55 protein-coding genes and 1 pseudogene (2 of these 56 cut by a window edge) are annotated in these 54,969 nt (G+C 65.3%); 30 read left to right on the forward strand and 26 right to left on the reverse strand.

Annotation, left to right across the window (positions count from 1 at the left end):
- Together AB5Y72_RS18450 and AB5Y72_RS18455 are read right to left on the reverse strand one after the other, a co-directional pair.
- Positions 1-514: the 5' portion of an LrgB family protein gene (locus AB5Y72_RS18450; RefSeq protein ID WP_223924184.1), read on the reverse strand. 176 nt of this gene lie to the left of the window's left edge; the window shows 514 of its 690 coding nt (coding positions 1-514); its start codon is at positions 512-514; the stop codon falls past the left edge of the window.
- A complete protein-coding gene (locus tag AB5Y72_RS18455) occupies positions 507-908 on the reverse strand; it encodes a CidA/LrgA family protein (RefSeq protein ID WP_223924182.1) in 402 nt (133 codons plus the stop codon). The genes AB5Y72_RS18450 and AB5Y72_RS18455 overlap by 8 nt, the downstream gene beginning before the upstream one ends.
- Positions 909-1,036: 128 nt before the next feature.
- Here AB5Y72_RS18455 and AB5Y72_RS18460 point away from each other — a divergent pair, with 128 nt between their 5' ends.
- On the forward strand, positions 1,037-1,918 hold the full coding sequence (locus AB5Y72_RS18460; RefSeq protein WP_325782863.1) for a LysR substrate-binding domain-containing protein: 882 nt from the start codon (positions 1,037-1,039) through the stop codon (positions 1,916-1,918).
- Here the strand turns inward: AB5Y72_RS18460 and AB5Y72_RS18465 are convergent.
- The 3 genes from AB5Y72_RS18465 to AB5Y72_RS18475 form a co-directional block, all read right to left on the reverse strand.
- A complete protein-coding gene (locus AB5Y72_RS18465; protein WP_325782864.1) occupies positions 1,915-2,781 on the reverse strand; it encodes a hypothetical protein in 867 nt (288 codons plus the stop codon). The genes AB5Y72_RS18460 and AB5Y72_RS18465 overlap by 4 nt on opposite strands.
- 151 nt (positions 2,782-2,932) lie before the next feature.
- On the reverse strand, positions 2,933-4,360 hold the full coding sequence (locus AB5Y72_RS18470; protein ID WP_325782865.1) for a PLP-dependent aminotransferase family protein: 1,428 nt from the start codon (positions 4,358-4,360) through the stop codon (positions 2,933-2,935).
- A gap of 130 nt (positions 4,361-4,490) precedes the next feature.
- The gene (locus AB5Y72_RS18475) at positions 4,491-4,628 is read right to left on the reverse strand and encodes a hypothetical protein (RefSeq protein ID WP_368199401.1); all 138 of its coding nucleotides are present in this window, start codon (positions 4,626-4,628) and stop codon (positions 4,491-4,493) included.
- Between the two features lie 136 nt (positions 4,629-4,764).
- Between AB5Y72_RS18475 and AB5Y72_RS18480 the strand changes: the two genes are divergently transcribed.
- The 3 genes from AB5Y72_RS18480 to AB5Y72_RS18490 are packed head-to-tail and all read left to right on the forward strand — an operon-like array spanning position 4,765 to position 6,456.
- Positions 4,765-5,232 carry an OsmC family protein gene (locus AB5Y72_RS18480; RefSeq protein ID WP_325782866.1) on the forward strand — a complete coding sequence of 156 codons (468 nt, stop codon included), beginning with the start codon at positions 4,765-4,767 and terminating at the stop codon, positions 5,230-5,232.
- A 17-nt stretch (positions 5,233-5,249) separates the two neighbouring features.
- Entirely contained in the window at positions 5,250-5,699 is a 450-nt protein-coding gene (locus tag AB5Y72_RS18485; protein ID WP_325782867.1) for a rhodanese-like domain-containing protein, read from the forward strand.
- The gene (locus tag AB5Y72_RS18490; protein ID WP_219143496.1) at positions 5,689-6,456 is read left to right on the forward strand and encodes a GNAT family N-acetyltransferase; all 768 of its coding nucleotides are present in this window, start codon (positions 5,689-5,691) and stop codon (positions 6,454-6,456) included. The genes AB5Y72_RS18485 and AB5Y72_RS18490 overlap by 11 nt, the downstream gene beginning before the upstream one ends.
- A gap of 68 nt (positions 6,457-6,524) precedes the next feature.
- On the opposite strand, the gene ybaK is transcribed toward AB5Y72_RS18490, so the two are convergent.
- Positions 6,525-6,995: a Cys-tRNA(Pro) deacylase gene (ybaK, locus tag AB5Y72_RS18495; protein ID WP_325782868.1), complete on the reverse strand. Its 471-nt coding sequence runs from the start codon at positions 6,993-6,995 to the stop codon at positions 6,525-6,527.
- Positions 6,996-7,295: 300 nt separating this feature from the next.
- On the opposite strand from ybaK, the pseudogene AB5Y72_RS18500 reads away from it, so the two are divergent.
- Together AB5Y72_RS18500 and AB5Y72_RS18505 are read left to right on the forward strand one after the other, a co-directional pair.
- Positions 7,296-7,469 (forward strand): annotated as a pseudogene (locus tag AB5Y72_RS18500) (PAS domain S-box protein); the annotation flags it as partial.
- A gap of 103 nt (positions 7,470-7,572) precedes the next feature.
- A complete protein-coding gene (locus AB5Y72_RS18505) occupies positions 7,573-8,658 on the forward strand; it encodes a diguanylate cyclase (protein ID WP_368199429.1) in 1,086 nt (361 codons plus the stop codon).
- Between the two features lie 63 nt (positions 8,659-8,721).
- Here AB5Y72_RS18505 and ppc read toward each other — a convergent pair whose 3' ends face one another.
- Positions 8,722-11,355, reverse strand: coding sequence for a phosphoenolpyruvate carboxylase (ppc, locus tag AB5Y72_RS18510; protein WP_209794032.1), 2,634 nt, complete (start codon positions 11,353-11,355; stop codon positions 8,722-8,724).
- 195 nt (positions 11,356-11,550) lie between these two features.
- Entirely contained in the window at positions 11,551-12,714 is a 1,164-nt protein-coding gene (argE, locus tag AB5Y72_RS18515; protein ID WP_368199403.1) for an acetylornithine deacetylase, read from the reverse strand.
- Between the two features lie 261 nt (positions 12,715-12,975).
- Here argE and argC point away from each other — a divergent pair, with 261 nt between their 5' ends.
- The 5 genes from argC to argH all read left to right on the forward strand — a co-directional run bounded on the left by argC (position 12,976) and on the right by argH (position 18,608).
- Entirely contained in the window at positions 12,976-13,983 is a 1,008-nt protein-coding gene (gene argC / locus AB5Y72_RS18520; RefSeq protein WP_368199405.1) for an N-acetyl-gamma-glutamyl-phosphate reductase, read from the forward strand.
- 23 nt (positions 13,984-14,006) lie between these two features.
- On the forward strand, positions 14,007-14,786 hold the full coding sequence (gene argB / locus AB5Y72_RS18525; protein ID WP_042078482.1) for an acetylglutamate kinase: 780 nt from the start codon (positions 14,007-14,009) through the stop codon (positions 14,784-14,786).
- 25 nt (positions 14,787-14,811) lie between these two features.
- Entirely contained in the window at positions 14,812-15,729 is a 918-nt protein-coding gene (locus AB5Y72_RS18530) for an ornithine carbamoyltransferase (RefSeq protein WP_368199407.1), read from the forward strand.
- A gap of 55 nt (positions 15,730-15,784) precedes the next feature.
- Positions 15,785-17,020, forward strand: coding sequence for an argininosuccinate synthase (locus tag AB5Y72_RS18535; RefSeq protein ID WP_042864922.1), 1,236 nt, complete (start codon positions 15,785-15,787; stop codon positions 17,018-17,020).
- 202 nt (positions 17,021-17,222) lie between these two features.
- On the forward strand, positions 17,223-18,608 hold the full coding sequence (gene argH, locus AB5Y72_RS18540; RefSeq protein WP_325782873.1) for an argininosuccinate lyase: 1,386 nt from the start codon (positions 17,223-17,225) through the stop codon (positions 18,606-18,608).
- Positions 18,609-18,713: 105 nt separating this feature from the next.
- Here argH and AB5Y72_RS18545 read toward each other — a convergent pair whose 3' ends face one another.
- Complete coding sequence (locus AB5Y72_RS18545) at positions 18,714-19,607, reverse strand: LysR substrate-binding domain-containing protein (RefSeq protein ID WP_325782874.1); 894 nt, start codon at positions 19,605-19,607, stop codon at positions 18,714-18,716.
- Between the two features lie 96 nt (positions 19,608-19,703).
- Here AB5Y72_RS18545 and AB5Y72_RS18550 point away from each other — a divergent pair, with 96 nt between their 5' ends.
- The 3 genes from AB5Y72_RS18550 to AB5Y72_RS18560 all read left to right on the forward strand — a co-directional run bounded on the left by AB5Y72_RS18550 (position 19,704) and on the right by AB5Y72_RS18560 (position 21,119).
- Positions 19,704-19,829 carry a hypothetical protein gene (locus tag AB5Y72_RS18550; RefSeq protein WP_325782875.1) on the forward strand — a complete coding sequence of 42 codons (126 nt, stop codon included), beginning with the start codon at positions 19,704-19,706 and terminating at the stop codon, positions 19,827-19,829.
- A 5-nt stretch (positions 19,830-19,834) separates the two neighbouring features.
- Complete coding sequence (locus AB5Y72_RS18555; RefSeq protein ID WP_368199410.1) at positions 19,835-20,353, forward strand: DUF4865 family protein; 519 nt, start codon at positions 19,835-19,837, stop codon at positions 20,351-20,353.
- 127 nt (positions 20,354-20,480) lie between these two features.
- The gene (locus AB5Y72_RS18560) at positions 20,481-21,119 is read left to right on the forward strand and encodes an FMN-binding negative transcriptional regulator (protein WP_325782877.1); all 639 of its coding nucleotides are present in this window, start codon (positions 20,481-20,483) and stop codon (positions 21,117-21,119) included.
- A gap of 58 nt (positions 21,120-21,177) precedes the next feature.
- Here the strand turns inward: AB5Y72_RS18560 and AB5Y72_RS18565 are convergent, their stop codons facing one another.
- From AB5Y72_RS18565 to AB5Y72_RS18605, 9 genes are all read right to left on the reverse strand, one after another.
- Complete coding sequence (locus tag AB5Y72_RS18565; RefSeq protein WP_042078473.1) at positions 21,178-21,390, reverse strand: hypothetical protein; 213 nt, start codon at positions 21,388-21,390, stop codon at positions 21,178-21,180.
- 96 nt (positions 21,391-21,486) lie between these two features.
- Positions 21,487-21,828, reverse strand: coding sequence for a DUF1294 domain-containing protein (locus tag AB5Y72_RS18570; protein WP_325782878.1), 342 nt, complete (start codon positions 21,826-21,828; stop codon positions 21,487-21,489).
- The gene (locus tag AB5Y72_RS18575; RefSeq protein WP_209794039.1) at positions 21,825-22,412 is read right to left on the reverse strand and encodes a sugar O-acetyltransferase; all 588 of its coding nucleotides are present in this window, start codon (positions 22,410-22,412) and stop codon (positions 21,825-21,827) included. Before AB5Y72_RS18575 ends, AB5Y72_RS18570 begins: the two co-directional genes overlap by 4 nt.
- 86 nt (positions 22,413-22,498) lie before the next feature.
- The gene (locus tag AB5Y72_RS18580) at positions 22,499-23,761 is read right to left on the reverse strand and encodes an MgtC/SapB family protein (RefSeq protein ID WP_325782879.1); all 1,263 of its coding nucleotides are present in this window, start codon (positions 23,759-23,761) and stop codon (positions 22,499-22,501) included.
- Positions 23,762-23,966: 205 nt separating this feature from the next.
- A complete protein-coding gene (locus AB5Y72_RS18585; protein WP_325782880.1) occupies positions 23,967-24,803 on the reverse strand; it encodes a transporter substrate-binding domain-containing protein in 837 nt (278 codons plus the stop codon).
- Positions 24,800-25,561 carry an amino acid ABC transporter ATP-binding protein gene (locus AB5Y72_RS18590; protein WP_219143507.1) on the reverse strand — a complete coding sequence of 254 codons (762 nt, stop codon included), beginning with the start codon at positions 25,559-25,561 and terminating at the stop codon, positions 24,800-24,802. The genes AB5Y72_RS18585 and AB5Y72_RS18590 overlap by 4 nt, the downstream gene beginning before the upstream one ends.
- Complete coding sequence (locus tag AB5Y72_RS18595; protein WP_042078466.1) at positions 25,558-26,220, reverse strand: amino acid ABC transporter permease; 663 nt, start codon at positions 26,218-26,220, stop codon at positions 25,558-25,560. Before AB5Y72_RS18595 ends, AB5Y72_RS18590 begins: the two co-directional genes overlap by 4 nt.
- A gap of 71 nt (positions 26,221-26,291) precedes the next feature.
- On the reverse strand, positions 26,292-26,957 hold the full coding sequence (locus AB5Y72_RS18600; RefSeq protein ID WP_219143509.1) for an amino acid ABC transporter permease: 666 nt from the start codon (positions 26,955-26,957) through the stop codon (positions 26,292-26,294).
- Positions 26,954-28,165, reverse strand: a complete 1,212-nt coding sequence (locus tag AB5Y72_RS18605) for a threonine synthase (protein WP_325782881.1) — start codon at positions 28,163-28,165, stop codon at positions 26,954-26,956. Before AB5Y72_RS18605 ends, AB5Y72_RS18600 begins: the two co-directional genes overlap by 4 nt.
- Positions 28,166-28,381: 216 nt before the next feature.
- On the opposite strand from AB5Y72_RS18605, the gene AB5Y72_RS18610 reads away from it, so the two are divergent.
- From AB5Y72_RS18610 to AB5Y72_RS18620, 3 genes are all read left to right on the forward strand, one after another.
- Positions 28,382-30,529, forward strand: a complete 2,148-nt coding sequence (locus tag AB5Y72_RS18610) for a prolyl oligopeptidase family serine peptidase (RefSeq protein ID WP_325782882.1) — start codon at positions 28,382-28,384, stop codon at positions 30,527-30,529.
- A 203-nt stretch (positions 30,530-30,732) separates the two neighbouring features.
- Complete coding sequence (locus AB5Y72_RS18615) at positions 30,733-32,901, forward strand: AsmA family protein (RefSeq protein ID WP_219143510.1); 2,169 nt, start codon at positions 30,733-30,735, stop codon at positions 32,899-32,901.
- Positions 32,902-33,040: 139 nt separating this feature from the next.
- Positions 33,041-33,775, forward strand: coding sequence for an SDR family oxidoreductase (locus AB5Y72_RS18620; protein WP_219143511.1), 735 nt, complete (start codon positions 33,041-33,043; stop codon positions 33,773-33,775).
- A 59-nt stretch (positions 33,776-33,834) separates the two neighbouring features.
- Here AB5Y72_RS18620 and glnE read toward each other — a convergent pair whose 3' ends face one another.
- The 3 genes from glnE to AB5Y72_RS18635 all read right to left on the reverse strand — a co-directional run bounded on the left by glnE (position 33,835) and on the right by AB5Y72_RS18635 (position 38,742).
- Positions 33,835-36,705, reverse strand: a complete 2,871-nt coding sequence (gene glnE, locus AB5Y72_RS18625; RefSeq protein ID WP_257519974.1) for a bifunctional [glutamate--ammonia ligase]-adenylyl-L-tyrosine phosphorylase/[glutamate--ammonia-ligase] adenylyltransferase — start codon at positions 36,703-36,705, stop codon at positions 33,835-33,837.
- Between the two features lie 136 nt (positions 36,706-36,841).
- Entirely contained in the window at positions 36,842-37,282 is a 441-nt protein-coding gene (locus AB5Y72_RS18630; protein WP_209794047.1) for a GNAT family N-acetyltransferase, read from the reverse strand.
- A gap of 209 nt (positions 37,283-37,491) precedes the next feature.
- Positions 37,492-38,742, reverse strand: coding sequence for a methyl-accepting chemotaxis protein (locus AB5Y72_RS18635; protein WP_325782884.1), 1,251 nt, complete (start codon positions 38,740-38,742; stop codon positions 37,492-37,494).
- Between the two features lie 100 nt (positions 38,743-38,842).
- On the opposite strand from AB5Y72_RS18635, the gene AB5Y72_RS18640 reads away from it, so the two are divergent.
- The 9 genes from AB5Y72_RS18640 to AB5Y72_RS18680 all read left to right on the forward strand — a co-directional run bounded on the left by AB5Y72_RS18640 (position 38,843) and on the right by AB5Y72_RS18680 (position 48,639).
- Positions 38,843-39,595 carry a potassium channel family protein gene (locus tag AB5Y72_RS18640; RefSeq protein ID WP_042077245.1) on the forward strand — a complete coding sequence of 251 codons (753 nt, stop codon included), beginning with the start codon at positions 38,843-38,845 and terminating at the stop codon, positions 39,593-39,595.
- Positions 39,596-39,748: 153 nt separating this feature from the next.
- Entirely contained in the window at positions 39,749-40,354 is a 606-nt protein-coding gene (locus AB5Y72_RS18645; protein WP_042077244.1) for a TIGR04211 family SH3 domain-containing protein, read from the forward strand.
- 174 nt (positions 40,355-40,528) lie between these two features.
- Complete coding sequence (gene nudC / locus AB5Y72_RS18650) at positions 40,529-41,308, forward strand: NAD(+) diphosphatase (RefSeq protein ID WP_219143513.1); 780 nt, start codon at positions 40,529-40,531, stop codon at positions 41,306-41,308.
- Positions 41,309-41,451: 143 nt separating this feature from the next.
- Positions 41,452-42,519, forward strand: coding sequence for a uroporphyrinogen decarboxylase (gene hemE, locus AB5Y72_RS18655; protein WP_042077242.1), 1,068 nt, complete (start codon positions 41,452-41,454; stop codon positions 42,517-42,519).
- Between the two features lie 186 nt (positions 42,520-42,705).
- Positions 42,706-43,635 (forward strand): ROK family protein, encoded by a 930-nt coding sequence (locus tag AB5Y72_RS18660; RefSeq protein ID WP_325782885.1) that lies wholly within the window; start codon positions 42,706-42,708, stop codon positions 43,633-43,635.
- A gap of 49 nt (positions 43,636-43,684) precedes the next feature.
- Positions 43,685-44,695, forward strand: coding sequence for an erythrose-4-phosphate dehydrogenase (epd, locus tag AB5Y72_RS18665; protein ID WP_209794052.1), 1,011 nt, complete (start codon positions 43,685-43,687; stop codon positions 44,693-44,695).
- A 65-nt stretch (positions 44,696-44,760) separates the two neighbouring features.
- Complete coding sequence (locus tag AB5Y72_RS18670) at positions 44,761-45,924, forward strand: phosphoglycerate kinase (RefSeq protein ID WP_042016220.1); 1,164 nt, start codon at positions 44,761-44,763, stop codon at positions 45,922-45,924.
- A gap of 115 nt (positions 45,925-46,039) precedes the next feature.
- A complete protein-coding gene (gene fbaA / locus AB5Y72_RS18675; protein WP_042077238.1) occupies positions 46,040-47,119 on the forward strand; it encodes a class II fructose-bisphosphate aldolase in 1,080 nt (359 codons plus the stop codon).
- Between the two features lie 218 nt (positions 47,120-47,337).
- Complete coding sequence (locus AB5Y72_RS18680; RefSeq protein WP_219143516.1) at positions 47,338-48,639, forward strand: FAD-binding oxidoreductase; 1,302 nt, start codon at positions 47,338-47,340, stop codon at positions 48,637-48,639.
- A gap of 3 nt (positions 48,640-48,642) precedes the next feature.
- On the opposite strand, the gene AB5Y72_RS18685 is transcribed toward AB5Y72_RS18680, so the two are convergent.
- The 3 genes from AB5Y72_RS18685 to cutA form a co-directional block, all read right to left on the reverse strand.
- Complete coding sequence (locus AB5Y72_RS18685) at positions 48,643-49,068, reverse strand: hypothetical protein (RefSeq protein ID WP_219143517.1); 426 nt, start codon at positions 49,066-49,068, stop codon at positions 48,643-48,645.
- Between the two features lie 127 nt (positions 49,069-49,195).
- Positions 49,196-50,977, reverse strand: coding sequence for a protein-disulfide reductase DsbD (locus AB5Y72_RS18690; protein ID WP_219143518.1), 1,782 nt, complete (start codon positions 50,975-50,977; stop codon positions 49,196-49,198).
- Positions 50,974-51,291, reverse strand: a complete 318-nt coding sequence (gene cutA, locus AB5Y72_RS18695; protein ID WP_216990991.1) for a divalent-cation tolerance protein CutA — start codon at positions 51,289-51,291, stop codon at positions 50,974-50,976. Before cutA ends, AB5Y72_RS18690 begins: the two co-directional genes overlap by 4 nt.
- 194 nt (positions 51,292-51,485) lie before the next feature.
- Here cutA and AB5Y72_RS18700 point away from each other — a divergent pair, with 194 nt between their 5' ends.
- Positions 51,486-51,827, forward strand: coding sequence for a hypothetical protein (locus tag AB5Y72_RS18700; protein ID WP_042077229.1), 342 nt, complete (start codon positions 51,486-51,488; stop codon positions 51,825-51,827).
- A gap of 83 nt (positions 51,828-51,910) precedes the next feature.
- On the opposite strand, the gene AB5Y72_RS18705 is transcribed toward AB5Y72_RS18700, so the two are convergent.
- Positions 51,911-52,348, reverse strand: coding sequence for a PACE efflux transporter (locus tag AB5Y72_RS18705; protein WP_042077228.1), 438 nt, complete (start codon positions 52,346-52,348; stop codon positions 51,911-51,913).
- Between the two features lie 123 nt (positions 52,349-52,471).
- Between AB5Y72_RS18705 and AB5Y72_RS18710 the strand changes: the two genes are divergently transcribed.
- On the forward strand, positions 52,472-53,353 hold the full coding sequence (locus AB5Y72_RS18710; protein ID WP_368199415.1) for a LysR family transcriptional regulator: 882 nt from the start codon (positions 52,472-52,474) through the stop codon (positions 53,351-53,353).
- A 3-nt stretch (positions 53,354-53,356) separates the two neighbouring features.
- Here AB5Y72_RS18710 and ygfZ read toward each other — a convergent pair whose 3' ends face one another.
- Complete coding sequence (gene ygfZ, locus AB5Y72_RS18715) at positions 53,357-54,268, reverse strand: tRNA-modifying protein YgfZ (protein WP_318162622.1); 912 nt, start codon at positions 54,266-54,268, stop codon at positions 53,357-53,359.
- Positions 54,269-54,381: 113 nt separating this feature from the next.
- On the opposite strand from ygfZ, the gene AB5Y72_RS18720 reads away from it, so the two are divergent.
- Positions 54,382-54,651 (forward strand): succinate dehydrogenase assembly factor 2, encoded by a 270-nt coding sequence (locus tag AB5Y72_RS18720; protein ID WP_042077223.1) that lies wholly within the window; start codon positions 54,382-54,384, stop codon positions 54,649-54,651.
- Positions 54,652-54,712: 61 nt separating this feature from the next.
- Positions 54,713-54,969 carry the 5' portion of a protein YgfX gene (locus tag AB5Y72_RS18725; RefSeq protein ID WP_219144296.1) on the forward strand. It continues 115 nt past the right edge of the window, so 257 of the gene's 372 nt are visible here — the first part of the coding sequence; it begins with the start codon at positions 54,713-54,715; the stop codon falls past the right edge of the window.

Raw genomic sequence — 54,969 nt, forward strand, 5'->3', positions numbered from 1 at the left:
CGAGCACGGTGAGCACGCTCTCCCCCACCGCCATGCCGATCACCCCGGTCAGCACCACAAACAGGGCGGTGAGATCGGCGTTGCCCCCCACGGCTCGGGTCGCCTCCACCGCGAAGGGGGTGGTGATGGATCTCATGGCCATGCTGCGCTGCAACAGCTCGGAGAGGTTGAGCCAGCGGGCCAGCAGCACTGTGCTGCCCACCGCCATGACCACGGACGCCACCACCCCCACCGACAGGGAGAGCCAGTGGCGGCGCATCAGTCGGCGGTTCTCGTAGACGGGCACCGCGAAGGCGACGGTGGCCGGGCCCAGCAGCCAGAGCAGCCAGCGGGACTCGGCCATGTAGTCCCGGTAGGGGATGTGGAACAGCATCACCACGGCCACCAGCAGGGTCGGGGCCAGCAGCAGGGGCATCAGGGGCAGGATGCGCTTCCTGCCATAGAGCCACTTGCTGGCGTAGTAGAACAGCAGGGTCAGGGCGAAGCAGAGCAGGCCGAGCAGGGTATCAGACATGGCGGCGACTCCGGCGGGCCAGCCTCAGTTCGAGGCGATAGACCCTGTCCACCACCAGGGCCGTGGTGCCGAGCACCAGCACCGTGCTGACGACCAGCACCACCATGATGCGCCACCCCTCCTGCAACAGCAGCTCCTGATAGTTGACCACGGCCACCACGGCGGGCACGAAGAAGAGCAGCATCTCCGCCAGCAGCCAGCGGGCCCCGGCACTGAACCACTGGGCCTTGACCACCCCGAGCAGGATGCAGACCAGCAGCAGCAACATGCCGGTGAGGTTGGCGGGCAGCGGCAGGTGCAAGGTGCGCACCGCGATGTCGGCCAGCAGCCAGATGGCCGCCAGCAGGGCGATTTGGAAGGGGGTTTGCAACCAGCGAAGGCAGAGGGTTTTCATGGCGAGCGTCTTTCTGTGAACCTGGTCACAGTATAGAGAGGGCCAAAACCTGCAAAAAATGAATTTAAATTATCAAATTCATGCCAAATAGGCATGATTGCTCCAGCCATCCCCGTCAAGAGAGCACCATGGATATCCGAGCCCTGCGTTACTTCGTCGAACTGGTGCGGGAGCAGAGCTTCACCCGCGCCTCCGAGAAACTGTTCGTCACCCAGCCCACCATCAGCAAGATGATCCGCAACATGGAGGAGGAGCTGGGCCAGCCCCTGCTGAGCCGGATGGGTCGCCGCTTCACCCTGACCGACAGCGGCCAGGTGTTGTTCAACCGGGCCCAGACCATACTGGCCGAGATGCAGCAGCTGGAGGCGGAGCTGGCGGATCTGCAGAGCCTGCAGCACGGGCGCCTCGCCCTCGGCATTCCCCCCATGGTGGGCCATGTCTATGCGGATCTCATCCGCGCCTATCGCAGCCGCTATCCAAACGTGGAGCTCTCCATCGTGGAGTATGGCGGCCGGCGCATCGAGCAGGCGGTGCTGGAGGGGGAGCTGGATCTCGCCATCACCATGCTGCCGACCAGGGAGGGGGGCGCCCTCTGTGCCCTGGATCTGGACAGCTACCCCATCCGGGTGGTGCTGCCGGACCTGCCCCGCTGGCGCGTGTGCCGGGAGATCCGGCTGGAGGCGCTGCGGGACGAGCCCTTCCTGCTCTACACCCGGGCCTTCACCCTGAGCGAGCGGCTGGAGCAGGCCTGCGAGCAGGCGGGATTCGTGCCCCAGGTGGCGGCCCGCAGCAGCCAGTGGGACTTTCTCACCGCCATGGTGCGCAGCGGCATGGGGGTCGCCTTCCTGCCCGAGCCCATCTGCCGGCGGTTGACGCCGGACGGCCTGGTGCAAAGACCCCTGGTGCCGGAGCTGAGCTGGCGGCTCGGGGTGATCTGGCCGAGCGATCGCTACCTCTCCCGCACCGCCGAGGCCTGGCTGGCCCTGTGCCGCGAAGAGGGCGGGGGCTAGTCCTGCCGGACGCCCCGAGCGGGGGTGTCATGATGGCCGATGCCAAAGTCGTCCCGGGCCGGATCATAGAGGTAGGCCTTGTAGTCGACCCCGGTGCCGGGCAGCAGGGGGTTGGTCAGCCTGAACATCTGCCGTGACGCCAGCCGGGTGAAGGCCAGGGAGGGCTGGAAGTGCTGGCGCCAGAGTCGCTTGAGGGAACCGTCCTCCCAGGCCAGTTGCAGGCCGAGCCACAGGCGCTCTCGCTCCTTGCCGTAGGTCGCATGGCTGTAGAAGGCGTGGATCAGCGGGTAGAAGAGGGTCAGATGGCGGTCGACGGCCAGCTCGGGCAGGGCGGGGTGGTGACGCTCCCACTCCGTCAGTATCTCGTTGGCGCCGCGGCAGAAGAGGTCGACCCGGCCGCGGGCCACCAGGCGAAACAGCGACTCGTAGTTGTCCACCTCATGCACCCTGAAGCCGTTGTGACGCAGGATGTCCGCATCACGCCACCCCTTGCCCACCCCCTGGCTGAACCCCTGCAACTGGCTCAGGGAGCGGACGCCGGCCAGCGCCCGCGCGCTCTCCGGGCCGACGAAGCAGACCCGGTAGCTGAGAATGCCGAGATCGATGGGGAAGGGGAGCAGGCTGACCTCGGGATGCGGCCGCTCCTGGGGCCAGCTGTCGACGATGAAGAGTGCGCTCCTGCCCGGTTTCTGCACCTCGAGCCGCATTCTCGCCTTGTTCATCCTGACTGAGTCGAGCAGCTCGTAGTCACCGTATTCGGGGCGGGTCTTCTCCAGCGCCAGCTGCATCGCCGCACGGTAGTAGTCCATGCGGGCATCCTCACTGCTTTCCGGGCCGATCAGCGTGTATCGGGTGGCCGCCATCGGGGAGGACGGGAGGGTGAGCGCGAGGAGGAGGAAGAGGAGTCGGTGCATCTGGGCCGGGTTCTGCAGCGTCGTTGCGCCCAGTATAGTGCGGCCTCCCCCGTGGACCCAGCGCTATCGGGCCCTGGCACCTCTGACCTGTTGGGGGTGGTCAGACGGAGCGCATGAGCTGACCCAGGTGGCGACATAGTTGGCGCAGGGTCTGGTTGTCGAGGCTGGCGAAGCCGAGCAGCCAGCCCTCCCTCTCGGGGGCGGCGAGGTGGAACTGGTGCAGGGGGCGCAGCCCCAGCCCCCTGGTGTTGGCGATCTCTGTCCAGCGCGCCTCGCCGCCGGGGGGCAACTGCACGGCACACTGCAGGCCGGCACCGCTGTGGATGGGGGTGAGGGCGGGACAGTGCTCGGCCAGTTCCGCCAGCAGCAGGTCCCGCCGGCTCTGGTAGACGAGGCGGCTCTGGCGCAGGTGGGTGGCGAAGTGCCCGCCCCGGATGAAATCCGCCGTGACCGCCTGCTGGAACTGGTTGCTGTGGCCATCGACCGCGGCCCGGGCCCGGCTGAAGGCCTCCATCAAGGGGCGCGGCAGCACCAGATAGGCGAGGCGTAGCGAGCCGAACAGCACCTTGCTGAAGGTGCCCACATAGAGCACCCGCCCCTGGCCGTCCAGCCCCTGCAGGGCGGGAAGCGGTCGCTGATCGTACTGGTACTCCCCGTCGTAGTCATCTTCCAGGATCCAGGCGCCGTGGCGCTCGGCCTCCCGCAGCAGCGCCATGCGGCGGCTCAGGCTCATGGGCACGCCGAGGGGGTACTGGTGGGCCGGGGTGCAGTAGATGAGCTTGGGCCTGGGGTGAGCCCCCGCCGGTTGCAGACCCTCCTCGTCCACCGGTACCGGATGGATGCGGGCCCCGGCGCTCTCCATGGCGGTGCGGGCCCCCGGATAGCCGGGGTCCTCCACCCAGACGGTGTCGCCGGCGTCGATGAGCAGCTGGGTCGCCAGCAGTATGCCCTGCTGGGAGCTGGTGAGGATCAGGATCTGATCCGGCTCGCACACCACGCCGCGGGACTGCACCAGGTAGCTGCTGATGGCGGTGCGAAGGGCGGGCAACCCTTGCGGATCCCCGTAATTCATCCAGTCACAGGCGCGCTCGCGCCACTGCTGCTGCATCAGTCGGCCCCAGAGCGCCTGGGGGAAGAGGCGGGGATCCGGCTGGCTGGAGGCAAAGGAGCGGCCCACCTCGGGCACGTCGTGGCAGGCCCCCCCGTCGGCCATCTCCTGGCCACGGCGGGAGAGGCCCGCCGCAGACTGGGCCGGGCGCGGCGCGGGGCGCACCGCCGCCAGGGCGACGAAGCTGCCGGCCCCCACCTTGCGCACCAGATAGCCTTCCGCCTCCAGCCGGCCATAGGCCAGCTCCACCGTGCTGCGGGAGACGCCGAGATCCCGGGCCAGGGTGCGGCTCGCGGGCAGCCGGCCGTGCAGGGGCAGGTGGCCCGCCAGAATCGCTTCCCTAAGAGTGCGCACCAGCTGTTCGTGGAGCGGCAATTCGCCGTGCGGTTGATTGGCAAAGAGAGTCGGCAGAACAGTCATGGCTGGCCCCCTCCGTGCTGGGGCAGGTGCCCCCTCCATCCGGACATCGCTTCCCGCAGGGAGCGCACCCGCTGTTCGTGGAGTGGCAGCTCGCCGTGCGGTTGATTGGCAAAGAGAGTCGGCAGAACTGTCATGGCTGGCCCCCTCCGTGCTGGGGCAGGTGACCCCTCCCTCCGGACATCGCTTCCCGCAGGGAGCGCACCCGCTGTTCGTGGAGTGGCAGCTCGCCCTGTGCCTGGCTGGCGAAGAGCGTGGGCAGCACTGTCATGAGGGGCTCCATCGGAATGAAATTGGTCTGCCTATATTGGCGAAATTGGTCGGCGTGGCAAGGCCATTTTGTCGCTACATTGGTGGACAGGCAGTGACGCCCATTGGCGGCACTATTGGCAACAGAAGGAGTCTGCATGTCGGAATACAGCGCCACCATCAGCTGGCAGCGGGGGGCTGGCGAGCCCTTCGTCGATCAGCGTTACAGCCGGGCCCACGAGTGGGCATTTGATGGCGGGGTCAGGGTGCCGGCCTCCTCTTCCCCCCAGGTGGTGCCTCTGCCCTGGTCGGTGGCCGAGCACGTGGACCCGGAAGAAGCCTTCGTCGCGGCCCTCTCCAGTTGCCACATGCTCACCTTCCTCTGGCTGGCGGCGAGGGCGGGGTATCTGGTGGAGAGCTACCGGGACGAGGCGGTCGGGCTCATGGCAGAGAACGGGCAGGGCCGCCTCGCCATGACCCGGGTCACCCTGCGTCCCAGGGTGGTCTTTGGGGGCGAGCACAAGCCCACCTATGACGAGTTGGCGCAACTGCACCATCAGGCCCACGAGGAGTGCTTCATCGCCAACTCGGTCAACACAGTCGTCACCACAGAAATAGCGCTCTAATCACAAGGAGATTCAGGATGAGTCATGTATTGCGTACCGGGGTGGCGAGCCCCGTGGAGGCCAGCGCCTTCTTCGAGGCCCAGTTGAAGTTTCGTACCGACCCGGCGGATCTGGCCGCCGACCTGCTGGCCGGGGAGGCGGGTGAAGGGGGCCGCATAGTGGTCATCGACACCCGCTCCCCCGAGCACTATGCCGAGGGGCACATTCCCGGTGCCCTCTCCTTCCCCCACCGTACCATGAGCCCGGCCACCACAGCGGGGCTGGCGCGGGACAGGGTCTATGTCTGCTACTGCGACGGCATCGGCTGCAACGGCTCGACCCAGGGGGCCTACAAGCTGGCGGCGCTCGGATTCGAGGTCAAGGAGCTGATCGGCGGCCTGCACTGGTGGCGCCAGGACGGTTTCGCCGTCGCCACCGGCAGCGAACCCGGCGTCTTGCTGGAGGGGGGGATCGCCTGTGCCTGCTGATACCTGCCCGAAGGGGGATGCCCCCGTCATCAACCGCTTTGGCCAGCCCCTGGGACAGGCGCTCCCCGAGTGGCGCGGCGCCGAGTTCCCCCCTCATCGGGTGCTGAGCGGCTGGGGCTGCCGCCTGGAACCGCTCGATCCAGAGCGCCACCTGGCCGATCTGTGGCTGTCATTCAGTGCAGACAGCGGGGCCATGTGGACCTATCTCACCAGCGGCCCCTTCACGGACGAGGCGGCCATGGGGGCCTGGCTGCGAGGGGTCGCCGCCAAGGCCGATCCCCAGTTCTATGCGATCAAGGATGCGGGGAACGATCGGGCGCTGGGGCTTGCCAGCTACCTGCGCATCGACCCCGCCGCGGGCAGCATGGAGGTGGGCTGGCTGCACTTCTCGCCGGCCCTGCAGCAGTCGCGGCTGGCGACGGCGGCCATGGCGCTGATGATGGCCAATGCCTTTGCCCTGGGATACCGGCGCTACGAGTGGAAGTGCAACGCGCTCAACTGGCCTTCGCGCCAGGCGGCGCTGCGCCTCGGTTTCAGCTATGAGGGAACCTTCCGCCAGGCGCGGGTGGACAAGGGACACAGCCGGGATACGGCCTGGTTCTCCGTCATCGACGGCGAGTGGCCCGCCCTGCAGCGCTGCTTCGCGCGCTGGCTGGACGATGCCAACTTCGACGAGACCGGACGCCAACGGCTGCGGCTCTCCGAGCTGACCGCCGCCTGCCGCGCCAGGGGTGATGTGGCCGGTCCGGCAGACTGATAAGCGTGGCAGACCCATGACGCGAGAGAGGCCCCGGATGACGGGGCCTCTCTCGTGCACGCCGCTGCTCAATCGTGATGGTCCCCGATGGGAGCCGCTATCCACTGCAGCAGGCGCACCATGTCCTCGGGCGCCACCCCGACGGAGAGGCCGCGCTTGCCGCCGCTCACCAGGATCTCGTCAAACGCCATGGCGGAGTTGTCCAGTACTGTGGGCAGCAGTTTCTTCTGGGCCAGCGGACTGATGCCGCCCACCTTGTAGCCGGTCAGCTTCTCGGCCTCCGCCGGCTTCATCATCTCCACCTTCTTGAGACCTGTGGCCTTGGCGAGCTGCTTGAGGCTGCACATGCCCGATGACGGGACTATGGCGACCACCGCCTGCTTGTCGTGATGGGCGAGCAGGGTCTTGAACACGCGCGCCTCGGGCAGGCCGAGCTGGGTCGCGGCATGCTTGCCGAAATCGTCGTGGGCCTCGCACTCATAGGGGTAGAGCTTGTGGGGGATCTTCAGCTTCTTCAGCAGGTTGATGGCGGGTGTCATGGGGTCTCCTCGAACCGTGGCAAGGCCAGACAGTCTGCGCCCGGGAGCCAGATGTGGCAAGTGTCAGCCTTTCCCCCCATGGGGGCCGCTGTTAGCGTAACCGGATGCCGGATCCTATGATCTGAGCTCTTGTTCCCGCATTCCACCGCGATGCGACGGCGATCGAAAGGAATCGTAGCCATGAATACCCCAGCAATCCGCTCTCGCGATATCGACGCGTTCGATCGTTATGAGGCCCTGGCCCGGCTGACCGCCCTCGACCGGGCCTACGGCATGGTCGAGTTCGATCTGGATGGCCGCATGGTGTCGGTCAATCCGCTGTTCTGCCGCATGTTCGGCTATGCCCCGGAGGCGTTGGTGGGCCAGTCCCATCTGCTGCTGTTGCCACCCGAACTGCACGCCGAGCACGGACGCTTCTGGCAGGGGGGTGCTGAAGGGCGAGATCCACTCGGGGGCGTTTCGCCGCGTCATGCAAAATGGCGACACCCTCTGGATCCACGCCACCTACATGCCCGTCACCGACGAGGCAGGGACCCTGCTCGGGGTGGTCAAGCTGGCCCACGACATCACGGCCGAGATGCTGGCCAAGCAACGGGTCGAACAGCAGAGCCAGCTGTTCGACATCGTCGTAGCCGCCCACCAGAGTTTTCTGCTGGACCGCAATCTGGGGTCGGCCTGCGACACCATCTTCGAGCGGCTGCTGAGCGTCAGCCAGAGTTCCTATGGCTTCATCGGCATCATGCAGTACGAGGAGGGGCGGCCCAGCCTCTACATCCCCTCCATCTCCAACGTCTCCTGGGACGAGGAGACCCACGCCTGGTACGAGCAGCAACGCCAGAACCGGGGCGGCCTCACCTTCAGCAAGCTGGACAACCTGTTCGGCCATGTGGTGACCCACAATACCCTGGTGTGCTGCAACGATCTGCCGAGCCATCCGGCGAGCCGCGGCGTCTCCCCCCGGGGCCACCCCCATCTGGACAGCTTCCTCGGCATTCCCATCCGCCACAAGGGAGAGGCCATCGGGATGATCGCCCTGGCCAACCGTCCCGGCGGCTTCGACGAGACCCAGGTCACCCTGCTCGAACCGCTCACCACTGCGCTGGGCACCCTGATCCACGCCCGCAATCTGGAGGACGAACGCAGCCGGATGGAGCGGGTGCTGCGCTTCAACGCCGAGCACGACTTTCTCACCAAGCTGCCCAACCGCAGCAGCTTCTTCCATCAGGCCAAGGTGCTGCTGGACCATATCCAGCAGCACCCTGCCGAGGGAGAAGCCTGCTGCCTGGCCCTGATCGACATCGATTTTTTCAAGCAGATCAACGACGAGCATGGCCACCTTGCCGGTGATGCCGTGCTCGAGGCGCTCGCCAGCCTGCTGATGCAGGCGGTGCGCAGCAAGGATCTGGTGGCCCGCTTCGGCGGGGAGGAGTTCATCATGCTGCTGCGGGGGACGACCCTGGAGGAGGCCCATGCCATCATGGAACGCATCCGGCAACTGGTCGAGCAGCACAGCTTCGCCTATCAGCGCCAGGCGATCGCCGTCACCATCAGCGTGGGCCTGACCCCCTACCAGATGAGCTATCGCCGCATGGATGACTGGCTGCAGTGCGTGGATCAGCGCCTCTACGAGGCCAAGCGCTGGGGACGCAACCGGGTTGCCTAGGAGGCCTGGGCACTGGAAACAAGAAGGGCGCCAATATGGCGCCCTTTCGCTTGAGGGGGTGGATCAACCCGTGTTGCGCATGCCGGCGGCGATGCCGGCGATGGTGACCATCAACGCCTGATCCAGCTCGGGGTGCAGGGTCTCCGGGTGGTTGCGCGAGCGGCCAAGCAGCTCGACCTGCAGCACGTTGAGCGGGTCCGTGTAGGGGTTGCGCAGCTTGATGGACTCCTTGATCCAGGGCTGATCGTCCAGCAGGTCGCCCTGCGGGCGCAGTTTCAGCACCACCTGGATGGAGTCGGCAAGCTCCTGGCGCAGCTGTCTGCCCAGTGCCCACAGATTCTCCGGCACCAGGCGGGTGTCATAGTACTCCGCCAGCCAGAGATCGGCCTTGAGGAACACCATCTCCAGCATCTCGAGGCGGGTGCGGAAGAAGGGCCACTGGCGGCTCATCTCGTCCAGCACGGCCTTCTGGCCGTCGTCGATGGCCTGCTGCAGCCCCTTGTGGGCGCCGAGCCAGGCCGGCAGCATCAGCCGGTTCTGGGTCCAGGCGAAGATCCAGGGGATGGCGCGCAGGCTCTCGACGCCGCCGTTGGGCTTGCGCTTGGCAGGGCGCGAACCGAGCGGCAGCTTGCCGAGCTCCATCTCCGGGGTGGCGGCGCGGAAGTAGGGCACGAAGTCCGGGTGACCGCGCACTATGCTGCGGTAATGATCGCAGGAGACGGTGGCCAGCTGCTCCATCACGGCGCGCCAGCTCTCCTTGGGCCTCGGCGGTGGCAGCAGGTTACCCTCCAGCACGGCGCTGGTGTAGAGGTTGAGGCTCTGGAAGGCTACCTTGGGCAGGCCGAACTTGAAGCGGATCATCTCCCCTTGCTCGGTGACCCGCAGGCCGCCGCGCAGGGATCCCGGCGGTTGGGAGAGGATCGCCTGATGGGCGGGGGCGCCGCCGCGACCCACGGTGCCGCCACGGCCATGGAACAGGGTGAGGCGGATGTTGTTGGCCTCGGCCAGGGCCACCAGGGATTCCATGGCGGCATACTGGGCCCAGCCGGCGGCCATCATGCCCGCGTCCTTGGCGGAGTCGGAGTAGCCGATCATCACATACTGACGGCCCTGGATGTAACCGCGATACCAGTCTACCGACAGCAGGCGCTCCATCACGGCGGTGCCCGCCATCAGGTCTTCCTGGGTCTCGAACAGCGGGGCCACCGGCATGCGGAACTTGCAGCCAGCCTCTTTGAGCAGCAGTTGCACCGCCAGCACGTCGGACGGCGCGCCGGCCATGGAGATGATGTAGATGCCGAACGCATCGGGGTCGTGACCGGCGATCACCCGGCAGGTGTCTATGGTCTCGCGGGTCTCGTCGCTCGGCTCCCAGTCGGTCGGGATGAGGGGGCGGCGGGAGTTCAGCTCGCGCAGCAGGAAGGCCTGCTTGTCCTCCTCGCTCCACTCGGCGTAGTCGCCCATGCCGAGGTAGCGGGTCAGCTCGGAGAAGACCTGGCCGTGGCGCTCGCCATCCTGGCGGATGTCCAGCTTGACCAGGTGGATGCCGAAGCAGGCCAGCTTGCGCAGCACGTCCAGCAGCATGCCGTCGGCGATGTTGCCCATGCCGCAGGCGTGCAGGGAGTGGTAGCAGAGCTCCAGGGGTTCGCGCAGCTGGGCGGTGCTCTTGACCAGATCCCGGCTCTCGCTCGCCTGGCCCTGCACCTTGGCGGTCAGGAACTCCTGGGTCTCGCGCAGCTGCTCGCGCAGCTCGCGCACCAGGGCGCGGTAGGGTTCGGGGTTGTCGCCGACCCGGGCACGCACGGCCTCGGTGCAGTCGGCCATGGAGAGCTCGGAGGTGAGCTCCTTGATGTCCTTGTAGAACAGGCTCACCGCCATCCAGCGGCCCAGCTCCAGCACCTCGGCGGTCACCTTGGCGGTGACGAAGGGGTTACCGTCGCGATCGCCGCCCATCCAGGAGGTGAACTTGACCGGCGCGGCATCCAGCGGCAGCCGCACACCCAGGTGGTGTTGCAGGCGCTCGTCCAGATTGCGCATGAATTCGGGAATGGCCGGCCACAGGCTGTTCTCCACCACGGCGAAGCCCCACTTGGCCTCGTCCACCGGGGTCGGGCGCTGTTCGCGGATCTCGTTGGTGTGCCAGGCCTGGTTGACCAGCTGCTCGATGCGATTGAGGATCTTGTCCCGCTCGCGGGGCAGCAGATCGGAGAGTTCCAGCGCCTCCAGGCAGTCGTTGAGCTGCACGTGCTTGTGGATCAGGGTGCGACGGGTCACCTCGGTGGGGTGGGCGGTCAGCACCAGATCGATGTCCAGCTCGCGCACGGCCTGGATGATGGCCTCCTGGGACAGGTTGGAGGCTTTCAGCTTGTCGAACATCTGCTCCAGCGGATCCGGGGTGCAGACCTGCTCTTCGCAGCGGCGGGAGATGGTGTGGAACTGCTCCGCCACGTTGGCAAGGTTGAGGAACTGGCTGAAGGCACGGGCCACGGGCAACAGCTCGTCATCGGAGAGGGTGCGCAGGGTCTCGAGCAGGCGCTCTCTGTCCGCCTCGTTCCCCTTGCGGGAGGACTTGGCCAGTTGACGAATGGTCTCGATCTTGTCGAGGAAGGCCTGCCCCTGATGATCCTTGATGGACTTGCCCAGCAGTTGGCCCAGCATGCCTACGTTGGCCCGTAGTGCGGCGTACTTTTCGTTCATTCCACATCCTTATTTTGTTGGTGCCTCCTGACCTTCCGGGATGGGAGGCGACCTCACTTATTGTTGTGCGATTACAACATATGCTCCGTCATCTTAGGGGGACAATCTACCCAGATTGTCTGCGCAAGGTCAAATAACAAGCCGATTCAGAAGATGTATTTCCCTCACCTGTCCCGTCCCGGCATGTCATGTAACTTACTTACATTCTCCCGGCTGGATGCAGAAGCGCCGGATCAGATGCTGCAGCACCGCCGTGGTCGGTTTGACGAACGACAGATCCAGGTATTCGTCGGGCTGGTGGGCCTGGGCGATGTGGCCGGGGCCCATGACGATGGTCTCGCAACCAAGCTGCTGGATAAAGGGGGCCTCGGTGCAATAGTTCACGGACTCGGCGGCCCGGCCGCTCACCCGCTCGGCCTCGCGCACCAGATCCGAGTCGTCCGCGCAGGCGTAGGCCGGGATGGGCTCGTGCAGGTGCTGCAGGTGCAGGCAGCCCGGCTGGTGGATCTCGATGGGGGAGAGCGCCTCTTTGAGCATGCCCATCAGCTCGTCCGGCCCCACCTGCGGGGTGGGCCTCATGTCGATGTGCAGCTCGCAGCAGCCGCAGATGCGGTTCGGGCTATCGCCCCCCTGGATGTAGCCCAGGTTCAGGGTCGGCTGGGGCACGGCGAAGCGGTGATCCGCGTACTTCTCCTTCAGATCCTGCTGCAGTTTGAGCACCTGCCCCATGGCCTTGTGCATGATCTCCATGGCGTTGACGCCGTTGGCGGGATCCGAACTGTGGCCGCTTCGCCCCGTGATGCGAATAGCCTCGGACATGTGCCCCTTGTGGGCCACCACGGGCACCAGCCCGGTGGGCTCCCCGATCACCGCGTAGTCGGGCTTGAGCTCGGCGGCCGCGGCTATGGCGCGGGCCCCCGCCATGGTGGTCTCCTCGTCGGCGGTCGCCAGGATGCGCAGCGGCTTGTTGAGGGTAGTGAGATCGATCTCCTTCAGCGCCTCCACGATAAAGGCGAAGAAGCCCTTCATGTCGATGGTGCCGAGCCCATACAGGCGGTTGCCCTCCTCGGTCACCTTGAAGGGATCCTTGTTCCAGGCCCCCTCGTCGAACGGCACCGTATCCGTGTGGCCCGCCAGCAGCAGTCCCCCCTCGCCCTGGCCATGGGTCGCCACCAGGTTGAACTTGCCCGGCAGATCCGGCAGCGCCGTCACCTCGCAGTGAAAGCCCAGCTGGCCGAACCAGTCGGCCAGCAGCCGGATCACCGCCTCGTTGCTCTGATCCCAGCGGGGATCCGTGCTGCTGATAGAGGGAATCGCAATAATATTCTTATAAAGTGAAAAAAAATCCAGATTGGCCATCAGCTCCTCCTTGCGTCCCCGGGTTCTTTCTGTTAGAAAATACAAATGCAAAGTGAGTGCATGAATATTCTATTCGAGTGCTCAGCGACATGGCCTCTAGTTGTAAGGGAAAGTTAATGTTCTGTCACCTGATCTGTAACCGACGACGCATATCCGCCTGAATTGCCCCTCCGCACTCGTTGCATCAAAGGGGCGATAGCCGACCCCTTGCACCGCAGCAGCAGGCTGCGAATTTCGAACCCAGACTTGGAATACTCAAACATGCTCAATACCGTTATCGTCGGTGCCAGTGGCTACGCGGGGGCCGAACTGGCCGCACTGGTCCAGAACCATCCACAGCTCAAGCTGTTCGGCCTCTATGTGTCGGCGGGCAGCCAGGACGCCCACAAGCGCTTCTCTTCCCTGCATCCCCAGTGGGTTGGCGAGCTGGATCAGCCGCTGCTGCCCCTGGACGACGACGGCATGACCCGGATCCTGACCCAGGCCGACCTGGTGCTGCTGGCCACCGCCCACGAGGTGAGTGCCGAGCTCGCGCCCAAGTTCCTGGCCAAGGGGCTGCCGGTGTTCGATCTCTCCGGTGCCTTCCGGGTCAAGGATCAGGGGTTCTACGCCTCCTTCTACGGCTTTACCCACGACAGCGAGCAGTGGCTGGATCAGGCCGTCTACGGTCTGGCTGAGTGGAATGCCGAGGCCATCAAGGCGGCCCAGCTTATCGCCGTGCCCGGCTGCTACCCGACCGCCTCCCTGTGCGCCCTCAAGCCGCTGCAGCAGGCCGGTCTGATTGCCAAAGAGTGGCAGCCCATCATCAACGCCGTCTCCGGTGTCTCCGGGGCCGGTCGCAAGGCGGCCATCAACACCAGCTTCTGCGAGGTGAGCCTGAGCCCCTACGGCACCTTCAATCACAGACACCAGCCGGAGATCAGCCATCACCTCGGCAAGGGGGTGCTGTTCCAGCCCCACCTCGGCAACTATGTGCGCGGCATCCTGGCCACCATCTATGTGCAACTGGCGGACGGCGTGACTCAGACCCAGGTAGACCAGGCCTATCTCAAGGCCTATGAAGGCAAACCCCTGGTACGCCTCACCGGCCAGATGCCCTCCATCCGCGGCGTGGCAAACACCCCTTACTGCGACCTCGCCTGGCAGCAGCAGGGCAACATGCTGGTGGTGGTCTCCGCCATCGACAACCTGCTCAAGGGCGCAGCCTCCCAGGCGATGCAGTGCATAAATATCAAGTTTGGTTTTGAACCGGCCACCGGCCTGATTTAACGCTTTAAGGAAGGATCGAGAAGATGGACAAGCAGACGCTGGTAATCAAGTTGGGTGGTGCCCTGATCGAGAACGACGAGGCCCTGACCGCCCTGTTCGCCACCCTCAAAAGCTTCCTAGACGATCAGCACAGACCCCTGGTGCTGGTGCACGGTGGTGGCTGCCTGGTGGATGACCTGCTCAAGGGCCTGGGGATGACCTCCACCAAGAAGAACGGCCTGCGGGTGACCCCGTTCGAGCAGATCCCCGTGATCGCCGGGGCCCTGGCCGGGACCGCGAACAAGATGATGATGGCCAAGGCCATCTCCACCGGCATTCCGGCGGTGGGGCTCTGCCTCGCCGACGGCGGTCTGTGCCAGGTGACCCAGCTCGATCCGGATCTCGGTGCGGTCGGTGACTGCAAACCGGGCAACCCGGCGCTGGTGGCCGCCATCCTGGGCCAGGGCCTGCTGCCTGTGGTGAGCTCCATCGGCATCACCGCCGAAGGTCAGCTGATGAACGTCAACGCGGATCAGGCGGCCACGGCGATTGCCGAGGCCCTCGGCGCCGATCTGGTGATGCTCTCCGATGTGAGCGGCATCCTGGACGGCAAGGGCAAGCTGGTGCCCCAGCTCGACAAGCAGACCGCGCTGGATCTGATGGAGAAGGGCGTGATCAGCGATGGCATGGCGGTCAAGGTGAAGGCCGCCCTGCACGCCGCCGAGACCCTGGGCAAGCCGGTCTGTGTCGCCAGCTGGCGCTACCCGGATCAGCTGCTCAAGCTGCTGGCGGGCGGTGCGGTCGGCACCCAGGTCACGATCTGATTTTCACCGGGAAAAGGACAATCCGATGCAACATCTTCTGAAAGACAGCGATTTAAGCAAGGCCCAGATCGAGGCGCTGATCGCGCTCGGCAAGGCGGTCAAGGCGGATCCGAAGAAATACAGCCAGGCCCTGGCCGGCAAGAGCGTGGTCACCCTGTTCGAGAAACCCTCCCTGCGCACCCGGGTCACCTTCGACATCGGGATCAATCGGCTCGGCGGCCACAGCGTCTACCTGGACCAGCAGAACGGCGCCCTGGGCAAGCGGGAGTCGGTGAAGGATTTCGCCGCCAACCTGTCCCGCTGGTGCGACGCCATCGTCGCCCGGGTGTTCGATCACCAGACCCTGGTCGAGCTGGCCGAGTTCGGCTCGGTGCCTGTGGTGAACAGCCTGTGCAATCTCTACCACCCCTGCCAGGGGCTGGCGGACTTTATGACCATCGCCGAGCATTACAGCGATTTATCGAAGGTGAAACTCGCCTACCTCGGTGATGGCAACAACGTCAGCCACTCCCTGCTGCTGCTGGGGGCGACCCTCGGCACAGACGTGACCCTGATCTGCCCCAAGGGCCACGGCCCGGACACCCAGATCTTCCTGCAAGCCCAGGCGCTGGCGGCCCAGTCCGGCGCGCACATCAACATCAGCGATGACGTGGGTGCCATCGAAGGCTTTGACGTGGTTTATACCGACACCTGGGTTTCCATGGGTGACAACACACCAATGGAGCAGGTAAAAGATATCTTCATGCCTTATCAGATCAACCAGGCCCTGCTCGATCGCACCGGCATCCAGCACGTGCTGCACTGCCAGCCGGCGCACCGGGAGCTGGAGATCACCTCGGAGGTCATGGACGGCCCAGCCTCCCTCATCATGGATGAGGCAGAAAACCGGATGCATATCCAGAACGCCGTGCTGCTGACCCTGTTCGGACAGGGCCAGAAGTAATCCGGCAACCGACCCGGAATCACACTTTTTATCGAATCATCATGGAGAGAAGTAAATGAGCGGAATCAACAAGATCGTACTGGCTTACTCGGGCGGACTGGATACCTCGGCCATCATTCCCTGGCTGAAGGAGCACTATGACGCCGAGATCATCGCCTTCGTCGCCGACGTGGGCCAGGAGCGTGACGATCTGGAAGGGATCGAGCAGAAGGCCATCGCCTCCGGCGCGGTCAAGTGCATCGTCAAGGATCTGCGGGAAGAGTTCGTCAAGGAGTACGTCTACCCGACCCTGAAGACCGGCGCCGTCTATGAAGGCACCTACCTGCTGGGTACCTCCATGGCCCGTCCGGTGATCGCCAAGGCCATGGTCGAGGCCGCCCTGGCTGAAGGGGCCGATGCCATCTCCCACGGTTGCACCGGCAAGGGCAACGACCAGGTGCGGTTCGAAGGTGCGGTGGCCGCCCTGGCTCCCCAACTGAAAGTGATCGCCCCCTGGCGGTTGTGGGACATGCGTTCCCGGGAAGATCTGCTGGCCTATCTGGAAGCCCGCAACATCCCCTGCAAGGCGACCCTGAAGAAGATCTACAGCCGTGACGCCAACGCCTGGCACATCTCCACCGAGGGTGGCGAGCTGGAGAGCACCTGGAACGAGCCGTCCGAAGCCGTCTGGCAGTGGACCGTCTCCGCCGAGCAGGCACCGAACGAGCCGGAATACGTCAAGCTGACCGTGGCCAAGGGCGAAGTGGTCGCCGTGGATGACCAGCCCCTGACCCCGCACCAGATCCTGACCACCCTGAACGAGCGTGCCGGCAAGCACGGCGTGGGCCGGGTCGACATCACCGAGAACCGCATGGTGGGCATGAAGTCCCGCGGCTGCTACGAGACCCCGGGTGGTACCGTCATGGTCGCCGCACTGCGCGCCGTGGAAGAGCTGGTACTGGACAGACCGACCCGCGCCTGGCGGGAGAAGCTGGGTGCCGAGTTCTCCCACCTGGTGTATGACGGTCGCTGGTTCACCCCGCTGTGCAAGGCCATCGTCGCCTCCGCCAACGCCATCGCCGAGGACCTGGACGGCGAGGTGATCCTGAAGATGTACAAGGGTCAGGTCACCGCGGTGCAGAAGAAGTCGCCGAACAGCCTCTACTCCGAAGACTTCGCCACCTTCGGCGCCGACGAGGTGTACGACCAGAGCCACGCCGAAGGCTTTATCCGTCTCTACACCCTGGCGAGCCGGATCCGCGCCATGAAGGAGCAGCACCAGGCCATCGGTGGCGACCATACCCACGGTTGAGTCGTCGCAGTGACCCGTTGATTCGAGGGGGCATGGCCCCCTCTTTTACAGGCAGAGAGGCCCTTTGCCATCATCATCGGGTGTGACAAGAGCGGCTGCGCCCTGGCCGCTTCTGTGAGATAACAGGCTCGCAGGAAAACAAGGCAAGATTTCAAGCTCGACGGCGCAAGACGCCGCCGGCAACGCATTCAAGGAGAGCAGTATGGCACTTTGGGGTGGACGCTTCAGTCAGGGAGCCGATAGCCGGTTCAAGCAGTTCAACGATTCCCTGCGGTTCGATTACCGCTTGGCGGAGCAGGATATCCAGGGCTCCATGGCCTGGGCTCGCGCCCTGGTCAAGGTCGGCGTGCTGACCGCCGATGAGCAAGGAAAACTGCAACAGGCGATGGAGGTGCTGCTCGCCTCGGTGCAGCAGGATCCCGAGCAGATCCTGAGCTCGGATGCCGAAGACATCCACTCCTGGGTCGAGGGCAAGCTGATCGACGCCGTCGGCACCCTGGGCAAGAAGCTGCACACGGGCCGCTCGCGCAACGATCAGGTCGCCACCGACCTCAAACTCTGGTGCAAGGCCCAGGGCGAGCTGCTGCTCGGCGCCATCACCGCTCTGCAACAGGGGCTGGTCGCCTCCGCCCGTACCAACCAGGCCGCGGTGCTGCCGGGCTACACCCACCTGCAGCGGGCCCAGCCGGTCACCTACGCCCACTGGGCCCTGGCCTATGTGGAGATGCTGGAGCGGGATCACTCCCGTCTGCAGGATGCCCTCAAGCGCCTCGACACCAGCCCGCTCGGCTGCGGCGCCCTGGCGGGCACCGCCTACGCCATCGACCGCGAAGCGCTGGCGCTCGACATGGGCTTCAGTGGCGCCACCCGCAACAGCCTGGATTCGGTCTCAGATCGGGATCACGTGGTGGAGCTGATGCACGTGGCGTCGCTGTCCATGGCGCACCTGTCCCGCTTTGCCGAGGACCTCATCTTCTACAACACCGGCGAGGCGGGCTTTGTCGAGCTGTCCGACGCCGTCACCTCCGGCTCGTCGCTGATGCCCCAGAAGAAGAACCCGGACGCGCTCGAGCTCATTCGCGGCAAGACAGGCCGGGTGGTGGGCGCCCAGATGGGCATGCTGATGAGCCTCAAGGCGCTGCCCCTGGCCTACAACAAGGACATGCAGGAAGACAAGGAAGGGCTGTTCGATGCTTTGGATACCTGGCACGATTGCCTCGACATGGCGGCCCTGGTGCTGATCGATCTGAAGGTCAATGGCGAGCGCACCAAGTCGGCGGCCCAGGGCGGCTACGCCAACGCCACCGAGCTGGCGGACTACCTGGTGGCCAAGGGCATCCCGTTCCGCGAGGCGCACCATATCGTCGGCGAGACCGTGGTCTACGCGATCGGGGTGAAGAAGCCCCTGGAGGAGCTCTCCCTCCCCGAGTTCCAGCGCTTCAGCCCCGTGGTGGGGGAGGATGTCTACCCGAACCTGGAGCTGGAGGCGACCCTGGCCAAGCGGGTCGCCAAGGGCGGCGTCGCCAGGGAACAGATCGAGTCGGCTCTCACCACCGCCGAACAGTGGCTGGCCAAGCGGGCGGGTTGATCCGCACGACGCGCCAGCGCCATCACAAGAAAAACGGCAACCCCAGGGTTGCCGTTTTTTTATGCGCACTCCTCACTGGAGTGGTCCACTCTGGCCAGTAGATGTTCAGCCCCTGTGCCCGGCGCTGGCCTGATGCACGACGTCCGTGAGCAGGCGTTGCAACTGGCGCCGGGCCTCGTCGGTTTCATGGCTGGCAGCGAGCAGCACGACCCCCAAGGTGCCCGGTGAGGGCAGCACGCCGCCCAGGGGGGCAAGTCTGGCCGGCATGCCGATGGCGGAACGCACCGTGATCCCGAGCCCGGCCTGCACGGCGGCCCAGATACCGCCGAGGCTCTGGCTGGTGAAGGCGATCCGCCAGGGGATCCCGGCTTCGTCGAGAGCCCGGATGGCCCGTGCCCGCATCAGGCAGGGGGCATCGAAGAGCACCAGGGGCAGGGGCTCCCCGCGTGCCAGCAGCGGGTTGATCTCCCCGTCCGGGTGAGCCATCCATTGCAACTGTACTATGTCGATGAGGTGGGCATCCACCCCGTCCTCTTGCGGTTGCCAGGCCAGAGCCATGTCGAGGGTGCCTTCCCTGATCCCCTGCACCAGGGCCCCGTTGCGATCGATGCGGGTCGTCATACGCAGGGTCGGGTGCTGGCGACAGAGGGGCCCCAGCACGGCGGGGAGCAAAGATTCGCCGAAGTCCTCCTGCACCCCCAGCCTGATCTCCCCTTGCAGCAGCTCCCCTTTCAGGGCGCGCACTGCTTCGTCATTGAGCTCCAGCAGCCGCTTGGCGTAGCCCAGCAGGCGCTCACCGCTGGCCGTCGGCACCAGATGGCGTCCCTGCTTCATGACCAGCCCGGTACCGCACTGCTGTTCGAGTTTCTTCAACTGGGCGCTGACCGCCGAGGTGGAGCGGCACAGCCGCTGCGCCGCCAGAGCAAAGCTGCCGCACTCCAGTCCCAGCACGTAGCTGCGCAGGGCATCGAGATCCAGGCAGGGGGGAAGGGGTGACATTATGGTCCTTATAATCGGGATCATGGGTCTTGAATATTTCGATTTTTTAAATTGTAGCAGTGGGCGAGAGTGGCTGCATCCACCAAGGAGGTTGCCATGACACCCGATATTCCTGATCGCGCCGCCCTGGAGCAGCTTGCCCCCCGACTCTCCGAGCGCCTTGATGCCGAGGCGTGGAGCTTCGGACGGGGTCTGATGTTCCGGCAGGGGGTGATCTTATGATCGCCATGCACTACAGATTCACCCTGCCGGCGGACTACGACATGGCGCAGATCGAGCAGCGGATCGCCAGCAATGGCGCCAGGCTCGACGGCTTTCCCGGTCTGCTGTTCAAGGCCTATCTCTACAGCCGCCAGGACGATGCGGCCCTGCCGGGGCAGGAGAACCGCTATGCCCCCTTCTATGTGTGGCAGAGTGTCGAGGCGATGCACCGTTTCCTGGTGAGCGAGGGATTCGCGGCGCTCACCCGGCATTTCGGCTGGCCCCATATCGAGACCTGGCATCTGCTGTCAGCCCCGCAGATGGAGGTGCTCGAGCGGGCCAGGGTGGTCATCTTGCGGCGCACCCCCATAGCGGCCCATCACCCCCTGGCGGCGTTGTCCACCAAGAGCATGCTGAGCGGATGGGACGTCTCCCGCTGGCAATGGCTGGAGGTGGATTTCTTGGCGTCGCTCCCACAAGTGATGCCGGCAGGGGCCGATGCCTATCACATCGGCTATCTGGCCAGGGGCATCCCTTCATCCTGAGCAAGCGACGACGACCAGGGCTTTCTTCGGTGGTGCTCGGCAGGCAAACTCGAGACTATGCTTCCCCGTCACGGGAGCATACCGACGGGATTAGTACGGACACTCCACCAAGAACCAAGGACCTCTTATGTATCTGCCACCCCATTTCGCCGTCACCGAGCCCGCTGCGCTGCATCAGCTGATCCGGGCCCACCCTCTGGGGGCCCTGGTCACCCATGGTGAGCTGGGGCTCGACGCCAACCATCTGCCGTTCGAGCTGGATGCCGGGGAGGGGGGACAAGGGGTTCTGCGGGCCCATGTTGCCCGCAACAATCCGCTCTGGCAGGAGGTGAAAGACGGCGACGAGGTGCTGGTGATCTTCCGGGCCGCCGAGGGCTATATCTCCCCCAACTGGTATCCGGGCAAGCAGGCGCATCACCAGCAGGTGCCGACCTGGAACTATGCCGTGGTGCACGCCCATGGCCGCATTCGGGTACTGGACGATGTCCGCTTCGTGCGACGCCTGCTCGCCACCCTGACCCGCACCCAGGAGGCCGCCGAGCCCAGGCCCTGGAAGATGGCGGACGCGCCGCGCGACTATCTGGAGGCCATGGTGGCGGCCGTGGTGGGCATCGAAATCGAGATCGACCGCCTGGTGGGCAAGTTCAAGCTGAGCCAGAACAAGGAGGCGGCGGATCGGCAGGGGGCCATCGCTGCCCTGTTGCAGCGCGGGCAGGAGGCGCTGGGGGAGGCGATGCAGAGTCCGCCCCCGCCGGCGTCGTGCTGATCCCGGCACCGGAAACGAAAGACGGCAACATCGGTTGCCGTCTTTGTCGGGACTGGCCTCACAGTTCCCGGAAGGGCCGACGCTTCTCCTCCTCCAGCATGATGGCCTCGAGGTTGGCGACCCGCTCCTGCAGCTCCTTGATGATCATGTCCTGCTTGCCGAGACGGTCGGTAATGCGGGCGTCCCCCATCTGGTAGCGGGCACGCTTGCCGAGATAGCCGAAGAATACGCTGATAAAGACGATCAGGACTATGCCTGTCCACATGGTCATGAGTGACTCCTTGCCTATGCCTGAACGGGAGAGATCACCTCCCGGCCTTCCGTTGTCTCATACCCGCCCATGGGCGGCAATGCCCGCCTTGGTGGTTCAGAACCCCTGCCAGAGCGGCCAGCCGAGCCAGATCCCGAGCAGCAATAATTGCCCCCAGACGATGGCCCAGAACCGCAGGCGATAGCTCCCCTTCTGGGTCTTGTGGCGCAGCCACTGGCGGGCCACCAGGGCGCCGGGCCAGCCGCCGAGCAGCTCCAGCAGATGGAGGCGGGCCTCGGGTACGCGCCAGCCGCCGCGGATGGCCTGGCGCTTGTCCCAGGCGTAGGCGACCAGGGTCAGCAGGCTCATCAGCAGGATCAGGGCGAGCGGCCACCAGTTCGCGTCCCGCACCCCGAGCCAGCCGGCCCAGCCCAGGGGCAGCAGGGCCAGCACCATCATGACAGCAGCGCCGGATCCCGGGGCTCGCCCGGGCTTAAGGTGCGGATCACGCGAGCCGGATTGCCGACGGCGACCGAATCGGCAGGGATGTCCCGGGTCACCACGGCGCCGGCCCCTATGATGGTGCGCGGCCCTATGGTGACGCCGGGGCAGATGATGGCGCCGCCACCGATCCAGCAGTCATCGCCGATGCGTACCGGCTTGTTGTAGGCGGTCCAGTTGCGCCGCTCCTGGAAATCCATGCTGTGGGTGGCGGTGTAGATCTGCACGTTGGGGGCCAGCAGCACGTGGCTGCCGATGTGCACCTCGCCCACGTCGAGTATGGTGACGTTGAAGTTGAAGAAGGTCTTCTCGCCGATGTGGATGTTGCGACCGAATTCGCAGGTGAAGGGGGTGCTGATCCAGCAGGAGTCGGGGCAGTGGCCAAACAGCTCGCCGCAGATCTGCTGGCGCAGGGGTTGATCCCCTGCCGGGGAGGCGTTGAGTCGTGCCAGCAGCGCCTGACCGCGGATCCTGTCGTTCGCTATCTCCTCGGTCTGGGTGAGGGGGCCGCCCGCCAGAATCCCGTCCCAATCGCTCGCCATGGTCATCTCCTCGTGCTGCAAGAGGGGGCAGTATACGTGACAAGGGGGAGGGGAGTCAGTCTGTCACCCCGGGGAGGTGATCCCCGTCATCCTGCCGGCCAGACCAGGGGCAGGATCAGCAGGACGGAGAGCAGGTAGGGCAGCATGACCCTGAGCCCCAGGCGGCGGCCGCCGATCACCAGCGCCAGCAGTCCCTTCACCAGGGAGTTGACCAGGCCGGCGAGCAGTATGCCCCGGGCGGCCACCTCCAGGGCCAGTTCCTTGTGGGAGAGCTGGGAGAGGGAGAGGGTGATGGCGTCCACATCCGTGATGCCTGAGACCAGCGCCAGCAGATAGACCCCGGAGTCACCCACCTTGCTCTGCAGCAGGGTGGCCATGAAGCCGATGAGGGCCAGCAGCAGGCCGAACTTGATGGCGGTGGCAAGATCCAGCGGGTTGCTGGTCCTGGGCTGCACCGGGTTGTCGGTCATCTCCTCCCGCTGGCGCCAGAACCAGAAGGCGAAGCCGTAGACGATGGCCGCCAGCAGCAGCAGGGGGGCGGCCAGGCGCATCGCCAGCTCGCCGTGAATGAGCAGCACCAGCACCAGCAGCCGCAGCCACATGGTGGCCCCCGCCAGCAGGATGCCGGTGGCCAGCAGTCGCTCCAGACCTCCCTGCTCCCTGTTGAGGCGGGCAAATTGCAGGGTGAGGGCGGTGGAGGAGGCGAGCCCCGCCAGCATGCTGGTGAGCACCAGCCCGGCACGGGTGCCGAGCAGGCGCACCGCGAAGTGACCACAGAACGAGATCCCCGCGATGATCACCACCATCAGCCAGATCTTGAAGGGGTTGAAGGCATCGAGGGGGCCCATCTCCGCATCGGGCAGCACGGGCAGCAGCACCAGGGAGATGAGCAGGAAACGCAGGGTGGCGTGGAATTCCGTCTCGCTCAAAAACAGCATGCCCTGCTGGATCTTGCCCTTGAGCCCCATCAGCAGCGCCGCCAGCACGGCGCAGGCCACCGCCTCGCTCGGGCTCTGCAGCACCGACATCAGCCCCAGCAAATAGGTGAGCACCATGGCCACCGAGCTGGTGAGACCGAACTCCCCTTGCCAGCGCTGGGCCAGCCAGACCGAGAGGCCGCAGCCGATCACCACCGCCAGCAGGCCGAGCAGGGCCAGCCAGGGCCCCAGGGTCGGCAGCAGCAGGGCGCAGACCCCGCCGAGCAGGCCGATGAGGCCATAGGTCCGCATCCCGGCGATGCGCTGGTTGTCACCCAGCTGGCGTACCTGCCAGCCCCGCTCCAGTCCGATGATGAGCCCGATGGCCAGGGACACCAGGGCGCCGTAGACGGGCTCGGCCTCTATCCACATGGGGTTCTCCTCTCGTTGCCGTGTCTGTGAGGATGGCACAGACAGCCCCCGGGCAGGGGGAGCTGGCTCACAGAGCCGGCGACCCGTCTGGCAAACAAAAAAAGGCGCCACCCGGAGGGGACGCCTGAAAGGTCAAACCTTGCGGTTTGCGGACCAACGGAACCAAAGATCACACACTTCACACTCAGCACTTCCCTCGGCAGGCTCAGCCCTGCCACTTGCCTCCTTCCACTATCACGTCGTTGGGATCGGTATCGGCGCTCAGTTTGTCGCGCACATACTGGTCGTAGAGTTTCAGCAGGTACTTCTCTTCCCCCAGCTTGGTGAGACGGTCGTTGACCCAGTAACGCAGCTCGATATTGCCCTTCTTCACCGCCGGCGCTATGGGGTCTTCCGAGCCCAGCTTCTCGGGCAGCACCCGATAGCCCGGGTTCTCCTTGGCCCAGCTGAAGAGCACCAGGTTGTCCTGGGCGTAGGCGTCGCCACGGCCCTGGGCCAGCGCCTGCAGGGATTCGGAATTCTTCTCGAACTTGAGCACCTTCCAGTCCGGGTGGTTGCGGGTCAGCCAGATGTCCGCCGTGGTGCCGGTGGTCACGATCAGGGTCTTGCTGGCCAGATCGTCGAGCTTCTTGGCCGGACTCCCTTGTGGCACCAGCACCTGCACCGCGACCTTGAGGTTGGGGTTGGTGAAGTCCACCACCTCACGCCGCTCCGGGGTCACCGTCATGTTGGCGAGGATGAGGTCCACCTTGTCGCTCTGCAGGAAGGGGATGCGGCTGGCGGGCTCCACCGCCACGAACTCGACCTTGTTTTCGTCCCCCAGCAGATCCTTGGCGAAGCGGCGACCGAGATCGGTGTCGAAACCCACGTAGTTGCCCTTCTCGTCCACATAGCCGAAGGGGGGCTTGTCGGTGAAGACGCCGACGATGAGCTTGTCGCGTTCCTTGATCTTGGCAAGGGAACCGTCCGCCGCCTGGGCGCCGCCGCTGGCGAGGCCGAGGCCGATCAGGGCGCTAAACAGAACCGAGGTGATTTTTTTCATGCTGACTCCTTTCGTTTGATGACATTTGTATAAGAAAACTTGGCGAGGAACTGGCGTGCGCGCTGGCTGCGCGGGTTCTCGAAAAATTGATGAGGGGCGGCCTGTTCCAGGATGTGGCCGCCGTCCATGAAGACGATGCGATCCGCCACCGCCCGGGCGAACGCCAGCTCGTGGGTGACGATGAGCAGGGTCATGCCGCTGCCGGCGAGATCCCGGATCACCTCCAGCACCTCCTGCACCATCTCGGGGTCCAGCGCAGCGGTCACCTCGTCGAACAGCATCACCTGGGGGTTCATGCACAGGGCCCGCACTATGGCGATGCGCTGCTGCTGGCCGCCGGAGAGCTGACGCGGATAGTCGTGGCGCCGCTCCCACAGGCCAACCCGGGTCAGCAGCTCTTCCGCCTGCAGCAGGGCCTCGGCCCGCTCCCGCTTCTGTACTTGCAGAGGGCCGAGCAGCACGTTCTCCAGCACCGTCAGGTTGGGGAAGAGGTGATAGCTCTGGAACACCATGCCGATCCGCTGGCGCAGCCGCCGCCAGTCGGTGGCACCATCCAGCAGCACGCCATCGAAGCGGATCTCGCCCCCCTGAATGGGTTCGAGCCCGTTGAGGGTGCGCAGCAAGGTGCTCTTGCCGCAGCCGCTCGGCCCCAGGATGACGATCACTTCCCCGGCGTTCACCGTGAGGCTGACCCCGTCCAGTACCCGGTTTTGGCCGAATTGTTTGCTGACAGCATTGAGCTCAAGCAGAGGTGTCATACCGCATTACCCCATTGTTGCTCCAGCCGGCGCGAGACGAGCGAGAGCGGATAGCAGACCAGAAAAAAGAACAGGAACAGCAGACCGTAGATAAGCAGCGAGCCATAGGTGCGCTCGATGATCTGCTGGCCCACCTTGATCACCTCCACCACCCCGATCAGCACCGCCAGCGAGCTGGTCTTGATGATGCGGGTATGGATGTTGATGGTGGGCGGCGTCAGCCGTTGTAGCGCCTGGGGCAGCAACACGTGGCGATAGAGCTGCCAGCGGGAGAGCCCGAGCGCCAGACCGGCCTCCTGCTGACCGCGGGCGAGCGACTTGAGGCCGCCGCGCACCACTTCGCCCACCTCGCTGGCGCCCCACAGGGCCAGCACCAGCACGGCGCACCAGAAGGCCGGGATATCCAGGCCGAAGAAGATCGGCAGCCCGAAGAAGAAGAGGTAGAGCCAGACCAGCACGGGCACTACCCGAAACAGCTCCAGATAGACTCGCAACACTCCCCGAGTCAGCCTTCCCCCCTGCTGGGCCAGCACGCCGTAACCGACCCCGCCCAGGGTGGCGAACAGGATGGCGAGCAGCGAGATGGCGAGGGTCTGGCCCGCGCCCACCGCCAGCAGCGGCAGCGCCTGCGTCAGCTGCTCAGTGACCGGACTGACCATATCGATCCCTCCTTTTCTCTGCATCGGTGTCGGATGGTGGCAGCAGGACGATCGATGCCTGCATCAGCGATTCAGTGACCGAACTGACCATATTGCAGCCTCCTTTCAACGACGCGCAGGGCAAGGGACAGCGGCAGGAAGATCAGCACGCACATCAAGGTCAGCACCGCCAGCATCTCGTAGGTCTTGTAGTAGAGGGCGATGTAGTTCTTGGTGGTGTAGAGCAGCTCGGGCACCGCCACCGCCGAGGCCACGGTGGTCTCCTTGAGCAGAAAGATGAAGTTGGCAAAGAGCGCCGGCAGGCTGGCGAGCCAGGCCTGGGGCAGTTGAACGTGGCGCAGCAATTGCCAGCGGGAGAGGCCGATGGCCTGACCTGCCTCCAGCTGGCTGGGGGGCACCGCCTGCACCCCGGCCCGCAGCGCCTCGGTCAGGTAGCCACCGCCGAGGAAGGTCATGGCGATCACCGCCGTGGCAAATCCGGAGAGCGAGATGCCGAGCGCCGGCAGCCCGAAGTAGAGGAAGAACAGCTGGATCAAGAGCGGCGTGTTGCGGGCCAGCTCCACATAGGCGCGGATCACCCGGTTCAGCCAGGGCCGGCGCAGGCCGAGCAGCGCCACATTGAGCAGGGCCACGGCGAGGGCGGTGAGGATCACGATGGCGCCGAGCTGCAGGGTGACCCAGACCGATTGGCCGAAGGCCGGCAGGGTAGTGAGGACAAAGGACCAGTCGAAGCTCATGCCGGGATCCTCCCGTCGCGGCGCAGCCGTTGGGGCAGCACTGTGATGGCGTCCGGGTACTTGATGCCGGCGCCTGTGTTGAGCACCACCACCCGCTCGCCCCCCTGGATCCAGCCGCTCTCCCGCAACTGGCGGGCGGCGGCGAAGGCGGCCGCCCCTTCCGGGCAGACGAAGCAGCCTTCGCGCGCGGCGAGCTGGCGAATTTCTGCCTGGATGGCCCTATCATCCACTGCTATGGCGCAGCCCTCGGTGCGATAGAGGGCGTCCAGCACCAGAAAGTCCCCCAGCGCCTTGGGCACGTTGATGCCAAATGCCAGGGTCTGGGAGTCGGGCCAGAAGCGCGATTCGCGCTCCCCCTGCTGCCAGGCCTGGACGATGGGGGCGCAGCCGCTCGCCTGCACCGCCACCAGTCGCGGCAGCGGCCCCTTGACCCAGCCCAGCTCCTGCAACTCCCGCAGCGCCTTGTAGATGCCGATGAGCCCGACCCCGCCGCCGGTGGGGTAGAGGATGACGTCTGGCAGGGTCCAGCCGAGCTGCTCGGCGATCTCCAGCCCCATGGTCTTCTTGCCCTCGATGCGATAGGGCTCCTTGAGGGTGGAGGCATCGAACAGTCCCTGCTCGGCCACCGCCTCGGCCACCTGGCGGCCGGCGTCGCTGATGAGGCCGTCCACCAGATAGAGGCGGGAGCCGGCCAGCGAGGTCTCCAGCCTGGTGATGGCGGGGGCTGCCTGGGGCATGACTATGGTGCTGCGCAGCCCGGCGCGGGCGCCGTACAGCGCCCATGCCGCCCCGGCGTTGCCGTTGGTGGGCATGGCGAAGTGGGTGACGCCGAGTTCCCGGGCGCGGGAGACGCCGACCGCGGCGCCCCGGGCCTTGAAGGAGCCGGTGGGGATGACGCTCTCATCCTTCATCCAGAGATCCGGAATGCCGATCTGCTTGCCGAGGCGCGGCAGCGGCAACAGGGGGGTGAAGCCTTCCCCCAGGGTGACCACCTGGGCGGGGTCGCGCACCGGCAGCAGCTCGTGGTAGCGCCACAGGCTGGCGGGACGACCCAGCAGGGCGGCCGGGTGCCAGGCCTGCTTCAGGGCCTCGAGGTCGTAGCTGGCCAGCAAGGGGGCACCGACCGGGCTCAGCTGTTGGGGCTGATCGGCATCCACCATCTCGCCGGTCTTGCTGCAACGCAGATGTGATAGGTAGCTGTACGGCATGCTTTATCCTGAATGGCTCACGTTGGCTGGTGTCTTATTCCATCCTGTGACCCAGGGGCCGGATAACAAACAAAATAAAGCGGCAAACTTAAGCGAAAAAGTTCATATGGCTCCCCTTTGTCGGCGGGCCACCCTCTGCCACCGGTCGGGGGGTTGGGCCATCCGGCGCTCTTTGTTACCCTGCCCGTTTCACTCAAACCGCAGGGAGCCGCCTCGATGCGAGCCTTTGTCAGCCTGCTGGCCCTGTCACTGCTGTGTGCGTGCAGCGGCCAGCCAACCAGAGAGGATGCCATGTCAGGGAAAGCGCGCCTTCACTACCCCGTCACCCGCCAGGGGGATCAGGTGGATCACTACTTCGGCCAGGCCGTGGCCGACCCCTATCGCTGGCTGGAGGATGACCGCAGCCCCGAGACCGAGGCCTGGGTCAAGGCCCAGAACCGGGTGACTCAGGGTTATCTGGCGCAGATCCCGTATCGGGCCGCCATCAAGGAGCAATTGGCCTCGTCCTGGAACTACGCCAAGGAGGGGGCGCCGTTTCGCGAGGGGCGCTACCACTACTTCTTCAAGAACGACGGCCTGCAGAACCAGAACGTGCTGTGGCGCCAGCAGGAGGGCAAGCCGGCCGAGGTGTTCCTCGATCCCAATACCCTCAGCCCCGACGGCACCACGGCGCTGGACCAGCTGAGCTTCTCCCGGGACGGCCGCATCCTGGCCTACTCCTTATCGCTGGCGGGCAGCGACTGGCGCGAGATCCACCTGATGGACGTAGAGAGCAAACAGCCGCTGGAGGCGCCCCTCAAGGACGTGAAGTTCAGCGGCATCAGCTGGCTCGGCAACGAGGGCTTCTTCTACTCGAGCTACGACAAGCCAGATGGCAGCGAGCTGTCGGCCAGGACGGATCAGCACAAGGTCTATTTCCACCGGCTCGGCACGGCGCAGCAGGAGGACCGGCTGGTGTTTGGCGCCATCCCGGCCCAGCACCACCGCTACGTGGGGGCGACCGTCACCGAGGATGACCGCTTCCTGCTCATCTCGGCGGCGAACTCCACCTCGGGCAACCGCCTCTATGTGAAGGATCTGAGCCAGGAGAACGCGCCGCTGCTGACGGTGCAGGGAGATCTGGGCGCGGACGTGAGCCTGGTGGACAACAAGGGCGGCACCCTTTACCTGCTGACCAACCGGGACGCCCCCAACCGCCGGCTGGTGACGGTGGATGCCGCCAACCCGGGGCCGGCCCGCTGGCGGGATCTCATCCCCGAGCGTCAGCAGGTGCTGACGGTGCACAGCGGCAGCGGCTATCTGTTCGCCGAGTACATGGTGGATGCCACCGCCCGGGTCGAGCAGTTCGACTATGAAGGCAAGCGGGTGCGCGAGGTGGCGCTGCCCGGCCTTGGCAGCGTCAGCGGCTTCAACGGCAAGCACGATGATCCCGCCCTCTACTTCGGCTTCGAGCACTATGCCCAGCCGCCCACGCTCTACCGGTTCGAGCCAAAGAGCGGCGCCATCAGTCTCTATCGCGCCTCGGCGGCGCCGTTCAAGCCGGAGGATTACGTCTGTGAGCAGCGCTTCTACCAGAGCAAGGACGGCACCCGGGTGCCGCTCATCATCAGCTACCGCAAGGGGCTGAAACTCGATGGCAGCAACCCGACCATCCTCTACGGCTATGGCGGCTTCGACGTGAGCCTGACTCCGAGCTTCAGCGTGTCGGTGGCCAACTGGCTGGATCTGGGGGGCGTCTATGCGGTGGCCAACCTGCGCGGGGGCGGCGAGTACGGCCAGGCCTGGCACCTGGCGGGCACCCAGCAGAACAAGCAGAACGTGTTCGACGATTTCATCGCGGCGGCCGAGTACCTCAAGGCCGAGGGCTACACCCGCACCGATCGGCTGGCGATCCGCGGTGGCTCCAACGGCGGTCTGCTGGTGGGGGCCGTGATGACCCAGCGGCCGGATCTGATGCGGGTCGCCCTGCCGGCGGTGGGGGTGCTCGACATGCTGCGCTACCACAGCTTCACCGCCGGGGCGGGCTGGGCCTATGACTACGGTACCAGTGCCGACAGCGAGGCGATGTTCGACTACCTGAAGGGCTACTCGCCCCTGCACAACGTCCGGCCCGGGGTCAGCTACCCCTCGACCCTGGTGACCACGGCGGATCACGACGATCGGGTGGTGCCGGCCCACTCCTTCAAGTTCGCCGCCACCCTGCAGGCCGACGATGCCGGCCCCCATCCCCAGCTCATCCGCATCGAGACCAATGCCGGGCACGGGGCGGGGACGCCGGTGGCAAAACTGATCGAGCAGAGCGCGGACATCTATGCCTTCACCCTGTACGAGATGGGCTATCAGCAGTTGCCGCGTCAGCCTTGATCCGGGCGAGAGGGGCGCCAGCCATCCACTATCATCAGGGCCCTGCGGGGCCCTTTTTATTGCCGCGCGTTGGAAGAGCTGCGCTGGCTGCACTAGCTGCGACCATCCCTGTCTCGCCAGCAACCTGTTTTGACAGACGGGCCCCATCTGTTATCCCCCCGGTGGTATAGTCAGCCACAAGATCCGCATTCAAGGAGTCCGTCGTGAAGAAGATCATCTACATCCTGCTGGGACTGGCGCTGGCGGCCGTGGTGGCCATCGCCGCCCTGGTGTCCCTCATCGATCCCAATCAGTTCAAGCCCCAGCTGGCGGAACAGGTGCGCAAGAGCACGGGCCGCGAGCTGGTGATGGAGGGGACGATCGGCTGGCGTTTCTGGCCAAGCCTCGGCCTCTCCCTGGAGAAGGTGGCGCTGCGCAACCCCGCCGGTTTCGCCGAACCCGACCTGGTGCGCTTCGAGCAGGGTGAGGCCTCGGTGGGCCTGCTGCCGCTGCTCTCCCATCGGCTGGAGATAGGCAAGGTGACCCTGAGCGGTGCCCATCTCTTTATCCAGACCAAGGCCGACGGCAGCTCCAACCTGAGGGATCTGCTCCAGGCCTCCGCCGAGCCCAAGGGGGAGGCGGCGACCTCCGAGCCTGCCGCAACGACGACCCCGCCCGCCAGCGACGAGCAGCCCTGGCAGATCAGCCTGCAAGGCATCGCGCTGGTGGATGCCAGCGCCCTGGTGCGGGACGATCGCAGCGGCGCCGTCTCCCGGCTCGACCGGCTGGATCTCGATCTGGGGCAGTTGACCCCGGGGGAGTGGGTGCCCGTGACCCTGGCCGCCAAGGGGGCCCAGGAGGATCTGGCCTTTGATCTCAAGGGTCAGGCCCAGCTTAAACCAGCCCGGGAGGCCATGAAGAGCGAGCTCAAGGATCTCAACCTCAGCGGCAGCCTGAGCCAGCCGGCGCAGCGGCTCGATGCCTTCTCCCTCAAGGCGGATCGCCTGGCGCTGGGGGAGTGGAGCAGCCTGACCCTGAGTCTGAACGGTGCCCAGGGAGAAGTGGCCAAGCCGGCTCTGGCCGGTACGCTGGAGGGGACCCTCAAGGCGCGCCTCGACGAGAATCGGCAACTGCTGGAGCTGTCGGATGCCGTGCTGGCCGCCAGGCTAAGCGGGGAGGGCCTGCCGCGCCCACAGATGCAGCTCAAGCTCGCCGGCTTTGCTCGCGCCGAGCTGGATAAGCAGACCGTCACCCTCAGCAACCTGGTGATGGGAGCGGATGAGGCCCTGCTGAGCGGCAACGGCACAGTGCAGCTGGGGGCCGTGCCCAGAGTCGAGTTCGATCTCAAGGGGGAGAAGCTGGATCTCGACGCCTGGCTCGGCAAGCAGGACGGGGCCAAGACAGCCGCATCTTCTGCCGCACCGGCCACAGTGTCGGCGGGTGAGCAGGGCGCAGCGGCCAAGTCAGCCCCCTCGGCTCAGCCCCTGTCCACGGCAGAGCCTGATTTGAGTGCTCTCAAACTGGTCGATCTGGCGGGTCGATTGCAACTGGGCGGCCTGAAGGTGAAGGGCCTGGACCTGAGCTCCGTCGACCTGCAACTGGCCCTGAGCGGCGGTGAGCTCAACCTCAAGCAGTTCAATGCCGGCGTGGCCGGTGGTCAGGTGACGGCGATCGGCGTGCTCGATGCCCGCCAGCAGCCGGCTCGCTATCAGGTCCACAAGCGGGTGCAGGGGGTCGAGGTGCGGCCGCTGCTGCAGACCCTGGCCCAGACCGATCTGCTGGAAGGCAAGGGGGATCTGGAGGTCGAGGTGCAGGGCTCAGGACTGTCCGAGCAGGCGCTGCGCAGCCGGATGCAGGGCAAGGCCAGCCTCAGGCTGAGCGACGGCGCCCTGCACGGCATCAACCTGGCGGAGATGATCCGCGAGGCGCGGGCCACCCTGACCGGCAAGGGGGCGGATCAGGTGAAGGAGGTGCGTAAGACCGACTTCAGTGCCCTCACCGCCAGCTTCCAGATTGCCAACGGGGTTGCCAGGAGCGACGACATCCAGCTCTTCGCCCCCGCCCTGCGGGTGAAGGGGCAGGGTCAGACCGCCCTGGTGCCGGAGACCCTGGACTTCCTGTTCCTCACCTCCGTGGTGGAGAGCAGCAAGGGGCAGGGGGGCAAGAGCGTGGACGAGCTCAAGGACATCACCATACCGGTGCGCATCGGTGGCCACTGGCAGGCGCCGAGCTACCGGCTCGACGTGAAGGCGCTGCTCAGCAACAACAAGGTGCTGGAGGAGAAGGCCCGCAAGGAGGCCGAGCGAGGCCTGAAAAAACTGCTGGGAGACAAGGCCGACGACGAGGGGATCAAGGGGGCGGCGGATCAGCTGCTCAAGGGGCTGTTCAAATAGCCCGTCTTCCGTGCCTTGCCACAAGAGCCCGCCCCGTGCGGGCTCTTTGTTGTGAAACATGGCGTCATGGGGAGAGGCTGGGTCAGCAAGATGAGGTACTATCCGGGGCAGTCATCGACACCGGGAACCAGGAGGGTTCATGAACAAACGGGTGCTGATCACCGGCGGCAGCCGGGGCATAGGGGCGGCGACGGCCCGCCATCTGGCGGCGCAGGGGTATCATCTGTGCCTCAACTATCGCCAGGAGAGGGCGGCGGCCGAGGCGCTGGTGGCCGAGATCCGGGCGGGGTATCCGGTCGAGTGCATCGCGGTGCAGGCGGATGTCGGCGTGGAGGCCGAGGTGGTGCGCCTGTTCGAGGAGATGGACGCGCGGCTCGGCCCCGTCACCCACCTGGTGAACAACGCCGGCAGGCTGCAGCCGCAGATGCGGGTGCTGGAGATGAGCGCCGAGCGCATCAACCAGACCCTGACCACCAATGTCACCGGCTGCTTTCTCTGCTGTCGCGAGGCGGTGCGCCGCATGACGGCGGGGGGCGCCATCGTCAACGTCTCTTCCGCCGCCGCGCGCCTGGGCTCCCCCGGGGAGTACGTGGACTACGCCGCCGCCAAGGGGGCCGTCGACGTGCTGACCAGGGGGCTGTCGCTGGAGGTGGCGCCCCAGGGGATCCGGGTCAACGGGGTGCGTCCGGGCTTTATCTACACCGAGATGCACGCGGACGGCGGCGAGCCCGGTCGGGTGGACAGGATCAAGGGGGCCATTCCGCTGCAACGGGGTGGCGAACCCCGTGAGGTGGCGGCCGCCATCGCCTGGCTGCTGTCGGACGAGGCCTCCTACGTCACCGGCAGCTTTATGGATGTGGCTGGCGGGCGCTGAACCAGCGTCAACCATGATCCCGTCAACGAGAAGGGGCGCCATGGCGCCCCTTCTTCTGCTTATTCCCCCAGCAGCTGCTGCCAGACCGCCAGTACATGGCCCCGCTCTTGCGGCAGCTGGTCGTCCCCCACCTTGCGGGAGATCTCCGAGAGGTTGAGGCGATGGCCGAGGTTGCGTATCTCCAGGTAGGCGTGTTTCAGCCCCTCTGCCTGCTCCAGGGTCAATACCCCCGCCATCACGCACTCGTCGAAGATGCGCACGTTATCGGACCAGCGGGTCAGCGCCTCCGGCTCGCCGCAGGCGTGGGCCAGCACCAGGTACTGGGCGATGAACTCGATGTCCACCATGCCGCCCGGGGACTGCTTGAGGTCGAACTCTCCCTCGCCCGCTTTCAGCAGGTGATCCCGCATCTTCTGGCGCATCTCCCGCACCTCGCGGGCCAGGGTCGGCAGGTCGCGCTCCTTGGCCAGTACGTCGCGGCGGATGCGGGCAAAGTCGGCGACCACGGCATCATCGCCATAGATGGGGCGGGCCCGCACCAGGGCCTGATGCTCCCAGGTCCAGGCCTCGTTTTGCTGGTACTGCTCGTAGGCCGACAGGGACGAGACCAGGAGCCCCGAGTCGCCGGAGGGGCGCAGCCGCATGTCGATCTCGTAGAGGATCCCTGACGGGGTGCGGGTGCTGAACAGGTGCAGGATCCGCTGGGCCAGGCGCAGGTAGAACTGGCGGCTGTCGATGGGCTTGCGCCCGTCGGTCTGGCCGTTGGGATCGCCGCCGTGCAGGAACACCAGATCGAGATCCGAGCCGTAACCGAGCTCGATGCCGCCGAGCTTGCCGTAGGCCACCACCGCGAAACCGCGCTGGCCGCTCAGTGCCACCTCGGGGGGCACCCCGTAGCGCTCGCTCATCTGGGCCCAGGCCTGGTTGACCACCTCCTCGGTGATCGCCTCCGCCAGCCAGGTGAGGTGGTCGCTCACCTTCATCAACGGCAGGGCGCCGGCGATGTCGGCGGCGACGATGCGCAAGAGCTGCACCTGCTTGAACTGGCGCAGCGCCTCCATCTGCTGCTCCACATCCTCCTCGGGGATGCGCAGCAGGAACTGGCGCAACTGGGGCTTGTACTGATCCAGCGGCGTGGGGTGGTAGAGGTGCTGGGGATCCAGCAGCTCGTCCAGCAAGATGGGGTAGCGGGCGAGCTGCTCGCTGACCAGGTTGCTCTCGTCACACAATCGCACCAGCTGGCGCAGGGCGGCGGGGTTTTCCGCCAGCAGTTGCAGGTAGGCGCTGCGGGTGAAGATGCGGGTCAGCAGGGTGCAGACCCGCTCGAACAGACGGGCGGGCTCGCGGCTCGCCACCACCAGGCGCAGCAGTTCCGGCATCAGCCAGTCCAGGGCGATCCGCCCCTGGGGGCCGACCTGACGGCGCTTGTACTCCTCCTTGAAGCGCAGCAGGGCGGCGCACAGCGGGGCGGGGTCGACCACCTGGGCGGCCAGCAGGTGCGCCAGTTCGGCGGCGTCGAGCTCGGTGCGCCAGAGATCGAGCCAGAGCTGCTCCAGATGGGCGGGGGCCTCTTTTTCCTCCCCCACCACGGCGACAAACTCCCGGTGGACGGCGGCCATCTCCTCGTCCAGGTGGGCCATGAAGGCGGCCCAGTCATCGAAGCCGAGGGACGCGATCAGCCGCTGACGATCCCGCTCCTCGGTGGGCAGGGTCTGGGTCTGCTGATCGCCGATCTCCTGCAGGATATTCTCGACCCGGCGCAAGAAGCGGTAGGCCACGAGCAGGCGCTCGCACTGGTCCCCCTCGAGGGCACCGCACCGGGCGATGGCCGCGATCGCCTCGGGCAGGTGGCGCACCCGCAAGGCGGGCTCGCGGCCGCCGCGGATGAGCTGCAGCGCCTGGGCGATGAACTCCACCTCGCGAATGCCCCCGGCGCCGAGCTTGATGTTGCCCTCCAGCCCCTTGCGGCGCACCTCGGCGGCGATCATCGCCTTCATCTGGCGCAGGCCGTCGATGACGCCGAAGTCGATGTAGCGGCGAAACACGAAGGGGCGCAGCAGCTCGGTGAGGGCCTGGGCGTGCTCGCACTGGGGGCCCAGCACCCGCGCCTTGACCATGGCGTAGCGCTCCCAGTTGCGTCCATGGTGCTGGTAGTAGTCCTCCATGGCGGCGAAGGAGATGGCGAGCGGCCCCGCATCGCCGAAGGGGCGCAGTCGCATGTCGACCCGGAACACCTGGCCGTCGACCGTGCTCTGGTGCAGGGCGTTGATGAGACGCTGGCCGAGCTTGATGAAGAACTGCTGGTTGGCGAGCTCGCGCCGCCCGCCGACGGTGTAGCCGTTCTCCGGGAAGGTGAAGATGAGGTCGATGTCCGATGAGAAGTTCAGCTCGCCGCCGCCGAGCTTGCCCATGCCGAGGATCAGCAGGGGCTGGGGATCGCCGTTGCCATCCACCGGGGTGCCGAGCTCGTCGCACTGCTTGGCGTAGAGCCAGTCGCGGGCACCGCAGATGAGGGCATCGGCCAGCTTGGTCAGATGGATGAAGCTCTCTTCCACCGCCGCATGACCCAGCAGCTCGCGCCAGGCGATCACCAGCATGCGGCTGCGTCTGAACTGGCGCAGGATGCGCTTGAGCGCCTCTTCATCCGTGACCCCGACGAGCAGGGCAGCGAGATCGCCCTCGTAGGCGGGCCAGCGTTCGGCCTGATCCAGATCGCCGGAGGCGAGCAGCGGTCCCAGCAACTCGGGCTGCTTGATAAGGGAGTCGGCGACGAAATCGGAGAGGCCGAACAGGGTCAGCAGGGTCTGGCGGGTGGGCTCCGGCAGGGCGCCATGGTCGGGTGCCAGGTCGAGCAGCCGCTGCCAGTGGCGCCGGGCCTGCTCCTGCAGCAAGGGGGAAAGGGCGGAGAAAGAGGGAGAGTGCTGGGCCACGGTTGCCATCCTTGTGGTTGACGGGTCTGCAGAGTGAATCAAAATCCGGTTGCCAATCTAGCACTGTCGGACACCCGCGTCACAGCGCGGGTGTCCGACAGGTGAGCCGGCGAAGGTTATCGGTTGCCCGCCGGGTTCAGGGGCGCCGATAGATCTCGGGGTCGTATTTTTCCATCAGGCTGCCCGGAGTGCGCGGCGGCGCGAAGCCGAAGCCGGCATAGAGGCCGTGGGCATCCGAGGTGGCGAGGGAGAGACGGCGCAGCCCCTGCAGCTCGGGATGGGCCAGGATGGCCGCCATCAGCGCCTTGCTGTGGCCCCGGCCGCGGTGCTCAGGCAGCACGAAGACGTCGGAGAGATAGCCGAAGGTGGCCTTGTCCGTGATGACCCGGGCGAAGGCCACCTGCCGGCCGCCGAGGTAGCCCCCGAAGCACAGCGAATGGTTGATGGCCCGCTGCACGGTGGAGAGGGGGATGCCGAGGCTCCAGTAGGCCTCCTCGGAGAGAAAACGGTGGATGAGCGGAACGTCGAGTCGTCCCTTGTCGTCGCTGATCTCCAGCTGATGTGCTTCGGTCTGCATCCTGGCTCCTTGCCGTGGTGAAAAAAGAGAGGCCCCTTGCGGGGCCTTCCAGTCTAACTGGATTGCGGCGTGAAAGTCAGGCCAGCGTGAAGGCCTGGATATGATCATCCAGGGTCTGGCGGTGATGTTCCACCTGTCCTGAGTCTTTGTCATGGCATGAATGCAGAAGGCCCTTTGCGGGGCCCTCTGATAGCAACGGCCTGGTGTCGTCAGGCCAGCTTGAAGGCCTGAATGTGATCGTCCAGGGTCTGGCTGTGGCGTTCCACCAGTTCGGAGGCATCCTTGAGTTCGCGCAGCACCACCACTGAGCCTTCCACCACCTGCTTGACCTGCTCCAGGTTGGCATTCATCTCCTCGGCGACCGAACTCTGCTGCTCGGAGGCGGCGGCGATCTGGCGGTTCATGTCGGCCACCCCCTGTACCCGCTGGACTATGGTGGCGAGCTGATCGCCGGCCTGGGTCACCTGCTCCACCCCCTTGTCCGCCTGCTGCACGCTCTCGGCCATCAGGCCGACGGCCTGGCGGGCGTTGCCCTGCAACTGCTCGATCATCTTCTGGATCTCGACGGTGGCGGCCTGGGCCCGGTTCGCGAGTTCGCGCACCTCGGAGGCCACCACGGCGAAGCCGCGGCCCGCCTCGCCGGCGCGGGCGGCCTCGATGGCGGCATTGAGGGCCAGCAGGTTGGTCTGCTCCGAGATGCTGCGGATGGTGTCCACCACGGAGCCGATGCGATCGACCCCGTGCTCCACCTCGTTGACCACGGTGGAGGAGCGCTGGATGTTGCCGGAGAGGGTGTCGATGGTGTTGACGGTGGCGGCGACGCAGCGGCTGCCCTCCTCGGCCAGGGCGCTGGCCTCGAAGGTGGCGTGGGAGGCCTGCTCCGCATGGCTGGCCACCTCGCGGATGGCGCCCACCATCTGGCTCATGGCGCTGGCGAGCTGCTCTATCTGGGTGAACTCCTCGTTGATCGCCTCGTTGGCCTCTTCCATGCAAAGGGTCACCTGGGAGGCGATGTCGTTGAGCTCCTTGCAGGCGACACGCTGGGTGCCGAACACCTCCTTGAGGTTCTCCTGGGAGTGGGCGACCGCCTTGGCGATGTCGCCGAACTCGTCGCGGGAGTTGAGCAGCACGCTGTAGCTGAGATCCTTGCGGGCGAAGCGCTCAAGCAGGCCCACCAGATAGTGCACCTGCTTGACCATGAGGCGGGAGCCGGTCAGCAGCAGTACCACGAAGATGACCCCCATGAGCGCCGTTTCCATCACGCCGGTCCAGAGCAGGCGATCGGCGATGGCGTTGGCCATGGTGGCATCGATGCCCTCGCTGAGCAGGGTGGCCTCCAGATTGCTGGCATCGAACCAGAGCTTGGCCAGCAACAGCAGGGTGCTGAACACCATGAGCAGCACCACTTTGGGTACCAGCCGGATATTGCTCATGTGCCGTTCCAGCGGGTTCAACTGCATAATCTCTCTCCTTTCAACGTCCATTTTTCCTTTGCCGTCATGGCTATCGGCATTATCTTCCTTTTTATTAATTCGAACCGTGCTTAAAGTTGGAAAATGTATGCGACATCACTTAACTCATCTGCGGGCCATGGATCTGCTGATGGCACTGCTCTCCATCATCTCCGTGGTACTGGTGGGACTCCGCTGGCTGTGGAGTGAACACTTCACTCCCGAGACGCTTTCCCTCTTTTATGATCTGGACAGCCTGATCTGCTACATCTTCCTCGCCCACTTCGCTTATGGCTGGTTCCGTGCCAGCGACAAGCGAGCCTTCTTCAAGACCAACTGGTTCTATCTGCCTGGCAGCCTGCCCATGGTGGAGCAACTGCGCTGGGCACGGCTGATCCAGCTCTACAGGGTCATTCAGCTGTTGCGCAGCAGTCCCAATCTACTCGCTATCGTGCGAAGGGAACGAAATGAGACCCGGCTGGCCGGCATACTGCTGCTTTTCTTCCTGCAAATCGGAGTAGGAACGGCACTGATCTACTGGGTCGAGGGAGGTCAACCCGGCAGCCAGATCCACAACACCTATGACGCTTTCTGGTGGACCCTGGTGACGCTCTCCACCATAGGATACGGGGATATAGTGCCGCAAACCGAGGAAGGGCGCTTCGTGGCCAGCCTGATGATCATCTTCGGCGTCGGCCTGTTCAGTGCCCTCAGCGGTTTCATGGCTAGCCTCTTTCTGCAGCCCAAGAAGGAGGACAGTGAGACCGACAAGTGGCGCCACCACTACAATGCCCAGCAAGAGCAACTGCTGCAGGAGCTGAAGGCCCTGCGTGCCGAGGTGAAGGCACTGCAACAGAAGTAGCCTGCGACGTCTGGAATGGTCGCGTGACGACGGGAGGACCCTGCGAGACGGCTCTCAGTCTGGGGGAGAGCGCTTTTCTTTGCTTGTCCTTTGACCCGCAGGCGGCTTAACATTCGGCCTGCAACCTAATCCAACGAAGAGAATCGACCGACCATGCGCGCCCTTCTCGGGATCCTCATCTGCCTGTGTGCCCAACAGGCACTGGCCGATACCCGCTATGTTTCAGACAACATCTTTACCTATATCCACAACGGTCCGGGTACCCAGTACCGGATCCTCGGCAGCGTCAAGGCCGGTGAGCCGCTGGAGGTCAAGGCGGTGAACCAGGAGGCCGGTTTCACCCAGGTGGTGGACGGTCGTGGCCGTGAAGGCTGGATCAAGAACAGCGAGTTGCAGGGGGAGGTCAGCCTGCGTGAGCGCCTGCCCCAGATCCAGAAAGAGCTGGAAGAGGCCAAGGCCAGGTTGCTGAACCTCAATGGCGACAACGAGCGCCGCTTCGCCGAGAAGGATGGCAAGATCGCCGAGCAGAGCCAGGAGATCGCCAACCTCAAGGCCCGCCTCGACAGCCAGAGCGCCGAGATGAGCAGCCTCAAGGAACAGAACGACGCCCTGACCCAGAGCTATGACAACCGGGAGCACGACATGCAGATGGACTGGTTCATCCGCGGTGGTGCCATGGTGGGGGGCGGCATCCTGCTCGGCATCCTGCTGCCCATGCTGCCGCGCCGTCGCAAGAGCAGCGAGCGCTGGATGAACTGATCCGGCTGGGTAGTTGAAGAGAAAGGGTCGCCATGGCGACCCTTTTTGTATGGTGGAGCCTCTGGGCCGGGGCCTCCCATGTACCATGCCGGGGTCGCCATAAGGCGCCCCCGGTCGTAAGATGGGCTCACTTGTCCGTGCGCGGCACGGCTTCTCAACAAGAGCGTTCACCTTATGCCATCGACCGAACAGGCCCTCTGGTTCGTGCTGGGGGGCGATCACCTCGTCCTGCTGGATGAACAGGGGCGCATTCCACAGGGCCCTCAGACCTGCCTGCCAGCCCGGCTGCAACACGCCGCCTTTGAGCGTTTCGACGAGTGGGACGGCCTGCCCTGCCTGCTGCTGGATCTGGGGCCCGGCACCGACACGGACGCGACCACTCCCCTGCGCCAGCTGATGGTGGCGGGAGATGAGGAGGGCTTTCGCCTCGCCGGCCGCGCCTGGCAGCTCGCCACTTTCCGCCGCACCCATCGCTTCTGCGGCGAGTGCGGCGCCCCCATGACCCCGAAGTCGGGGGAGTGGGCGCAGGGGTGCCGGCACGGCCACGTCGTCTATCCGCGCATCTCCCCCTGCATCATAGTGGCGGTGCGCAAGGGGCCCGCGATCCTGCTGGCGGCCCACCGTCGCCACTATCAGGCCGAGGATCCCATGTATACCGTGCTGGCCGGCTTCGTGGAGGCGGGGGAGAACCTCGAGCAGTGCGTGGCGCGGGAGGTGTTCGAGGAGAGCGGCATCCGGGTGCGCAACGTGCGCTACGTGGCGAGCCAGCCCTGGCCCTTCCCCCACAGCCTGATGATGGGCTTCACCGCCGACTACGAGAGCGGCGAGATCAAGGTGCAGGATGAGGAGCTGGTGGCCGCCGGTTTCTTCGAAGCCGACCGGCTGCCGCGCTTGCCCCCCCAGGGCACCATAGCGCGGCGGCTTATCGAGCAGACGCTGAGCGAGACCCGTTGACGGTGTTGAAAAGCAGGCCCTTGTTTGCGCCCCTTCACATCTTTGCACTCGGACGGCCCTACGGCACCTTTGGGCCGCCCTCAGCCTTGCACAAAGTGGTATCATGTCCGCCATTTTATGCGTGAGATGACTCAGGAACTGGGATGAAAGAGCTGAAGAACGATCGATACCTGCGCGCCCTGCTGCGCCAGGATGTGGACATGACCCCGGTATGGATGATGCGTCAGGCCGGCCGCTACCTGCCGGAATACAAGGCGACCCGCGCCGTCGCGGGGGACTTCATGTCCCTGTGCCGCAACGCCGAGCTGGCCTGCGAGGTCACCCTGCAGCCGCTGCGCCGCTATCCGCTCGATGCCGCCATCCTCTTCTCCGACATCCTGACCGTGCCCGACGCCATGGGGCTGGGTCTCTACTTCGAGCACGGGGAAGGCCCGCGCTTCGAGCGCCCGATCACCTCCATGGCGGACGTGCAGGCGCTGCCGGTGCCGGATCCGGAAGACGAGCTCGGCTACGTGATGAACGCGGTGCGCACCATCCGCCGCGAGCTCAAGGGCGAGGTGCCCCTCATCGGCTTCTCCGGCAGTCCCTGGACGCTCGCCACCTACATGGTGGAGGGAGGCAGCTCCAAGGCGTTCACCAAGATCAAGCAGATGATGTACGCCGAGCCCATGACGCTGCACCTGCTGCTCGACAAGCTGGCGGACAGCGTCATCGCCTATCTCAACGCCCAGATCAGGGCGGGTGCCCAGTCCGTCATGGTGTTCGACACCTGGGGCGGCGTGCTCACCCCGCGCGACTACCGCGATTTCTCCCTGCAGTACATGCACAAGATCGTCGATGGCCTGATCCGTGAAAATGAGGGCCGCCGCGTGCCGGTCACCCTGTTCACCAAGAACGGTGGCCAGTGGCTGGAGCAGATCGCCGCCACCGGCTGCGACGCCCTGGGGCTGGACTGGACCACCGACATCGCGGACGCCAAACGCCGGGTCGGCGACAAGGTGGCGCTGCAGGGCAACATGGATCCCTCCATGCTTTACGCCACGCCGGATCGCATTCGCGAGGAGGTCGCCTCCATCCTGGCCGGCTTTGGCAGCGGCAACGGCCACGTCTTCAACCTGGGTCACGGCATCCATCAGGACGTGGATCCCGAGCACGCCGGGGTCTTCGTGAACGCGGTGCACGAGTTGTCGGCCCGCTACCACGGCCGCTGAGAGCGGCAAAGAGCGCGATGAGAACGGGGCCTGGAGGCCCCGTTTTGCTGCCTGTGCCTGTGGGGGCTGCATCCTGGCCGCCGCTCGGGTTACACTGCACCACCACTGAGCAGGGTCACGGACGGGATGGGCGGGCGCGCATGCTGTCGATGAGTGGCGGCGTCGCAGAACATGGCAGGAGGCAGGATGGGCAAGAGTGCGTGGGATTGGGGCATCGACCTTGGCGGGACCAAGTGCGAGTGCGTGGTGCTCGAGGGTGACGAGGTGTTGCTGCGTCACCGCATCCCCACGGAACGCCATGGCGGTTATCAGCACATGATCGGCCAGATCGCGAAACTGGTGGACGAGTGCGCCGAGCGGCTCGGCCAGCGGCCCGCCGTCATCGGTATGGGCACGCCAGGGGCACGGGATCCCCAGACCGGGTTGATGAAGAACTGCAACACCACCGAGCTCAACGGCAAGCCGTTCAAGGAGGATCTGGAGCGCCGACTCGGCGTGCCCGTGCTGATCGCCAACGACGCGAACTGCTTCGCCCTGGCGGAAACCCATCTCGGCGCGGTGCGCCAGCACCATCCCTCGGCCCGCGTGGTGTTCGGCATCATCATGGGCACCGGGGTGGGCTCCGGCATCGTCATCAACGGCCAGATCCTCAACGGCCACCACGGCATCGCCGGGGAGTGGGGCCACAACGTGCTCTCACCGGACGGCCCCGAGTGCTACTGCGGCAAGCGCGGCTGCGTCGAGACCTTCATCAGCGGCCCGGCCCTGGAGGCCTGGTACGAGGCCAAGGCAAAACGTCGCCTGCCCCTGGCCCAAATCGCGGCAGCCAGCGCCCATGACCATGTCGCCAGACTCACCATGGACCGTCTGCACCTGCTGTTTGGCCAGGCGCTCGCCAACGTGGTCAACATCCTGGATCCGGACGTCATCGTCATCGGCGGCGGGGTGGGCAACGTGCAGAGCCTCTATCGGGCCGGACGGGAAACCATACTGCCCTTCCTCTTCAACCCTCGTTTCGCTACGCCCATCATAGCGCCGTCCCTGGGGGACAGTGCCGGGGTGTTCGGCGCCGCGCTGCTGGCCCGCGGCGTCTTCCGGGAGGCGCTGCTCTCGTGAGCCGCCTCTTCGTTCGTCCCTTTGTCGCAGGTAAGGACCCAGAGTTTTCATGATCAAGATCGCCATCAACGGGTACGGCCGCATCGGCCGCAACGTGCTGCGGGCCCTCTACGAGAGCGGCCGCGACAAGCAAATCAAGATAGTGGCCATCAACGAGCTGGCCGCCCCCGAGGCCATGGTGCACCTGACCCGCTTTGACACCAGTCACGGTCGTTTCCGCTACCCGGTACAGCTCGCGGGCAACAGCATGCTGGTGGGGGAGGATCTCATCTCCCTGTTTGCGGAGCGGGATCCGTCGCGGCTACCCTGGCGGGCGCTGGGGGTGGACGTGGTGCTGGACTGCACCGGGGTGTTCGGCTCCCGCGCCGATGCCGAGCTGCATCTGGGAGCGGGGGCGGGCAAGGTGCTCTTCTCCCATCCGGCGGATGCGGACGTGGATGCCACCATAGTCTACGGGGTCAACCACCAGGTGCTGACGGGCAGGGAGCGGATCGTCTCCAACGCCTCCTGCACCACCAACTGCGTGGTACCGGTGATAGAAACATTGCATCGAGAATTCGAGATAAATTGTGGTACTATTACGACAATTCATTCAGCCATGCACGATCAGCAAGTCATCGATGCCTACCACGGCGACTTGCGTCGAACCCGGGCTGCCAGCCAGTCCATCATCCCGGTGGATACCAAGCTGGCCAAGGGGCTGGAGCGGATCCTGCCGCACTTCGCCGGCAAGTTCGAGGCGATCGCGGTACGGGTGCCGACCATCAATGTAACCGCCATGGATCTGAGCATTACTGTTCGTAAAAAAGTGACAGTTAGTGACGTAAATCAAGCCCTGCAACGGGCATCCAGAGGTACATTACACGGTATTCTGGACTACACGGAAGAACCCCTGGTCTCCGTAGACTTTAATCATGATGCACACTCCTGCATCATCGATGGTACCCAGACCCGGGTCAGCGATGCCAACCTCGTCAAGATGCTGATGTGGTGCGATAACGAATGGGGCTTCGCGAATCGGATGCTGGATACCACCCGGGCCATGATGGCCGCAGGCTGAGAGCCTGCACGGGTGCAAGGTTACTGTTTTTTTAACATTACCTGAAAATATATAGAGGACTGAATATGTCTGTTATCAAGATGACCGACCTGGATCTGGCGGGCAAACGCGTTCTGATCCGTGCTGACCTGAACGTGCCGGTAAAAGACGGCAAGGTCACTTCCGATGCACGTATCGTCGCTACCCTGCCGACCATCAAGCTGGCTCTGGAAAAGGGCGCCAAGCTGATGATCACCTCCCACCTGGGTCGTCCGACCGAGGGTGAATACAACGAAGAATTCTCCCTGGCTCCGGTCGTCAACTATCTGAAAGACGCTCTGTCCTGCCCGGTTCGCCTGGCCAAGGATTACCTGGATGGCGTAGACGTCGCCGCCGGTGAGCTGGTCGTGCTGGAAAACTGCCGCTTCAACAAGGGCGAGAAGAAGAACACCGAAGAGCTGGCCAAAAAATACGCCGCCCTGTGTGACGTCTTCGTCATGGATGCGTTCGGTACCGCTCACCGCGCCGAAGGTTCCACCTACGGTGTGGCCCAGTTCGCGCCGGTCGCCTGTGCTGGTCCCCTGCTGGCCGGTGAGCTGGAAGCCCTGGGCAAGGCCATGCTGAAGCCCGAGCGCCCCATGGTTGCCATCGTCGGCGGCTCCAAGGTCTCCACCAAGCTGACCGTGCTGGAGTCTCTCTCCAAGATCGCTGACCAGCTGGTCGTCGGTGGCGGCATCGCCAACACCTTCATCGCCGCTGCCGGTCACAACGTCGGCAAGTCCCTGTGCGAGCACGACCTGATCGACACCGCCAAGAAGCTGGCTGCCGAGACCAACATTCCGGTGACCACCGACGTGGTCGTGGGTGCCGAGTTCTCCGAGTCCACTCCGGCTACCATCAAGTCCGTGTCCGACGTGACCGACGGCGACATGATCTTCGACATCGGCCCGGATTCCGCCAAGGCCCTGGCCGACATCATCATGAACGCCAAGACCATCCTGTGGAACGGCCCGGTCGGCGTGTTCGAGTTCGACCAGTTCGCCAAGGGCACCGAGGTGATCGCGCGCGCCATCGCCGAATCCCCGGCCTTCTCCATCGCTGGTGGTGGTGACACCCTGGCTGCCATCGACAAGTTCGGCATCGCCGACAAGGTCTCCTACATCTCCACCGGCGGCGGCGCCTTCCTGGAGTTCGTGGAAGGCAAGGTACTGCCGGCCGTCGCGATTCTGGAAGAGCGCGCCAAAGCCTAATTGACCCGGGACGGGGGGCAAAAGCCTCCCGTTTCGTTTATCATGTGGCCGCTGTGCCGGTTCATGATGAACCCCCCACTTTTTATTAACGGCATACGAGACAGGACGATTAAACATGTCTAAGAAAATTTTCGACTTCGTAAAACCCGGCGTGATCACTGGTGATGACGTTCAGAAAGTGTTCGCCATCGCCAAGGAAAACGGCTTCGCTCTGCCGGCCGTCAACTGCGTCGGTACCGACTCCGTCAACGCCGTGCTGGAAGCTGCCGCCAAGGTGAAAGCCCCGGTCATCGTGCAGTTCTCCAACGGTGGTGCCGTGTTCACCGCCGGCAAGGGTCTGAAGCTGGAAGGCCAGAAAGCCGCCATCATCGGTGCCATCTCCGGTGCCAAGCACGTGCACGCCGTGGCCGAAGCCTACGGTGTTCCCGTGATCCTGCACACCGACCACGCCGCCAAGAAGCTGCTGCCATGGATCGACGGCCTGCTGGAAGCCGGTGAGAAGCACTTCGCCGAGACCGGCAAGCCGCTGTTCTCCTCCCACATGCTGGACCTGTCCGAAGAGTCTCTGGAAGAGAACATCGACATCTGCTGCGAGTACCTGACCCGCATGGCCAAGATGAACATGACTCTGGAGCTGGAACTGGGCTGCACCGGTGGCGAGGAAGACGGTGTGGACAACAGCCACATGGACCAGTCCGCCCTGTACACCCAGCCGGAAGACGTGGCCTACGCCTACGAGCGTCTGTCCAAGATCAGCCCGCGCTTCACCATCGCTGCCTCCTTCGGCAACGTGCACGGTGTCTACAAGCCGGGTAACGTCAAGCTGACCCCGTCCATCCTGGACGCCTCCCAGAAGTACGTCTCCGAGAAGTTCGGTATCCCGGCCAAGTCCCTGGACTTCGTGTTCCACGGTGGCTCAGGTTCCACCCTGGAAGAGATCCGCGAATCCATCTCCTACGGCGTGGTGAAGATGAACATCGACACCGACACCCAGTGGGCGACCTGGGAAGGTCTGCTGAACTTCTACAAGAAGAACGAAGCCTACCTGCAAGGCCAGCTGGGCAACCCGGAAGGCGCGGACAAGCCGAACAAGAAGTACTACGACCCGCGCGTATGGCTGCGTGAAGGTCAGACTTCCATGATCGCTCGTCTGGAGAAAGCCTTCTCCGATCTGAACGCCATCAACGTTCTGTAATTCGTTACAGTCCCGTGATTGCATGAAAAGGCGCCCCCGCGGGGCGCCTTTTGCATGAAGGCGGATCACGACGGTGGCCCGCTCGCGACAGGGTGTCCTTCGGGACACCTTTTGCGTTTCTGTGATCCCGGCAGGCTGGATTGCCAGCCAGGGGCTGGGTATTATCGATGACACCCGTTTAATTTAGTAAACGAATGCAACCAGGCAGGATGCTGAGCATGCAGACAGGAAGACAGGGATATCAGGAACACGTGGCCTCCTATTACGCGGCCACCCGCAACGACCATCGGCAGTGGCCCGAGCTCAGCGGTGAGCTGGATGCGGACGTCTGCATCATAGGTGGCGGCTTCACCGGCCTCAACACCGCCATCAACCTGGCCGAGGCGGGCTACAAGGTGGTGCTGCTGGAGGCCAATCGCATCGGCTGGGGCGCCTCGGGGCGCAACGGCGGCCAGCTCATTCGCGGTATCGGCCACGACACCAGCCAGTTTGCCCGCTGGATCGGCGAAGACGGGGTACGCGAGCTGGATCTGATGGGGCTGGAGGCGGTGCAACTGGTGCGCGAGCGGGTCGAGCGCTTCAACATCGACTGCGATCTCACCTGGGGATACTGCGACCTCGCCACCAAGGCGCGCCACCTGAAGGGATTCGAGGAGGACGCCGAACATCTGGCGAGCCTGGGCTACCGGCACGAGCTGAAGATGGTCCCCAGGGAGGAGATCCACACAGTGGTGGGGTCGGATCGCTACATCGGCGGCATGATCGACATGGGATCAGGCCACCTGCACCCCCTCAACCTGGCCCTCGGCGAGGCGCGGGCCGCCCAGAGCCTGGGGGTGGCCCTGTTCGAGCAGTCCAGGGTCACCCATATCGACCACGGCGATCGGGTGCGGGTCACCACGGCCCACGGTCGGGTCAGCGCCGACTACCTGGTGATCGGCTGCAACGCCTATCTAGGCGACCTCCAGCCCGTGCTCGGGGGCAAGGTGCTGCCGGCGGGCTCCTACATCCTCGCCACCCAGGTACTGGAGAAGCGGCTGCGCCAGCGGCTGTTGCCGCAGAACATGGCGGTGTGCGATCAGAACGTGGCGCTCGACTACTATCGGTTGTCGGCCGACGGTCGCCTGCTGTTTGGCGGGGCCTGCAACTACTCGGGCCGTGACCCCCGCGATATCAAGGCCTTTATGCTGCCCAAGCTGCTGCGGGTCTTCCCGGAGCTCGCGGACACCGCCATCGAGTTCCAGTGGGGAGGCATGATAGGGATAGGGGCCAACCGGTTGCCCCAGATCGGTCGCCTGACCGATCACCCCAACGTCTTCTATGCCCAGGCCTATTCGGGCCACGGGCTCAACGCCACCCACATGGCGGGCAAGCTGGTGGCGGAGGCAATACGGGGCGAGAGCAGGGGTTTCGATCTGTTCAGCCGGGTACCCCACATGACTTTCCCCGGCGGGCCGGCGCTGCGCTCCCCGCTGCTGGCGCTCGGGATGCTGTGGTACCGGCTGAAGGATCTGCTGTAGGCCTTACCCCTGCTGCGCGGGGTCGGGCTCGGCGAGGCGCCAGCCCTGCTCCGTCTTCATCATCCAGACCTGGGTCTCCTGCGCCAGCACCTGGCCTGCCTCGAAGTCGCCATATTTGCGCTCCAGCTCCATCAGCCCCATCTCCTGCTGGAAGGGGCCTACCCTGTCATAGACCAGATCCTCATCGTGCAGCACCTGCAACTGATCCAGTCCCTGCTTGAAGTGGAGCCGGTAGCTCACCCTGACGAGATAGACCCCCTCCATCCGCTCCTCCTTGCCGAGCACGGCGAAGTCGCTGATGTCGAACAGGCTGGCATCGGCGTCGGCCTGCAGCCTGGCGGCCACCTGGTTCTGGATGGCCTCTTCACCGGGCCCCCCGTAGCAGCCGTATAGCCAGCAGGCCAGCAATGGGATGAACCACTTTTTCATCAAAACTCCGGACGATGCGAGACGGGAAAGGGCAAATTCTGCCATGGCGCTGGTCATATACAAGGGATGGTCATGAAAATCAGCGATCAAGGGGTCTGACCCGCACCGTTGTGCGGGCCAGCCCGCTTCAGCGCAACCTGTCCAGCTGGCCCAGGAACTCGGCGGGCCCCATAAAGCCGGTGATCCTCTGCCCCGTGAGCTCCTTGCCCTCGCTGTCGAAGAAGATCAGGGTCGGCAGCCCCAGCACGTTGAGGCCGTTGAGCAGCTCGACGTCGGCGTCGTCGTTGGCGGTGACGTCCGCCTGCAGCAGCACCATCTCCTTGAAGCGGGCCCGCACTTCGGGGTCGCTGAAGGTCTTGTGTTCGAACTCCTTGCAGGCCACGCACCAGTCGGCGTAGAGGTCGAGCAGCACCGGCTTGCCGCGGGCGTCGGCGAGCCGGGCCTCGAGATCGCCCCGGGTCTTGATGCGGATGAACTGCGGCGCCTGGGTCTCGGCGCTGGCCTGGACGCCGGGGGCGGGCAGCAGCAGATCCTTGCCCACCACCACCAGACTCATCATGGCCAGCAGCAGGGCGAAGCCGGCCAGGCTCCTGCCGACCGAGTGAACGCGGTGCTGGTTGTGGTGGTGGAGGTAGGCGCACAGCGCCAGCCCCCAGGCGAGCCAGGCGAGAGTGGTGATCTGATCGCTCCAGAGCCTGGAGAGCAGCAGGACGGGGACCGCCAGCAGCGCAAAGCCGAAGAGTTGCTTGATCACGTCCATCCAGGCGCCGGCCTTGGGCAGCAGCCTGCCCCCCGAGGTGCCGAGCAGCAGCAGGGGCAGCCCCATGCCCAGCGACAGCGCATAGAGGGCCGCCCCACCGAGCCAGAGGTCGCCACTCTGGGCCACGTAGATGAGGGCCCCCGAGAGCGGCGCCGTGGTGCAGGGGGAGCAGACCAGCCCCGAGATCATGCCCATGATGGCGACCCCGGCCACGGATCCCCCCTGCTGGCGGTTGGAGAGGCCGGACAGCCGGGTTTGCAGGCTGCTCGGCAGTTGCAGGGTGTAGAGGCCGAACATGGAGAGGGCCAGCAGCACGAACATGACGGAGAGGCTGATCAGCACATAGGGGTGCTGCAGGGCCGCCTGGAATTGCAGGCCCGCCGAGGCCACCACCAGTCCGAGCAGGGTGTAGGTGATCGCCATCCCCTGTACATAGGCAAGGGAGAGCAGGAAGGCGCGGCGGGTGGAGAGGCGCTGGCCCGCGCCCGCGATGATCCCGGTCAGGATGGGATACATGGGGAAGACGCAGGGGGTGAAGGCGAGCCCCAGCCCCAGGGCGAAGAAGGCGGCGACGCTGAGCCAGAAGCCCTGGCTGCCGAGGGCGGCCGCCAGCCTGTCCTGCTGGCTGCCCGGGGCATCGGCGCCCTGGACGCTGGCAGCAGGTCCCGCATCTGCGGAGGCGGCCAGAGGCTGCACGGCGATCCGCTTGTCGGTCGGTGGGTAGCAGAGGCCCTCGGTGCAGCCCTGATAGCTCAGGGTGAGGCTGGCCCCCTGACCCGCCTCGGTCAGGGTGACGGGGATGGTCAGCGTCTGGTAGAAGACCCGGCTCTTGCCGAAGAAGTCGTCCTCGTGCTCGGTGCCCGGGGGCAGGACGGGTTCGTCGAAGGCGAGGTTCTCTCCCTTGACGCGGATGCTGTGGCGATAGAGGTAGTAGTCGTCGGCGATGCGCAGGGTGAGCGTGAGCCGGTCGCCCTGCTGCTCGCTCTCGAGGACGAAGGCCTCGTCCACCTTGAGGAATCTGGGCTGGGCACCGGTCTCGATGCCGAGGCTGCTCAGCAGATCCTGGCTGCCGACCTGGGCGGATGCCGGCGGGGTGCACAGCAGTCCCAGCAGGAATAGCAGAGGCGTCAACAGGCGAAAAGGGGTCATGAGGTCTCCTCCCTCAACCAGTCGAGATAGGGTTGATGACCCTGGCTCGCAGGCAGCGCCAGGATCTCCGGCACCTCGTAGGGGTGATGGGCCAGGATGCACTGGCGAAGGGGTTCGAACAGCTCGGCCCGGCTCTTGATGATGAGCTGGATCTCCCGCGCTCGCTCAATCTTCCCCTGCCAGCGGTAGACGGAGGTGAGCCCGGGCAGCTGGCTGATGCAGGCGGCGAGGCGCTGGTCGAGCAGCCGCTCGCAGAGGCGGTCGGCACTGGCCTCGTCGGGGCAGGTGCAGAGCACCAGGATGGCGTCGGTCATGGTGAAATATCTCGTCCGATCGGAGCGGTTCGGCGTCCGCAAATCAGGGGTTACTATAACCTAGCGACGGGCCAAATAGCATCTTGCCTGCCTTGCGGGGGCGACATGAAAATAAGTGGGGGCCCTGAGATGGACGCTCCCTGAGGGACAGGGCAGAATGAGCGGGCTTGTTCCCACTCTACGTAAGGAAATGTATGACCCAACAGAATGAGCAGCAGAGAAACCGCATGTTGAGCCTGTTGCGTGAAGGCGAGCGCCGCATGCTGGTGCAACTGGCCGGTCTGCTGCGTACCAGTGTCGATGAAATCAATGCGGAGCTGGAGAAAGAGGAGTTGTTGTCTGCGTTGGAGCAACCCATCACGGTGGAGTATCTCAACGGCGTGGTGCAGCATCATCTGTTCGAGCGTCTGCACAAGGGGGACATGGTGGCGGCCCAGCGCATGCTGAGCCAGTACCAGAGCGACCTCGAGGCCATGCTGAACCAGGAGGCGAAGCAGGACGAGGAATCCCCGCAAGAGGCCAGGGCGCAGGCCTGATCCCGGCACGCCGCCCTGCCTCCAGCACCATCATGCCTTTCGCATGATGGTGCCTCGTGGTTATTCACACCTCTTTTCGCCCTTCACCCCAGCGCACCTGGCTGGCGCACCATGGGGATGGGGAATACCTTGTCATAGCTCCAGTTGTAGACGAAGGCATAGACCAGGTAGAAGAGCACGAAGCCCAGATCCAGCACCAGCGCCTCCAGCAGGCCGATGTCGAGCCACCAAGACATGACCGGCAGGGCAACGACCAGCAGACCCCCCTCGAACCCCAGGGTATGCAGCACCCGCTGCCACAACGCCTTGTGGGTATGGCCCTGACAGCGCAGCAGCAGCTTGTCCACCCCGAGGTTGTAGACATAGTTCCAGACGGTGGCGACCACCGAGAAGAACAGGGCCAGCGGGCCCATGTGGTCCAGGCCGACACCGGTTACCCAGCTCGCCAGCGGGGCGGCGATCAGCAGGCCAATCAATTCGAAGCCGATGGCGTGGCGCAGGCGGTCACGGGTCGTACGCATGATCAGTCTCTCTTTCTTAATGGGAACGGTGGCCAACTTATCGCGAATTGGCGATAGATACACGTTGGTATCTATCGCTAAAATAGATGGATATGGCGCCACCACCGAGCGCTGGAGCAGACCATGACCCCCTCACTGGAACAATTCAGAACCCTGCTGGCCGCCGCCGAGACGGGCTCCTTCTCGGCGGCGGCGCGGCGGCTCGGCAAAGCCCAGTCGGTGGTGAGCAGCGCCATCGCCAACCTGGAGATCGATCTCGGCCTCGAGCTGTTCGATCGCAGCGGCCGCTATCCGGTGCTGACGGAGGTGGGGGCCCGCATCAGCCAGGAGGCCGGCGTCCTGCTGGCCCAGAGCGAACGGCTGCAGGCCATCGCCGGCGAACTGGCCAGCGGCATCGAGTCGCGCCTCACCCTGGCCATCGACCATGACTCCCACCTGCCCTGGCTCGGCTCCCTGTTGGAGGAGTTTGCCAGCCGCTACCCCAGGGTGGAGCTGGAGCTGCTGTTCCCGCTGATGGAGGACGTGACCGAGCTGCTCAAGAGCGGCCGGGCCCAGCTCGGCATCAGCTACCAGAAGGCGCACCCCGAACGGGATCTGGTCTCCCGTTCCCTCGGGGCCGTGACCATGCCGCTGGTTGTCTCCCCGGATCACCCCCTGGCCCGCAAGACACCGCTGCACGAGAGCGACCTGCAGGGGGCCCGCCAGTTGATGGTGACGGGACGGCGTGAGGGGACGGAGCGCCATCGCTTCCGCCTCTCGGCGCAAGTGTGGTGGGTCGAGGGGGATCTCGGCGTGCTGGAGCTGGTCAAGCTGGGGCTGGGGTGGGCGGCGGTGCCCGAGTTTTTGCTGCATCGGCCGCTGGCGCGGGGGGAGCTGGTGGTGCTCAAGCCGGACTTCACCGCCCAGGCCGAGCTGGAGCTGGAGCTGCAGTGGTATCGCGCCCGCCCGCTCGGGCAGGCGGGGCGTTGGCTGAAAGAGGCCCTGCTGGCGCGGGTGCCTCGCTAGACGTCAGTCGGCAAGCGGGTAGGGGAGGGGCTGCAGTGTCAGGCTGGAACCTTCCTCCTGTTTGAGGCGGAAGCGGGCGTCGGCCTCGGTGTCTTTCGGCAGCACGGCGGTGAGCCACACCTGACCCTGCTGCTGCCAGGCGTTGAGCACCAGACCGCTGCGGCGCCAGTTGTCACCGAGCTGGATCTCCAGGGCATCGCCGCTGGCAACCGGGCCGCCGACGCTGCCCGCCAGCACGAAGAGGGCGCGGTTGTTGGCGCCGCGATACTTGGCGCGGGCCACCGTCTCCTGCCCCATGTAGCAGCCCTTGGTGAAGCTGATGCCCTCCAGAGCCTGCAGATTCAGCATCTGGGGAATGTACTCCCCCTGATGGACCGCCTCCAGATGGGGGAGACCGGCCTTGATCTCCAGCCCCCACCAGAGCGCTTCGTCGCCGACCGGCAGCTTCAGGGCCAGGGGCGATTCGCTCGCCAGCAGCCAGCGATCCGCCTCCACCCGCACCGCCATGCCGCCGTCGACCAGGCCGGTTTCCCGAAGGCCGTATTGCGCCGAGATCCAGGCATCCGTGCCCTGGCCGGCCAGCCCGACCACTTCGCCCTGGAACTCGCCGATCTCGACCTTGGCGAACACCGCAAACTTCTTGAGTTCCGGCAACTGGCGTGCCAGTACCGAGGGTTTGGTCAGCATCAGCAGGCTCTCTTCCAGACAGAGCAGGTGAAAATCGCTCCACAGCTTGCCCTTGGGATCGCAGTGGCCGCCGAGGCTGCTCTGGCCTGGCAGCAGGGCGTTGACGTCACAGGTGACCTGGCCCTGCAGATACTTGGCGCGATCCGGGCCCGTGAAGCGGGTGACGGCCAGATCGGTCAGGGAGAACAGGGTCGGCTCGGCAGGAAGAAGAGGGGTCGGCAGGCTCACGATGGGATTCCAGAGACAGAAAGTATGTGACCTGCATGGTAAAGACGTAAGGAATGTTTGTCAGCCGGAAAATCCAGCTGCTACCATTCCCGGGTCTTTGTAAGGAGAGTTCCATGTTGACCCCAAGTGAGAAGTCCCGCCTGAAGTGGGCCTGCCGCCGCGGCATGCTCGAGCTGGATGTGATCTTTATGCCCTTCTTTGAGCACGAGTTCGACGGCCTCGGCGAGGCCGAGCAGCAGACCTTCATCCGCCTGCTGGAGTGCGAGGATCCCGAGCTGTTCCGCTGGTGCATGGGGCACGGCGTGCCGGACGATGCCGCCTTTGCCGCCATGATCCCCCTCATCCTCGAGCGCAACCAGGCCCGCCACGATCGCCTGCGCTGAGCCTGGTTCCCGACCCGCGGCCTGACCCATGGCCAGCCCGGTTCCCCCGATGCGGGTGGTGATGCCCGTCACCGCCTCCCGCCGGCAGCGCCTGCTGCTGTGCACCTTGTTTCTGTTGCTGCTCTGGCCCACGGCCCGCCTGATCCAGGGCTGGCAGTGGGGGCTGTTTCTTCCCTGCTGGGGGCTGGGCCTCTGGCTCGCGGTACGCCGGGTTGTGGCGGGCGAGCCCCTCGTCTGGGATGGGGAGTGGCTGACGTGGCAAGGGGCGCGCCATCGGGTGGATCCCGGCAGCCGCATCCTGCCAGGGGTGCTCTGGTT

The sequence above is a fragment of the Aeromonas sp. R7-4 genome (genome assembly GCF_040908055.1).
Taxonomy (GTDB): domain Bacteria; phylum Pseudomonadota; class Gammaproteobacteria; order Enterobacterales; family Aeromonadaceae; genus Aeromonas; species Aeromonas sanarellii.

Excerpts from the sequence above, each read along its gene's own strand:
- AB5Y72_RS18505 (WP_368199429.1), top strand. The coding sequence starts at position 7,573 with ATGCTGGCCAAGCAACGGGTCGAACAGCAGAGCCAGCTGTTCGACATC.
- AB5Y72_RS18600 (WP_219143509.1), bottom strand. The coding sequence starts at position 26,957 with ATGAGCTTCGACTGGTCCTTTGTCCTCACTACCCTGCCGGCCTTCGGC.
- AB5Y72_RS18645 (WP_042077244.1), top strand. The coding sequence starts at position 39,749 with ATGCGCGCCCTTCTCGGGATCCTCATCTGCCTGTGTGCCCAACAGGCA.
- AB5Y72_RS18635 (WP_325782884.1), bottom strand. The coding sequence starts at position 38,742 with ATGCAGTTGAACCCGCTGGAACGGCACATGAGCAATATCCGGCTGGTA.
- AB5Y72_RS18610 (WP_325782882.1), top strand. The coding sequence starts at position 28,382 with ATGCGAGCCTTTGTCAGCCTGCTGGCCCTGTCACTGCTGTGTGCGTGC.
- AB5Y72_RS18595 (WP_042078466.1), bottom strand. The coding sequence starts at position 26,220 with ATGGTCAGTCCGGTCACTGAGCAGCTGACGCAGGCGCTGCCGCTGCTG.
- AB5Y72_RS18570 (WP_325782878.1), bottom strand. The coding sequence starts at position 21,828 with ATGATGGTGCTGGCCCTGCTGCCCCTGGGCTGGGCCGGCTGGCTCGGG.
- AB5Y72_RS18660 (WP_325782885.1), top strand. The coding sequence starts at position 42,706 with ATGGGCAAGAGTGCGTGGGATTGGGGCATCGACCTTGGCGGGACCAAG.
- AB5Y72_RS18485 (WP_325782867.1), top strand. The coding sequence starts at position 5,250 with ATGAGTCATGTATTGCGTACCGGGGTGGCGAGCCCCGTGGAGGCCAGC.
- AB5Y72_RS18530 (WP_368199407.1), top strand. The coding sequence starts at position 14,812 with ATGCAACATCTTCTGAAAGACAGCGATTTAAGCAAGGCCCAGATCGAG.
- AB5Y72_RS18480 (WP_325782866.1), top strand. The coding sequence starts at position 4,765 with ATGTCGGAATACAGCGCCACCATCAGCTGGCAGCGGGGGGCTGGCGAG.
- AB5Y72_RS18460 (WP_325782863.1), top strand. The coding sequence starts at position 1,037 with ATGGATATCCGAGCCCTGCGTTACTTCGTCGAACTGGTGCGGGAGCAG.
- AB5Y72_RS18670 (WP_042016220.1), top strand. The coding sequence starts at position 44,761 with ATGTCTGTTATCAAGATGACCGACCTGGATCTGGCGGGCAAACGCGTT.
- AB5Y72_RS18550 (WP_325782875.1), top strand. The coding sequence starts at position 19,704 with ATGACACCCGATATTCCTGATCGCGCCGCCCTGGAGCAGCTTGCCCCC.
- AB5Y72_RS18475 (WP_368199401.1), bottom strand. The coding sequence starts at position 4,628 with ATGACAGTGCTGCCCACGCTCTTCGCCAGCCAGGCACAGGGCGAGCTG.
- AB5Y72_RS18465 (WP_325782864.1), bottom strand. The coding sequence starts at position 2,781 with ATGGCGGCCACCCGATACACGCTGATCGGCCCGGAAAGCAGTGAGGAT.
- AB5Y72_RS18590 (WP_219143507.1), bottom strand. The coding sequence starts at position 25,561 with ATGACACCTCTGCTTGAGCTCAATGCTGTCAGCAAACAATTCGGCCAA.
- ybaK (WP_325782868.1), bottom strand. The coding sequence starts at position 6,995 with ATGACACCCGCCATCAACCTGCTGAAGAAGCTGAAGATCCCCCACAAG.
- fbaA (WP_042077238.1), top strand. The coding sequence starts at position 46,040 with ATGTCTAAGAAAATTTTCGACTTCGTAAAACCCGGCGTGATCACTGGT.
- AB5Y72_RS18585 (WP_325782880.1), bottom strand. The coding sequence starts at position 24,803 with ATGAAAAAAATCACCTCGGTTCTGTTTAGCGCCCTGATCGGCCTCGGC.
- AB5Y72_RS18705 (WP_042077228.1), bottom strand. The coding sequence starts at position 52,348 with ATGCGTACGACCCGTGACCGCCTGCGCCACGCCATCGGCTTCGAATTG.
- AB5Y72_RS18455 (WP_223924182.1), bottom strand. The coding sequence starts at position 908 with ATGAAAACCCTCTGCCTTCGCTGGTTGCAAACCCCCTTCCAAATCGCC.
- AB5Y72_RS18720 (WP_042077223.1), top strand. The coding sequence starts at position 54,382 with ATGTTGACCCCAAGTGAGAAGTCCCGCCTGAAGTGGGCCTGCCGCCGC.
- AB5Y72_RS18630 (WP_209794047.1), bottom strand. The coding sequence starts at position 37,282 with ATGCAGACCGAAGCACATCAGCTGGAGATCAGCGACGACAAGGGACGA.
- AB5Y72_RS18680 (WP_219143516.1), top strand. The coding sequence starts at position 47,338 with ATGCAGACAGGAAGACAGGGATATCAGGAACACGTGGCCTCCTATTAC.
- AB5Y72_RS18535 (WP_042864922.1), top strand. The coding sequence starts at position 15,785 with ATGAGCGGAATCAACAAGATCGTACTGGCTTACTCGGGCGGACTGGAT.
- AB5Y72_RS18620 (WP_219143511.1), top strand. The coding sequence starts at position 33,041 with ATGAACAAACGGGTGCTGATCACCGGCGGCAGCCGGGGCATAGGGGCG.
- AB5Y72_RS18545 (WP_325782874.1), bottom strand. The coding sequence starts at position 19,607 with ATGTCACCCCTTCCCCCCTGCCTGGATCTCGATGCCCTGCGCAGCTAC.
- AB5Y72_RS18575 (WP_209794039.1), bottom strand. The coding sequence starts at position 22,412 with ATGGCGAGCGATTGGGACGGGATTCTGGCGGGCGGCCCCCTCACCCAG.
- AB5Y72_RS18560 (WP_325782877.1), top strand. The coding sequence starts at position 20,481 with ATGTATCTGCCACCCCATTTCGCCGTCACCGAGCCCGCTGCGCTGCAT.
- ppc (WP_209794032.1), bottom strand. The coding sequence starts at position 11,355 with ATGAACGAAAAGTACGCCGCACTACGGGCCAACGTAGGCATGCTGGGC.
- argB (WP_042078482.1), top strand. The coding sequence starts at position 14,007 with ATGGACAAGCAGACGCTGGTAATCAAGTTGGGTGGTGCCCTGATCGAG.
- AB5Y72_RS18580 (WP_325782879.1), bottom strand. The coding sequence starts at position 23,761 with ATGTGGATAGAGGCCGAGCCCGTCTACGGCGCCCTGGTGTCCCTGGCC.
- AB5Y72_RS18565 (WP_042078473.1), bottom strand. The coding sequence starts at position 21,390 with ATGACCATGTGGACAGGCATAGTCCTGATCGTCTTTATCAGCGTATTC.
- AB5Y72_RS18690 (WP_219143518.1), bottom strand. The coding sequence starts at position 50,977 with ATGACCCCTTTTCGCCTGTTGACGCCTCTGCTATTCCTGCTGGGACTG.
- AB5Y72_RS18710 (WP_368199415.1), top strand. The coding sequence starts at position 52,472 with ATGACCCCCTCACTGGAACAATTCAGAACCCTGCTGGCCGCCGCCGAG.
- nudC (WP_219143513.1), top strand. The coding sequence starts at position 40,529 with ATGCCATCGACCGAACAGGCCCTCTGGTTCGTGCTGGGGGGCGATCAC.
- AB5Y72_RS18640 (WP_042077245.1), top strand. The coding sequence starts at position 38,843 with ATGCGACATCACTTAACTCATCTGCGGGCCATGGATCTGCTGATGGCA.
- AB5Y72_RS18555 (WP_368199410.1), top strand. The coding sequence starts at position 19,835 with ATGCACTACAGATTCACCCTGCCGGCGGACTACGACATGGCGCAGATC.
- hemE (WP_042077242.1), top strand. The coding sequence starts at position 41,452 with ATGAAAGAGCTGAAGAACGATCGATACCTGCGCGCCCTGCTGCGCCAG.
- epd (WP_209794052.1), top strand. The coding sequence starts at position 43,685 with ATGATCAAGATCGCCATCAACGGGTACGGCCGCATCGGCCGCAACGTG.
- AB5Y72_RS18470 (WP_325782865.1), bottom strand. The coding sequence starts at position 4,360 with ATGACTGTTCTGCCGACTCTCTTTGCCAATCAACCGCACGGCGAATTG.
- argH (WP_325782873.1), top strand. The coding sequence starts at position 17,223 with ATGGCACTTTGGGGTGGACGCTTCAGTCAGGGAGCCGATAGCCGGTTC.
- AB5Y72_RS18700 (WP_042077229.1), top strand. The coding sequence starts at position 51,486 with ATGACCCAACAGAATGAGCAGCAGAGAAACCGCATGTTGAGCCTGTTG.
- cutA (WP_216990991.1), bottom strand. The coding sequence starts at position 51,291 with ATGACCGACGCCATCCTGGTGCTCTGCACCTGCCCCGACGAGGCCAGT.
- AB5Y72_RS18685 (WP_219143517.1), bottom strand. The coding sequence starts at position 49,068 with ATGAAAAAGTGGTTCATCCCATTGCTGGCCTGCTGGCTATACGGCTGC.
- argC (WP_368199405.1), top strand. The coding sequence starts at position 12,976 with ATGCTCAATACCGTTATCGTCGGTGCCAGTGGCTACGCGGGGGCCGAA.
- AB5Y72_RS18605 (WP_325782881.1), bottom strand. The coding sequence starts at position 28,165 with ATGCCGTACAGCTACCTATCACATCTGCGTTGCAGCAAGACCGGCGAG.
- argE (WP_368199403.1), bottom strand. The coding sequence starts at position 12,714 with ATGGCCAATCTGGATTTTTTTTCACTTTATAAGAATATTATTGCGATT.